The following is a 56,443-nucleotide window of genomic DNA, read 5'->3' as shown; positions in this document are numbered from 1 at the left end:
TCCTCATGCAGCCGCAAGCCCTGCGCGGTGGGGACCAGCCGGCCCTTGTAGCGGTCGAAAAGCTTGAGACCGTTGTCCTTCTCCAATTGCATCAGGAGCTTACTCGCGGCCGGCTGCGAGATGTAGAGCGCCTCGGCCGCGCGGCTGACCGTGCCGTGCTCGATCAGGGCCTTGAAGATCTCGATCTGCCTCAGGTTGAGCGCGCGGGGCATACCATAACTCTGGGAATAGAGTGCGGTCAGATTTCTATTGGACATAATAGTATGCCGCTCCCTACCGTCGTCAACACGGAGGGAACATCATGCGTGGCTCAAGGCTGACGAGGCATTTCGAGGCGGCAAGGCGCGCCTCGGCCGGTTCCCGGGCCGGATCGCGGCCCCTGGCGACCGGCCGTTAAGAGCCGCGGCTCCGCGTCGAGATACCCGGAAGGCATTTTCATGTTCAGGAAGCTGGATCAGGACACGGGCGGTTCGCTGACGGTCTATGTCGATGGACATCCCGTCCTCGCCATCGCCGGTGAAAGCGTTGCAGCCGTGCTCCTGCGGCAGGCGCCGTTCTGGGCGCGGACGACGCCGGTTTCGGGCGCGCGGCGTGCCCCCTACTGCATGATGGGCGTGTGCTTCGACTGCCTCGCGGTGGTCGACGGCGTGTCGTCGGTCCAGACCTGCCTCGCTCCGGTTCGCGAGGGCATGCGTATCGAGCGCCAGCAGGGCCGGCCGGACGTGACATCATGAGCCGGCATGTCGATCTCCTCGTCGTCGGGGCCGGGCCGGCCGGAATGTCGGCGGCCATCATGGCGAAGCGGCATGGTCTGGATGTGCTCGTCGTCGATGAACAGCCCTCGCCCGGCGGGCAGATCTGGCGAAATATCGAGACCGTGGCCGCAACCGCGCGGGCTGACCTTCTCGGCAAGGCCTATGCCGAAGGCGCCGCCGTGGTCCGTCAGTTTCGCGCCAGCGGTGTCGATTATGAGCCGGGCACGCAGGTCTGGCATGTCGAGGCGGGAGCCCGCGCCTTCCTGCGCCGCGGCGGCTCCGCCAGCTCCGTCACAGCCGATCGCGTGCTGCTGGCGACGGGCGCGCAGGAACGCCCGATGCCCTTCCCCGGCTGGACGCTGCCAGGCGTGATGACGGTCGGCGCGGCCCAGATCGTCCTGAAATCCTCGGGCCAGGTTCCCGACAAGCCGGTCTGGATCGCCGGCTCTGGTCCGCTTCCGCTGCTCTACGCGGTCCAGCTTCTGCAGGCCGGCGGAGAGATCGCCGGCTTCCTCGATACCACGCCGCCCGGGCGGGCCGTGGCAGCCATGACGACATTGCCCGCGGCCCTGTTCGGCGCGCCGGGCGATCTCGTGAAGGGGCTGGGCTGGATCATCCGGCTCAGGCGGCAGGTTCCCTATGTCCGGCATGTCGCCGCGATCGAGGCGATCGGCGAGCACGGGCTCGAAAGCATCCGCTACGTCACCGCCGACGGCCGCGCCGCGACTGTTCCGGCTGACCTTCTGCTCGTCCATGAAGGCCTCGTCCCGACGATCCACCCGACCCTCGCACTCGGCTGCCGGCACGTCTGGAACAGCGAGCAGGACAGCTTCGCCCCCGAACTGGACGGCTGGGGGGAGACATCGGAGCGGCATGTCTTCGTCGCGGGAGACGGGGCAGGCATCGGCGGCGCCAGGGCCGCCTGTCTGCGGGGCGAACTCGCAGCCCTTGGGATCGCGGCCAGCACGGGCCGGCTGTCCGACGCGGCAGCGGAAAACCTCGCGAAGCCGATCCGCTCCCGCCTGGCGCAGGCGCTGTCGCCGCGCGCGTTCCTCGATCGCTACTATCGCCCGCGAGCGGCTGTGTTCATTCCTCCGGACCATACAATCGCCTGCCGCTGCGAGGAGGTTCGCGTCGCGGCGATCCGCGAGCAGGTCAGCGCCAACCGGCCCGGGCCGAACCAGGTCAAGGCCTTCACCCGCGCCGGCATGGGCCCATGCCAGGGTCGCCAGTGCGGCTACACGGTCGCCCATGTGCTTGCGGCCGCCGAAGGCCGGGCCGTGCCCGATCTCGGGCTCTACAGGGTCCGCCCGCCGCTCAAGCCGGTCACGCTGGGCGAGCTCGCCGCGCTCGACATGATGGATTCCGTGCGATGAGCGGGAAAGCCATCGACACGCTCGTCATCGGCGGGGGGCTTCACGGCCTGTCGGCCGCTTTGCATCTGGCGCGCGCAGGTCGCCGCGTCACGATCCTCGAAAAATCCTGGGTCGGGCGTCACGCATCGGGAGCGAGCGCTGCCGGTGTCCGCACGCTCAATCGCGATCCCGCCGAGATCCCGATCTCCCTCGAAGCCATGGAGATGTGGCACGGCATCGCAGGGATCGTCGGAGACAGCTGCGGCTTCCACGCCCATGGCCAGCTCAATATCGCCGAACACGCGCACCACCTGCCCAGGCTCGAGAGCCGCCTCGCCCGCATGCGGGAGGCCGGATACGCGCATGAGGAGTTGATCGACCGAGCCGAGCTGCTGAAGCTCGTGCCGGCGATCTCGCCGCACTGCGTGGGTGCCCTGATCGCCCGGCGCGACGGGGCCGCCGACCCGCACCGGACCCTGCTGGCGTTCCGAAAGAGCGCCGAGGCGGCGGGCGTGACGATCCACGAGGGCGTCGGGGTCGATGCGATCGAACAGGCCGGGGATGATTGGCGCCTGCGCACGCCTGCCGGGGATTTCGTCGCGCCGACGGTGGTCAATGCCGCCGGTGCCTGGGCGGGCAAGATCGCCGCGATGCTGGGCGACGACATCCAGCTCGGGCTCAAGGCCTCGATGATGATCGTCACCGAGCGCATCGCGCCGCTGCTCAAGCCCGTGATCAGCATCGTCGGGCGGCCGCTCTCGTTCAAGCAATCCGAACAGGGAACGCTGGTCATCGGCGGCGGCCTGCAGGGCCGGGCCGATATCGAGGCCCAGAAGAGCTTCGTCGACTTCCAGGAGCTCGCCAAGGGGGCGCGCGCCGCGACGGATCTGTTTCCCTCGATCAGCGCGCTGCGCATCGTCAGGACCTGGGCCGGCATGGAGGCCACGACGAAGGATCACCTGCCGGTGATCTGCGCTTCGCCGAACGCGAAGGGGGCTTTTCACGCCTTCGGCTTCTCGGGACACGGTTTTCAGCTCGTGCCGGTGGTCGGCGCGATCATGGCCGATCTCGTCATCCACGGCAGTACAGGACGATCGATCGAGGGCTTCGGCGCCAGGCGGCTGATGGCGCAGCGCGCGGCGGCGTGATGCCCGACAAACACAGGGAGTGAAGGCGACATGTATCGGATCGGTGTGGACGTGGGCGGGACATTCACCGACTTCGTCATGGTCAATACGGAGGGTGGCCCGACCGCTTTCCACAAGGTGCCGTCGACGCCGGACGACCCCTCGCGGGCGATCGCGTCCGGCATCGTCGAGATGCTCGAACTCAACGCGGTCTCGCCGGAGGATGTCGGCTATGTCGGCCATGGCACCACCGTCGCCACCAACATGGTGATCGAGCGGCGCGGCGTTCCGACCGGCCTCCTGACCACCAAGGGCTTTCGCGACGTGCTGGCGATCGGCCGCCAGACCCGGCCCTCGCTGTTCGACTGGTCGGTGCGCAAGCCCACGGAACTGGTCGAGCGGCATCGCCGGGTCGAGGTCGAGGAGCGTCTCGACAAGACCGGGACCGCGCTGACAACACCGGATCTCGCGGCCGTGGAGAAGCTCGTCGTCCAGCTACGGGACAGCGGCGTCAAGGCGGTCGCGATCGGCTTCCTGCACTCCTACCGCAATCCCGAGCACGAGCGGGCGGTGCGCGACCTGATCAAGCGTGTCGCGCCCGAACTCTATGTCAGCGTCTCCTCCGAGGTCGTCGCCGAATTCCGCGAGTATGAACGGTTCTCGACGACCGTGCTGAACGCTTATGTCGGCCCGCATACCCAGAAATACCTGCACCGGCTGCGCGAGAAGATCGCGGCCTGCGGCATCAAGGTCGAGCCGCTGACCTTCCATTCCAATGGCGGGCTCCTGCCGGTGCAGACCGTCGAGGAACTGCCGGTGCTGACCTGCCTGTCAGGGCCGGCAGCCGGGGTGATCGGCTCGGCCCGGATCGGCGCCGAGATCGGCGAGAGCGAGATCATCACCTTCGACGTCGGCGGCACCAGCACCGACGTGTCGCTGATCACCGGCGGACGGGCGCAGTTCACCTCCAGCCGGCTGGTCGCGGGGCATCCGGTCAGGATGCCGATGGTCGACATCCATGTCATCGGCGCCGGCGGCGGCAGCATCGCGCGGCTCGACGATGCCGGCGCGCTGAAGGTGGGACCGACCAGCGCCGGCGCGATGCCGGGGCCGATCTCCTATCTGCGCGGCGGCACCGAGGTCACGCTGACCGACGCCAATATCGTGCTCGGACGGCTGAACCCCGTGGCGCTGCTCGAAGGACGGATGAAGGTCGATCGCGGCCTGGCCTATGCGGCGATCCGCAGCCAGATCGCCGATCCGCTCGGCATCTCCGTCGAGGACGCTGCGCATGGCGTCGTCAGCATCGCCACCGCCAATATGAGCCGGGCGATCCGCTCGGTCTCGATCGAGCACGGGCACGATCTCGCCGGTTTCACGCTCTTCGCCTTCGGCGGCGCCGGCCCCCTGCACGCCGCCGACGTCGCGGAGGAATGCGGCCTCAACAAGATTGTCGTCCCGCAGGAACCCGGCACGCTCTGCGCACGCGGCGTCCTGCTGTCGGATCTCAGCCGCGACTATGTCCGCACGGCCCTCATCCGCGTGAACGAAGAGAGCTGGGCCGAGCTCGTCGCGCTCGGCGCCGAACTCTCCGCGGCCGGACGCGCCTGGCTCGCCACGGAAGCCATTCCCGATGCGGCCAAGGAACTGCACTTCACCCTCGATGCACGCTACCGCGGCCAGAGCCACTACATCCCGGTGCCTCTCGACACGCTGAGCGAGGACGCGCTCGACGCATTCGCGAGCAGCTTCCATCGCGCCCATGCCGACCAGTTCGGCTACAGCCTGGAGGGGCGCGACATCGAGGTCGTCAATGTCCGGCTCAAGGCGGTCTGCCATGTCAGGAAGGGCGAGAGCGTCGCTCCCGTGCAGGGTTCGTCGCTCGATGCCGCCCGGATCGAGACGCGCCAGGTCTATCTCGGTCCGGAGCGCGGCTGGGTCCACACCCCGATCTATCGGCGCGCGCTCCTGCCCGCCGGCGTGCCGTTCGAGGGGCCTGCGATCGTCGAGGAGATGAGCGGCACGACCGTCGTCCTCCCTGATCAGAGCGCCGAGGTCGACGGCTCCGGCAACATCCATATCACGCTGCAGCGTTGAGGACCCGATCATGACGATGTCCAACAGAGCTGCCGGGTCGATCGCCGGTTTCGATGCGATCGCGATGGAGGTCTTCGCCAACCGCCTGCTCTCGATCACCGAGACCATGGCGATCAACATGATGCGCTCGTCCTTCTCGGCACAGATCAAGGAGCGCCGCGACTTCTCGGTCGGGCTGTTCGACGGCAAGGGCCGGCTGGTGGCGCAGGGGACGCATATCCCGGTCCATCTCGGCTCGCTGATGGGCGTGGTCGAAGGGCTGCTCAAGCGCTATCCGCGTGACGAAATCCGGCCCGGCGACGCCTTCATCTCCAACGATCCCTATGCCGCCGGCGGCACCCATCTGCCCGATATCGCGGTCGGCACCCCGGTGTTTCAGGGCGATGAGCTGATCGCCTTCGTCGTCAATATCGGCCATCACACCGATGTCGGCGGCGCCGTGCCGGGCTCGACCTCGCCGACGGCCCGCTCGATCTTCGAGGAGGGGCTGCGCATCCCGGTGATGCGCGTCTGCCGCGAGGGCGAGGTCGACGAGGACCTGCTCAACCTGATCGCGCTGAATTCGCGCCTCCCGGAAGAGCGCCTGCTCGACCTGCGGGTCCAGATCGCGACCAATGCGCGGGGCTCCGATGCGGCGCTGGAACTGGTTCGCAGGATGGGCGTGGACGGCTTCAAGGCGCGCATCCACGACCTTCTCGCCTATACGAAACGCCGGCTCGACCTGCGCATCGCCGGGCTCGCGGCGGGGGCGCCCAGCCGCTTCACGGCCTGGCTCGACGATGACGGCCTGCCCGACGGCGAGATGGTGCCGCTTTGCGCCGCCGTCAGCGTCGAGGACGGCAAGCTCGTGATCGATCTCTCCGGCAGCGGGCCGGAGGCGCGGGGCGCGATCAACATTGCCGAGAACGCGCTCAGGGCCACGGCCTATTACTGCGTCAAGGCGCTGCTCGATCCCGAGCTCATGGCTAATTCCGGCATGATGGATTCGATCGTGCTCAGGGCGCCGGAAGGCACCATCGTCAATCCGCGCTCGCCCGCGCCGGTCGGCTCGCGCACCATCGCCTGCCAGCGGCTCGCCGGAGCGATTTTCGGCGCCTTCCAGCCACTGGTCGACCCGGGCACGCGGATCGCCTCGGCCTATGACGTGCTGCCCTCCTTCGGCTTCTCCGGCCACCGCCCCGAGAACGGCAGCTTCTATATCTGCGGCGAAACGGTCGGCGGCGGCGGTGGCGGGCGCTGCGACGGCGACGGCATGGACGGGGTTCATGTCCATGTCACCAACTCGCTCAACCTGCCGACGGAGGCGATGGAGAACGAATTCCCGCTGCATGTGGAGGAATACACACTGGTCCGGGATTCCGCCGGCTGCGGCCGCTGGCGCGGCGGCATGGGCATCGCCCGCACGGTGCGGGCGCTGCACGACAGGACCAATCTCGAAGCGCGCTCGGACCGGCACAAGGCCGGTGCGCCCGGTGCGGAAGGCGGCGGGCATGGCGGCGTGGGCCGCGTCACCCGCAACCCCGGAACGGGACGCGAGCAGGCGCTTCCCTCGAAGATCGCCCAGCTCCTGATCGACGCCGGCGAAACGGTGCGCATCGCCACGCCGGGCGGCGGCGGCTTCGGGAATCCGACCGAGCGGCCGGTCGCGCTGATCGCAACCGATCTGCTCAACGACATCATGACCGAAGAGCACGCACGGGCCGGATATGGCCACGCGCTGGTCGACCAGGCTCTGACGCTTCTCCGGGAGGGGCGCAGGAAGTCGGCCGCATAGTCGGTCGCGATCGCAGATCCCGCTGCGGCCTCAGGGTTCAGCGGGACACACCGACGTCTCCAGCGAGTCTCATTTCAAGCCCCGAGCGTCCTAGCGCTCGGGCCACGGACTCGGCTTCGCTGCAATATCTATAACTTGAGGAATACCAATCCAGAATTTTCGACTTGGACTTATGGGTTGAAGATGAGGACTTTGGTTCGGGGCGCAATCGAAGGCCCTGCGCGCAGGCCCCGCTGATCCAGCCGCCTGCGGCTTCCAAAGGGGAGCTTCGTAGCGGTGGGCCGAATGGCACCCGTCGATATCTGCCGAAGCCGAACACGGCTCACTTGCAATGGAATGTTGGTCCCGCCGCGCGGCGATCCCGCAATTCCAGCGAAAAACAAAAAAGGAGAGGGTTATGGCGAACAATCGAAACAAGTTGGACGGCCGGCATTTCGCGACGGACCGTCGTCAGTTCCTGCAGGGTGGCGCAGCGCTCGGTGCCGGCCTGCTCGTTCCCGCAGCCTTGTCGAAGGCCGCAAACGCAGCCGCCCCCGGTACGATCACCTACGCTTTGTCGGCCTATCCGCCGAACCTGCGTCCCTTCGACTGGTCCGGCCAGGCCGCGGTGACGGTCAAGGCCCTGTTGTTCCGTGGGCTCCTCTGCTTCGACGAGAAGGGGGCGGTGCAGCCCGAACTCGCCGCGTCCTGGGAGCAGCCCGATCCCCGGACCTATCGCTTCAAGCTCCGCCCGAACGCGACCTTCCAGAACGGCGAACCGGTGACGGCGGAGGACGTCAAGGCCTCGTTCGACGCCATCCGGGGCGCCAAATCCACAGCCTATGTCCGGCAGGCCTTCCAGGCGGTCGAGACGATCACGGTCGAGGACCCGAAGTCGGTCCGCATCGTGCTCAAGCAGCCGACGCCGTCCTTCATCCTGGCGCTGGCCGGGCAGATGGCGCCGATCGTCTTCGCCGGGAAGATGGACGATGCCGATGCGATGATCGGTGCTGGCCCCTACAGGCTGGCAAGTTCGGAAAAGGGCGTATCGCTGACCTTCAAGGCGAGGACCGATTTCTACCGGCCCGGCCAGCCCGCGACCGAGACCGTCCGCTTCGTCGCCTATCCCGATGACAGCCTGCGCATCGCGGCCCTGAACGCCGGCGACGTCGACATCATCGAATATGTCCCGTGGCAGAGCATGAAGGGTCTCTCGCAGACCAAGGGGTTGACGCTCCAGAACTCGCTCGGCTCGTTCATGTACGTGGTCTTCAACCTGAAGGAGGGGCCGTTCACCGATCCGAAGGTGCGCCGCGCCGTGGCTCACGCCGTCAAGCGCGAGGACATCGTCAAGGCGGCCTTCTTCGGCGCCGGCAAGGTGCTGGACGGGGTGCCACTGCCGGCCGGCTCGCCTTATGCCGTCCCGGAGCTCGAGCATCTCTGGCCCTATGATCCCGACCGCGCCCGGAGCCTGCTGAAGGAGGCCGGCGCCCAGAACGTGCAGGCGACGCTGCTGGCGACCAGCACCTACGGCTTCCACAAGGACATCGCCGAAATCATGCAGCAGCATCTGGCGGCTGTCGGCATGCAGGTGAAGCTCAGCCTGCCGGAATGGGGCGTCCGGGTCAGCCAGGGCAATGAAGGGCGCTATCATTTCGCCGTCAACGGCGGCGGGCCGGACCTCGGCGATCCCGACGATCTGACCGCCTTCTTCGGCTCCGGCTCCGATTCCTACCGCCGCTCCTTCGGACTGTCCGACCCGAAGCTCGACGCGTTGCTGAACAAGGGCCGCCACGAGAGCGACACCGCAACCCGCGTGAAGATCTATGCCGATCTGCAGCGTGCGGTCGCCGACAGCGTTCCCGTCACCTTCCTCAATTTCAGGGCGCAGGGCTGGGGCGTGAGCGACCGGGTCAAGGGCTTCAAGGTGCTGTCCGACCAGATGAACAACCAGGTCGGCATGGCCTTCGACACCGCCTCGGTCGGCTGAGCGGGCAGAGGCACAGAGCCGCATCATGCTCGCTTACATTGTGAAAAGATGCGCGGTGGCCGCCGTGATGATCTTCATGGTCGCCACCGCCGTGTTCATGATCCTGCATGTCGTGCCGGGCGATCCGGTCGAGGTCATGCTTTCAGCCGATGGCGGCAAGCCCGACCCCGCCGTCGCGGCCGAACTGCGCACGCGCCTCGGCCTCGACCGCCCGCTCGCGGAGCAATATGCGAGCTATCTGTCGCGCCTGGCACGTGGCGATCTCGGCAGGAGCTTCCTCGACAACGAGCCGGTCCTGAAGAACATCGCGCAACGCCTGCCGCGCACGCTCGAACTGATCGGCGCGGCGACGATCCTGTCCCTGCTCGTGGGAATCCCGCTCGGCGTGCTGGCCGCGCGCAACCGGGGTCGCGGGATCGACCGGGTGCTGGGTACCGCGACGAGCCTCGCCTTGTCGGTGCCGACCTTCGTGCTCGGCACCCTGTTCATCCTGGTGTTCGCGCTGTTGCTGCGCATCGCGCCGGCCGGCGGATTCGTGCCGTTCAGCCAGTCCCCGGCGACGCATCTCACGCTGCTGCTGATGCCGGCGACGGCGGTCGCCGTCGGATTGTCGGCGATCATCATCCGGATGACGCGCTCCACCGTGCTCGACGTGCTCCAGCAGGACTGGGTGCGCACGGCGCGGGCGAAGGGCCTGCGCGAACCGCGCGTCCTGCGCCGCCATGTCGTGCGCAATGCGCTGGGGCCCGTCCTGACGGTGACCGGCCTGCAGATGGGCTCGATGCTCGGCGGCACCGTCCTCGTCGAGTTCATCTTCAACTGGCCGGGCATGAGCGGCTTCCTCGTCAGGGCCGTCGAGCACCGGGACTATCCCGAGGTTCAGGGGGTGGTGCTGGTCACCGCGACGCTGTTCATCCTGCTCAACCTCGTCGTCGACGTGCTTTATTCGGTTCTCGATCCGCAGGTGCGCGCGTCATGAACGGCTTGCTCACCCTGTGGCGGAATCCCAAGGCGCGCCATCTCGCGCCGTCGCTGATCGCCCTGTCCATCCTGATCCTGATCGCCGTCCTGGCACCGGTGATCGCTCCCTACGACCCCCTGACCCTGGATATCGGCGGGCGGCTGGCACCGCCCTCGGCCGAACATTGGCTGGGGCAGGACGAGTTCGGCCGCGACGTCCTGAGCCGGCTGCTCTACGGCGCGCAGGTCTCGCTCAGCGTCGCTCTCGCGACCGGCGCGGTGGCGGCCCTCGTCGGCATCAGCGCCGGCATGATCGGCGGCTATTTCGGCGGCATCGCCGAGGTGCTCACCGTCCGCACGGCGGAATTCATGCTGTCCTTCCCGCCGATCCTGCTCGCTCTGCTGGTCATCGCCTTGACCGGCCCCGGCACGGCGACGCTGATCGTCACGCTCTCGGTCTTCTATGCGCCGGAATTCGCCCGGATCGCCTATGGGGAGGTCCGCGCCGTCAAGCAGAAGGAATATGTCGAGGCGATGCGCGCCATCGGCGCGGGCCCGTCGCGCATCCTGCGGCGGACGATCCTCCCCAACATCGCCGCGCCGCTCTTCGTGCAGTTCTCGCTGGTTGTCGCCTCGGCGATCGTCGTCGAATCCGGACTGAGCTTCCTCGGGCTCGGCATCGTGCCGCCGACACCATCCTGGGGCCTGATGATCCGCGGCGCGCGCGCCTATCTGGAGATCAATCCGCTCGGCCTGGTCTGGCCCTGCGCCGCGCTGGTGACGACGATCTTCATCGTCAACGCGCTCTGCGACGCGGTGCGCGACGTGTTCGACCCCCGCACGACCAAGCTGAAAGGCCTGCCCGAGGGCAAGGAAAGCGCGGGTGACCTGCAGGGCCGGAGCGACGTACACCTTCCCGAAGGCGTCCAGCTCTCCGTGGCGGGGTTGCGGACCGAGTTCGCCACGCCGAACGGCGCCGTGGCCGCGGTGAAGGATATCTCCTTCGATCTCAGGCGGGGCGAGACGCTGGCGGTGGTCGGCGAATCCGGCTCCGGCAAATCGGTCACCAGCCTGTCGATCATGGGGCTGCTGCCGAAGGGCGTCGCGCGGGTCACCGGCGGGCGGATCGCCTTCGCGGCGAAATCGGGCCAGACCTACAATCTGGCCGATCTCCCGGACGAGACGGCCTGCTCTCTGCGCGGCAGCGACATCGCGATGATATTCCAGGAGCCGATGACCAGCCTCAACCCGGTCTACCGGATCGGCGACCAGATCGCCGAGGCGATCCTGGCGCACCGGGATTGCTCGCAGGCTGAAGCGCACAAGCTCGCCCTGGAGATGCTGCGCAAGGTCCGCATCTCGGACCCGGAGCGCCGCCTCGACCAGTTCCCGTTCGAATTGTCGGGCGGCATGCGCCAGCGCGTGATGATCGCGCTCGCTTTGGCCTGCAAGCCGAAGCTTCTGATCGCCGACGAGCCGACCACGGCGCTGGACGTCACGATCCAGGCGCAGATCCTCGAACTGATCAAGGATCTGCAGAAGGAAGAGGGCATGGCGATCCTCTTCGTCACCCACGACATGGGCGTGGTTGCCGAGATCGCCGACCGGACCGTCGTCATGTACAATGGCGAGGCGGTCGAAGCCGGCACCACCGCCGAGATCTTCCGGCGCCCGCAGCATCCCTACACCAAGGCGCTGCTCGCTGCGGTGCCCAAGCTCGGCGCTATGAACGGCCGCGAACGGCCGATGCGCTTCCCGATCGTGGATCGCAGCACCGGCACGTCGGATGTTTCGACGGAGGTTCCGGACACCGTCAGGGACCAGGAGCGCCCTCTCCTTCAGGTCAGCAATCTGACGACGCGCTTCCCGATCCGCTCCGCCATCCGCGGCCGGATCACGGGGCGGGTCCATGCGGTCGAGAACGTCTCCTTCGACCTCCGCGCGGGCGAGACCCTGGCGCTGGTCGGAGAATCCGGCTGCGGAAAGTCGACCACGGGCCGCTCCCTGCTGCGGCTGGTCGAGCCGGAAGCCGGCTCGATCCTGCTCGACGGCGTGGACGTGCTGAAACTGGGCGCCGACGAACTCCGCGAGCAGCGCCGGCGCATCCAGATGATCTTCCAGGACCCGTTCGGCAGCCTCAATCCACGCGAGACTGTCGGCAGGGCGATCGCCGAGCCGCTCGTCATCCACGGGCTCGCCACGCCGGCCAAGGCCCGGGACAAGGTCGCGGACCTGCTGGAGCGGGTCGGGCTGCAAGCCGACATGGCCCGCCGCTACCCGCACGAATTCTCGGGAGGTCAACGCCAGCGCATCTGCATCGCCCGCGCCTTGGCGCTCGAACCGCGCCTGATCGTCGCCGACGAATCCGTCTCGGCGCTGGACGTGTCGGTCAAGGCCCAGGTGGTCAACCTGATGCTCGACCTGCAGGCCCAGATGGGCCTGAGCTATGTGTTCATCTCGCATGACATGGCGGTGGTGGAACGTGTCAGCCACCGTGTCGCGGTGATGTATCTCGGCGAGATCGTCGAGATCGGACCCCGTGCCGCGATCTTCGGCAATCCGCAGCATCCCTATACCAAACGGCTGCTCGCTGCGGTGCCGATCGCGGACCCGGAGCGCCGCCACCAACCGCGCACCGTCTCCAACGCCGAGATCAGAAGCCCGATCAGGCCGGCCGATTTCGAGCCTCCGATCCGCCAGTACCGGACAGTCTCGCCCGGGCACACGGTGATGATCTGGGGAGACGAGTGGGCGCGCGACGCAACCTAGTCGCTTCGCTCCCGCTCGCCGCGGGAGGCACCTTATCCGGCTTCAACGCGCTGGAGCGTGCGCCAGCGCAATTTGGATACGCCTGGAGCGGCCTGAATCACTCCCACTCGATCGTGCCGGGCGGCTTCGACGTCACGTCGTAGACGACGCGGTTGATGCCCTTGACCTCGTTGATGATGCGGGTCGCGGCGCGGCCGAGGAAGTTCATGTCGAAGGGATAGAAATCCGCGGTCATGCCGTCGACCGAGGTCACGGCGCGCAGCGCGCAGACATGGTCATAGGTGCGGTAATCGCCCATCACGCCGACGGTGCGCACCGGCAATAGTACCGCGAAAGCCTGCCAGATCACGTCGTAGAGTCCGGCCTTGCGGATCTCGTCGAGATAGATCGCGTCCGCCTTGCGCAGGATGTCGAGCTTCTCCCTGGTGATCTCGCCGGGGCAGCGGATGGCGAGGCCCGGCCCCGGGAAGGGATGGCGGCCGACGAAGGCCTCGGGCAGGCCGAGCTCGCGGCCGAGCACGCGAACCTCGTCCTTGAACAGCTCGCGCAGCGGCTCGACGAGCTTCATCTTCATGCGCTCGGGCAGGCCGCCGACATTGTGGTGGCTCTTGATCGTGACCGAGGGACCGCCGGAGAACGACACGCTCTCGATCACGTCGGGATAGAGCGTGCCCTGCGCCAGGAAATCGGCGCCGCCGAGCTTGGCGGCTTCGGCATCGAAGACATCGATGAAGAGCCGGCCGATGGTCTTGCGCTTCGCCTCCGGATCGGCGCCGCATTTGGCGAGCTCGGTGAGGAAAAGCTCTTCGGCCTCAACATGCACCAGCGGGATGTTGTAGTGATCCCTGAACAGCCGGACGACCTCCTCGGCCTCGTTCATCCGCATCAGGCCGTGATCGACGAAGACGCAGGTGAGCTGGTCGCCGATCGCCTCGTGGATCAGCACGGCCGCCACCGCCGAGTCGACGCCGCCGGAGAGGCCGCAGATGACGCGGCCGGTGCCGACCTGGTCCTTGATCTTCTTCTGCATCTCGGAGCGATAGGCCGACATGCTCCAGTCCGGCTTGCAGCCGCAGATCTCGACGACGAAATTGCGCAGCAGCTTGCCGCCATCGGGGGTATGGACCACCTCGGGGTGGAACATCGTGGTGTAGAAGCGGCGCTCCTCGTCGCTCGCCACGGCATAGGGGGCGTTCTCGGAGGTCGCCTTGACGGTGAAACCGGCCGGGAGCTGCGTGACGCGGTCGCCATGGCTCATCCAGACCGGATAGCGGCCGCCCTGCTCCCAGACACCTTCGAACAGCGCCGAGGGCGTGACGATCTCGACATCGGCGCGGCCGAATTCGGCAGCATGCCCGCCCTCGACCTTGCCGCCGAGCTGATGCGCCATGGTCTGCTGGCCGTAGCAGATGCCCATCAGCGGGATATTGGCCGAGAAGACCGCCTCAGGAGCGCGCGGGCTGCCCTCGTCCGGCACCGAAGCGGGGCCGCCCGAGAAGATCACGCCCTTCGGCTTCATGCGGGCAAAGGCCTTGGAAGCGGACTGGAACGGGGCGATCTCGCAATAGACGCCGATCTCGCGGATGCGCCGCGCGATGAGCTGCGTCACCTGCGAGCCGAAATCGATGATGAGGATGGAGTCGTGATGGGGCTGAGCGCTCGTCATCGCGTTCCGTTAATGGATCGCGCGGGCGCGTGCAACGGCTGTCCCCGCTTCAGTCCCCGCGCTGGAGGCAGGCCAGATAGAACCCGTCCGTACCGGTGCGCCGCGGCGAGAGCTGCAGGCCGTACGTCGTGGCGAAGCGGGCAAGCAGGGAGAAGTCGCTTTCGGCGCCCCTGAGCACGTCGATCGGTGCGATGGTCGAGAAGCCCGGATGCCTGGTGAGAAAGGCGCGGATCGCCTCGTCGTTCTCCTCCGGCAGCACCGAGCAGGTGATATAGGCGATGCGGCCGCCGGGCTTCACCAGCCTGGCAGCGCGCGCCAGCACCTCGGCCTGGTCCTTGATGCGCTCGGCCAATGCGCCGGGGCGCACCCGCCATTTGGCATCCGGATTGCGCCGCCAGGTGCCTGAGCCGGTGCAGGGAGCGTCGACCAGGACGAGATCGACCTGTCCGGCGATATCGGCGAAGGGCTCGTGGCCGCGCGAGCGGGGAATGCGGACCTCGACGATGCCGGCGCCCGAGCGGGCGAGCCGGTCATGCAGGGGCGCGAGGCGGCGGCTGTCGAGATCGGTGGCGTAGAGGCTGCCGCGATTGGCCATCAACGCCGCGAGCGCCAGCGTCTTGCCCCCTGCCCCGGCACAGAGATCGATCACGGTCTGGCCTGGCCGGGCACCGGCGAGCAGCGTCACCAGTTGCGAACCCTCGTCCTGGATCTCGAAAGCGCCAGCGAAGAAGCCGGGCTCGGTCTGCAGCGAAGGGCCGCGCCCGTCATGGCCGGGCTGGAAACGCAGCGCATCCGGAGACCAGGGCCCCTGCTCCGGCTGGAGATGGGCCAGATCGTTCAACACGGCGTCCCTGCCCGCCTTCAGGCGGTTGACGCGCAGATCGATCGGCGCGCGAGCCGCCAGCGCCTCGCCCTCGGCGATGGCGACCTCGCCCAATCCCGCCCGGAAAGAAGGCCAGAGCCATTCCGGCACGTCAGCCTGCACCCAATCGGGGGCGCCCTCGACCGAGAAGGCGGTGAGAAGCGCGGTCTCGTCGTCGTTCAGCGGCTCCGGCGCGTGATTCTCACCCGAGCAGAGTTCCGCGATTTCCGCGACGCCGAGGCCGCGCAAACCGGCGAGCATGCCGAGGACGAGTGCACGCGGCGTCTCGGACGCCATCGCATAGCCGGAGGAGGCCTTGCGCCGGAGCGCGTCATAGACCAGCGAGGCGATGGCGGCGCGGTCCTTCGAGCCGGCGAAACGACGCGACAAGCCCCAGTCCTTCAGGGAATCGGAGGCCGGCCGGCGGCGCTCGACGATATCCTGGAGCACCTCGATGGCAGCACTGATCCGGGCGGCTGGGGTCATGACGCTTCAATCCTGGCGCCGGACGGCTTCCGGGCGCCGCAAACACGGTGTCGAACAGGTTTCGACCGATTCAAGCATGACGCCGGGGCATAAGCCTGCCGGCGCCACACTCTTGACGCGGTCGTTCCACAAGCGGAAAGACGATGCAACCGCATGTCGCGGCCATTGGGATACACACACATGAAAAGCGCCAGCCGCATCGTCATCCTGAGCCTCGTCGCGCTCGGCCTCGCCGCCTGCGCCACCCAGCAGCCGGACTACACCCCGCCGGCCTCCAAGCCCCTCGACGCCAAGACGACCCTCGAGAACCGCCGCTGAGATTTCGCGCGACGGCAGAGGCTGCGTGCATCACCGCCGGCCGATCCCGCTCGCATCGGCGATCGAACCAAAACCCGCGTCGGCTTTCGCCGGGGCGGGTTTTTATATGGGCGGCGCGCTCGGTACGAGACCCGAGGCTCGCGGCCGCTCGACTTTCAGCCAACTGTCATGCGGATAGCGCCGCTGCTAGCCTTCAACCAGGGTGGAGGAACGGTCGATGACACGCTTCGGGGCTCTCTCGCTGGTTCTTCTATCGCTCGCGCTGGCAGATGCGGCGGAAGCCCAGCAGATCTATCGCCACGAGCCGGCCAAAGGGCTGATCCGCGCCGGTCAAAAGATACTGGTTGATGACGGCAGATGCCCGCGAGGACAGATCCTCGAGGTGACCGGCGGCACAAATCCGGGCCTCAGGGCCCGGCAAGGCCAATCGACGGAGCGTGAACGTCGTTGCATTCCGCGCAGTTGAGCGGTGACAGTTTCGACCAGACGCTTCCGCGTGGCGTCCCAGACCCGCCCCACATTCATCCCAGCGCCAGCCTTCATGGCGGCGTCACATCCGCCGACCTAAGTTCGCCGGCATTTCCGCGAGACCGGGCCAGGCCATGACAAAGAACGTCCTTCTCTCAACCACGCTCCTTGCCGCGCTGTCCTTCCAGGCACCGGTCGCGCTTGCGCAGGCGGCCCCGACGCGGTCGGGCCAGAAGCCGCTCGTCATCGCCCATCGCGGCGCCAGCGGTTACCTGCCCGAGCACACGATCGAGGGTTACAAGCTCGCGATCGAGCAGGGCGCGGATTTCATCGAGCCGGACCTCGTCTCGACCAGGGACGGCGTGCTCGTCGTCCGCCACGAGCCGATGCTATCAGGCACGACCGATGTCGCGGATCGGCCGGAATTCGCCAATCGCAAGACCACCCGCAAGGTCGACGGCGTCGACACGACGGACTGGTTCGCCAATGATTTCACCGCCGCCGAGATCAAGACGCTGAAGGCGAAGCAGGCCTTTGCCGACCGCGACCCCTCGCATAACGGCCAATACCAGATCCCGACCTTCCAGGAGGTGATCGACCTCGCCAAGGCTGAAAGCACCCGCACCGGCCGCACCATCGGCATCTATCCCGAAACCAAGCACCCGACCTATCACGCCGCGCTCGGCCTCGCCTTCGAGGACAAGCTTCTGGACATGCTCAAGGCCGCCGGCTGGACCGACAAGAGCGCGCCGGTCTTCATCCAGAGCTTCGAGACCGCGAACCTGAAATACCTGCGCAAGAAGACGCAGTTGCGCCTGGTCCAGCTCGTCGATGGCGACGGTGTCGACAAGGAAGGCAAGGTCACGCTCGCCGCGCCCTTCGACCGGCCCTATGATTTCGCCGTGCTCGGCGACAAGCGGACCTTCCAGGACATGCTCTCGGCCGAGGGCCTCAAGGAGATCGCGACCTATGCCGATGGCGTCGGGCCGTGGAAGCCCTATCTGATCGGCGCCAGGCAGACGATCGGCGCTGATGGCAAGCCGCAGGACCTCAACGGCGACGGCACGATCGACGAGCGCGACCGCACGCTGGTTGCGCCGACCAACGTCGTGAAGGACGCTCATGCCGCCGGCCTGCTGGTCCATAGCTGGACCTTCCGCAGCGAGCCGAAGCGGCTGACCTCCGATTTCAAGGGCGATGCGGGCGCCGAGTACAAGGCCTTCATCGCGCTCGGACTCGACGGCCTGTTCTCGGACTTCCCCGACCAGGCCGTGAAGGCGCGCGACGGCAAATAGGCCTCGTTCCGGCAGAAGGCCCGCGACGCTCGGCATCGCGGGCCTTCTTTATGGTTGGCGGCTGCACCTGTCGGCGCGACTGAACTCAGTCGCAGACGCGGGTGGTCCGGCGCACCATGCCGCGCGGGGTTTCGCGCTCGGTCGTCACGGTGCGGCAGTCGCCGCGGCGATAGTTGGCCCGGCGCCATTCGCGCTCGCGATGGCGGTCATAGCGGTCGCGCCGCTCCTCGCGGATTTCACGGTCCATGGCCCGCTCGCGCGGCGAGCGCGTATCGACGCTGACGCCGCCGGGGCCGACATTGATCGACTGGGCATAGGCCCCACCGCTCGCCAAGAGGGCGGCGACCAGGACAGGAACAAGACGTTTCATGACGTATCCTCCGTTCCCATCACCAACGGGTTACGTAAGGATTCGTTCCAAAACAGGACGGCTCGCCGGTTTCCAGGGCATGCGCTCGGCCTGACGTTTAGCGCTCTCGCGCCCGCAATCCCTCGCCCACCGGATACCCTTGAAATGCAAAACGCGCCGGCAGAGCCGGCGCGTTGGCAATCCTTGGCGGAAGCGCCTGCCCTCAGTGCAGGATCTGCGAGAGGAAGAGCTTGGTGCGCTCGTGCTGCGGGTTCTTGAAGAACTCGTTGGGCGTGTTCGTCTCGACGATCTGACCGGCATCCATGAAGATGACGCGATCGGCGACCTGGCGGGCAAAGCCCATCTCGTGGGTGACGCAGAGCATGGTCATGCCCTCGTCGGCCAGCGAGACCATGGTGTCGAGCACCTCCTTGACCATTTCCGGATCGAGCGCCGAGGTCGGCTCGTCGAACAGCATGATCTTCGGGCTCATGCAGAGCGAGCGGGCGATGGCGACGCGCTGCTGCTGGCCGCCGGAGAGCTGGCCTGGATACTTCGCCGCCTGCTCGGGGATCTTGACGCGCTTGAGATAGTGCATCGCGATCTCCTCGGCGTCCTTCTTGGGCATCTTCTTCACCCAGATCGGAGCGAGCGTCAGGTTCTCCAGGATCGTCAGATGCGGGAACAGGTTGAAGTGCTGGAAGACCATGCCGACATCGCGGCGGATCTCGTCGATCTTCTTGAGATCGTTGGTGAGCTCCGTGCCGTCGACGATGATCTGGCCCTTCTGGTGCTCTTCCAGCCGGTTGATGCAGCGGATCATCGTCGATTTGCCCGAGCCGGACGGGCCGCAGATGACCAGCTTCTCGCCGCGCGAGACCTTCAGGTTGATGTCGCGCAGGACGTGGAACTCGCCGTACCACTTGTTGACGCCGATCATCTCGACCGCGGTCTCGGTGTTCAGCGAGGTCGGCTTCAGCGCCGCCGGGCGTGTGTCCATCGTCTTGGTTTCTGCCATTGCCATGGTTGTCGTCCCTCTCAACGTTTTTGGCCGGCGGCGAGGCGCTTCTCGACCGCGATCGAGTAGCGCGACATTCCCCAGCAGCACAGGAAATAGAAGATGGCGGCGAAGGCGTAGCCTGTCGACCGTGTCGTCGGCGTCGCCCAGGTCGGATCGATCAGCGTCGCCTCGATCGTGCGCAGGAAGTCGAAGATGCCGACGATGGTGACCAGCGTCGTATCCTTGAACAGCCCGATGAAGGTGTTGACGATGCCGGGGATCACGATCCGCAGCGCCTGCGGCAGGATGATCAGGCGCATCATCTGCCAGTAGCCGAGGCCGAGCGACATCGCGCCCTCGTACTGGCCCTTCGGCATGGCCTGCAGGCCGCCGCGCACCACCTCCGCCATATAGGCGGCGGCGAAGAGCGCGACGCCGATCAGCGGCCTCAGCAAACGGTCCGGCGAATATTCCTGCGGCACGAAGAGCGGCAGCATGGTGTTGGCCATGAACAGCACGGTGATCAGCGGCACGCCGCGCACGAACTCGATGAAGATCACCGAGAGCAGCTGGATCGCCGGCAGCTTCGAGCGGCGGCCGAGCGCGAGCAGCACGCCGAGCGGCAGCGAGAAGACGATGCCGACCGCCGAGATCAGGAAGGTCACGGTCATGCCGCCCCAGAGGCCGGTATCGACGCGCGGCAGCCCAATCTTGTCCGCCAGCACCGCCAGCAGCCCGAAGACGACGAGCGAGATCAGGATCAGGCGCTTGGGCCGGTAGAAGCGCTGCCAGGCCGGCATGGTCTCCTCGACCGCAAGCTGGCCCTCGCCGATCCAGAACTTCATCAGCCCCGGCGCGAAGGAGAGCACCAGATAGAGCACCGCCAGCGCGAAAGTGACGAGGATCAGGAAGCGCAGGAAGCTCTCCGCGCGCTCGCCGCCGAGCAGCAGGATGAAGGCGCTCGCCGGCATGATGACGAAGAAGAAGAAGAAGCCGACCTTCTTCAGCGGCATCTTGTTCCAGAGCAGCCAGACCACGCCGAGAGCGAACATCGCGAAGACGATGTTGACGCGCCAGCGTTCCGCCACCGGATAGGAGCCGTAGATGAAGTACTGGGTGCGGTCAGCGATATAGGCCCAGCAGGCGCCGACCGGGCGCCCGACCTTGTCGGCGAGGCAGGCATCGCGGTTCGTGCCGGTCCAGACCGCGTCGATGAAGTAGAAGCGGACCATTCCCGGAACCGTGTCGACCACCAGCCAGACGCAGAGCAGCGTCAGAATGGCGTTGAGCGGGCTGGAGAACAGGTTCGCCCTGATCCAGGCCAGCGGGCCGGCGACGGAAAGCGGCGCCGGCTCCTGCGGAAGCGTCTCCTTGCGGACGAAGGCGTAGGGCGCGTTCTCGGTTGTTGCGTCGGTCATCGCGCGGCCCTCACCGTTCCACCAGCGCCATGCGCTTGTTGTAGATGTTCATGAACAGCGATGTCACCAGCGAGATCGTCAGATAGACCGCCATCGTGATCGCCACGACCTCGACCGCCTGGCCTGTCTGGTTCAGCACCGTGCCGGTGAAGACCTGGACGAGATCGGGATAGCCGATCGCCACCGCCAGCGACGAATTCTTCGTCAGGTTGAGGTAGTTGGAGGTCAGCGGCGGGATGATGACGCGCATCGCCTGCGGGATGACGACAAGCTTCAGCGTCGGCCCGTTGCGCAGGCCCAGCGCATGGGCGGCCTCGGTCTGCCCTTTCGACACCGCGAGGATGCCGGCGCGCACGACCTCGGCGATGAAGCCGGCCGTATAGGTGGTCAGGCCGATCAGCAGCGCGACGAATTCAGGGAAGATCTGGATGCCGCCGCGCAGGTTGAAGCCGGCGAGCTCGGGGTAGACGAAGGTGACCGGCCGGCCCAGAGCGAAATAGATCAGCGCCGGCACGACCACGATCAGGGCGAGCGCGACCCAGCCGATCGGGTATTGCCTGCCGGTCGCTTCCTGCTGCTTGTGCGCCCAGGAGCGGAAGACGAAGGTGGCAACAAGGCCGATCAGGAAAGCCCAGACGATCAGGCTGCCGCCGGGGCCCAGGTGCGGATCGGGAAGGTAGAGGCCGCGGTTGTTGAGCAGCGCTCCGGCCGGCAGCGCGATCGACTGACGCGGGTTCGGCAGCGGCTTCAGCACCGCGTTGTACCAGAAGAACAGCTGGAGCAGCAGCGGGATGTTGCGGATGATCTCGACATAGATCATCGCCAGCTTGGCGATGACCCAGTTGTTCGACAGCCGGGCGACACCGACGAAGAAGCCGAGGAAGGTCGCAAAGATGATGCCGAGCCCGGCGACCAGCAGCGTGTTCAACAGGCCGACGATGAACGCGTCGCCATAGGTCGAGCCGCCCGCGGCCGAGAACGGGATCAGCTTCTGGTTGATGTCGAAGCCGGCGGCGTTGTGCCAGAAGCCGAAGCCGGAGGCGATCTTCTGCGCGCGCAGGTTCTCGATCGCGTTCGAAGCCGCCGACCAGACCAGGAAGACGACGATCGCCACCAGAGCGGCCTGATAGACATAGCCCCGGACCTTCGGGTCGTAGAATAGCGACGCCTTGCCGGGTGATACCTGTTCGCTCGGAATGCTCGACACCTGTCACGCCCTTTTTGTTTCGCTTGTCGTGGCCGGCGATCCTGCAGCGGTGCGGTTGCGCTGCGGTCGTGTTGTTATCCGTGCCACTCTTCTGGTTTTGCGAACGGCGCCCGGCCGGCAGGCCGCGCGCCCTTCCCCTACGTCCCGGCCCGGCCCAGCGCGTTGCGCTGCGACAGGTACCCGGCACCGGCGGTCGCCGGCGCGATGATGTTCCTCATGCGGTTCCCCTTTCGGAGCGGGTTCGTCCCGCCCTCGGCCAGCTAGCAAGCCGCGCGCCAGGCGCGCGACCCCTGCCTTGATTCCCTCGTCTCGCACAGGGCTGCCTCGCCCTGTCCCGTCATCTTTCGAACCGGCCGCCCGCTGGTCGTCTTCAGCGGATCGGCGGAGCGTATTGCAGGCCCCCCCTGGTCCACAGCGCATTCTGGCCACGTTCGATCTTCAGAGGCGAGTCCCGACCGAGATTTCGTTCAAAAGATTCACCATAATTGCCGACATGGCGAACGATGCGATAGGCCCAGTCGCGATGCAGGCCGAGCGCCTCGCCGAAATTGCCCTCCAGGCCGAGCAGCCGGCGGATATCAGGCCGCTCCGAGGCCCGCATGGAATCGACATTGCCCTGGCCCACGCCCAGCTCTTCGGCATCGACCATGGCGAAGAGCGTCCACTTCACCAGGTCGAACCATTGGTCGTCGCCATGGCGGACGGCGGGGCCGAGCGGCTCCTTCGAGATCGTCTCCGGCAGGATGACGTGTTCCTGCGGCGCTGCCAGCTTCATCCGCTGGATCGCGAGCCCGGCCCGGTCATAGGCATAGGCGTCGCAGCGGCCGCTGGCATAGGCGTCGACGGTCTCCTCGCTGCCCTTGAAGGTGACGATCTCATATTTCAGGCCGTGGCTGCGAAAGAAGTCGGCAACATTGAGCTCGGTCGTGGTGCCCTGCTCCGTGCAGACGGACGAACCGGCAAGCTGCAATGCAGAGGTCAGGCCGAGTCTGGCACGAACCATGAAGCCTTCGCCGCCATAGAAATTGATGCCGGTGAAGTTGAGACCGAGCGCGGTATCGCGCGCCATCGACCAGGTCGAGGTGCGTGACAAGAGATCGACCTCGCCCGTCTGGAGCGCGGTGAAGCGGTCCTTCGACAGGAGGGGAATGAATTTCACCTTCTCGGAATCGTCGAAGATCGCGGCCGCGACGGCCCGGCAGAGATCGACGTCGAAACCGGTCCAGCGCCCCTGCCTGTCGGGAATGGAAAACCCCGCCAGCGAGGGAGCCACGCCGCAGATGACGGCGCCGCGATGCCTGACCTGCTCCAGCAGGCCGCCGGCGGGCGCCGCTCGTCCGCTATCGGGCGCGAGGGCGGCCATGGCGGCCAATGCCAGCGCAAGGATGGTCGGCATCCAGGCCTTTCCCATGGCGGAATCAGAACCGGCGGAATCAGACCCGGGTGACAGCGGTGGCGACACCACGCGGCGGTCGACGTTCAGATGATCGCGGCCGATCGACGAGGACCGCTTCGGTATGCGCATGCGAGAACGGGGCGCCGGTCAGACCAGCGCCCCGCATGCCTCTCAGCGAACCGGCGGGGCGTATTGCAGGCCGCCCTTGGTCCAGAGACCGTTCTGGCCGCGGGCGATCTTGAGCAGCGAGCCCTGGCCCACGTTGCGCTCGAAGGATTCGCCGTAGTTGCCGACATGCTTGACGATGCGGACGACCCAGTCCGGCGTCAGGCCGATCTGCTCGCCGAACTTGCCCTCGGTGCCGAGCAGACGCTTGATCTCGGGGTTCTCGGACTTCAGCTGCTGGTCGACATTCGCCTGGGTGACGCCGAGTTCCTCGGCGTTCAGCATGGCGAAATGGGTCCACTTCACCAGGTTGAACCACTGCGGATCGTTGTTGCGGACGGACGGGCCGAGCGGCTCCTTCGAGATGATCTCCGGCAGGACGAGATGCTCGTCGGGGTTCGTCAGCTTCAGGCGCTCGGCATAGAGGCCCGAGGCGTCGGTGGTGAAGGCGTCGCAGCGACCGGCATCGTAAGCCTTGACCGTCTCGTCCGAGGTCGCGAAGGCGACGACTTCGTACTTGAGGTTGTTGGCGCGGAAATAGTCGGCGAGGTTGAGCTCGGTCGTGGTGCCCTGCTGGGTGCAGACCGACGCGCCCGAAAGCTGCAGCGCCGAATTCACGCCGAGCTTCTTGCGGACCAGGAAGCCCTGGCCGTCATAATAGTTCACACCGGTGAAGAGCAGGCCGAGCGAGGCGTCGCGCGTCATCGTCCAGGTCGAGTTGCGGACGAGCACGTCGACTTCGCCCGACTGGAGCGCGGTGAAGCGGTCCTTGGCCGAGAGCGGGATGAACTTCACCTTGCTGGGATCGTTGAAGATCGTCGCGGCGATGGCACGGCAGAGATCGACGTCGAGCCCCTTCCAGTTGCCCTGCGCATCCGGCACGCCGAAGCCGGCGAGGCCGGTATTCGAGCCGCAGTTGAGGATGCCGCGCTGCTTGACCTGCGCCAGCGTGGCCTGGGCCGAGGCCCCCGTCGCGGACATCGCCAGGCCGATGCCTGCTGCAAGGGCGGCTGCTACAAACTTTTTCATCGGTACTCTCCCGTTGGAACCCCTGTCCGGCTGATGCCGGAAGATTTGTCTGGTCCCGCCGCCGGCGGCTTTTTCGCCGCTCGGTTCATCCCGCTTTCGCGCGGCGTCCCCATATCCTCGCGTCGATTGCCAGAGCGACTCATGAGCGTCAAGCAACCGCCATACGCATGAGCCGCCCCTTGTTCGCTGCATATATCACATGCGAGTTTGGGGGGAGTGGTCAAGCCCGGCCACAATTTTTCCGTTTTTGGCCGTGCCTTTCCATGAAAAAGCTGACTTCGCCTGAATTTGCGCGCCTCGGCGAGCGCACGCGCCTCGTACTGGCAGGCCGCGACCCCGCCGACAGCTACGGGTTTGTCAATCCGCCTATCGTACGAGGCTCCACGGTGGTCTATCCGAACACCGAGGACTTCCTGGTGCGCAAGGCGCGCTACACCTACGGCACGGACGGCAACCCGACGATCGACGCGCTGATCGCCGCCGCCAACACGATCGAGGGCGGCGCCGGCGTCGTCGTCACGCCATCGGGCCTGATGGCCTGCACGCTGGCCTTCCTCACCCTGCTCTCGGCCGGCGATCACGTTCTGGTGACGGACAGCGTCTACCGGCCGACGCGGATCTTCTGCGACACCTTCCTGAAGCGGATGGGAGTCGAGACGACCTATTACGACCCGCTGGTCGGCGGCGATATCGCCAAGCTGTTCAAGCCGAATACCAGGGCGATCTGGACCGAGGCTCCGGGCTCGCAGACCTTCGAGATGCAGGATATTCCGGCGATCGTCGCTGCTGCGCATGAGCGCGACATTCTCGTCGCGATGGACAACACCTGGGCGACGCCGCTGTTCTTCGATGCCCATGGCTTCGGCGTCGACCTCTCCGTGCAGGCCGGCACCAAATATTACGCCGCCCATTCCGACGTGCTGATCGGCACCGTCTCGGCCCGCACGCCGGAGCTGTTCAAGGCGTTGCGCGCGACCTGGGGCCAGCTCGGCCTGATCATCGCCCCGGAAGACGCCTTCCTGACGCTGCGCGGCATGCGCACGATGGCGGTCCGCCTCAAGGAGCAGATGCCCGCCGGCATCGCGATGGCGGAATGGCTGCGCGAGCGGCCCGAGGTCGCTCAGGTCCTGCACCCCGCCCTGCCGGGCGCGCCCGGGCACGAGATCTGGAAGCGCGATTTCACCGGCGCCTCCTCGCTCTTCACCTTCGAATTGAAACCGGTCTCGATGAAAGCCGTCGGCGCGATGCTGGACGGGCTGACGCTGTTCGGGATCGGCGCTTCGTGGGGCGGCTACGAGAGCCTCGTCCTGCCCTTCGACTGCAAGATCTATCGCACGGCGACCGAGCCCGGCTTCAAGGGGCCGACGATCCGCATCCATATCGGGCTGGAGGACATCGAGGATCTCAAGGCCGATCTCGATGCCGGCTTTGCGCGGTTGCGGGCGGCGGGCTAAGCCAGCTCCCTTGTCATTCCGGGGCTTCGCCCCGGAAACCACGATCAGGCACTCCGCTTTTAACCGAACACCTGATGTCTCACCCAGTCGTGGGTTCCGGGTTCGCGCCTGTGGCGCGCCGCGGAATGACAAGAGGTGTGCGATCGAATACTGACAGGCGTCAGAGCCTGCCGATCTCGAAATCGCGGCCAAGCAGCTTCGCAAGCTGCTTAAGCCGGCCCTCGACGCGCTCGCTCGCCAGCGCCGAGAGATCGTCGGGAAAACGCAGCAGCAGGCGATTGTCGACGCAAGCCGCCGGGATGCGCGGCAGGATGCCTGCCATGCCGGCCGAAAGCAGATAGGCGACGCGGAAGATCGCCGCGATCAGCAGCGCCCGCGCGAGAGCGGCCGGCGGCAGCAGCGTCTTCAACCCCGCCGCTCCCGGCGAGCTTGCCTTCATCCCGGCATAGCGGTGGAAGATCGCCAGCGCCAGGAAAGCCCGCCCGACATGGTCGATGCCGGTGAAATAGGCATGGGCGATGACGTTCATGCTCTGCTCGCCGCGATAATCCGGATGGGCGCGCCAGCCGATATCGGAGAGCAGGCAGACGGTCTCGATCATCCGGCCGGATGGCTCGTCCTGCGGCAGGCCGGCGGTTTCGAGGATGCCGCGGGTCCAGGCGATCAGCTCGGTCGCGTGGCGGGGATCGCGGGCGCGCAGCAGGTTGTAGTCGCGCGCGGCCTGCAGGAGCGGGTCGGCATTCTGCTCCTCCGGCGAGAGCTGCTCGTGCAGCAGGCCTTCGCGCACGCCCTGCGCCGAGATGATGATGCCCCGCGGCTTGCCGCGCTTGATCAGCTCATCGAGCACCAGCGCACCATAGGCGAGCAGCGGACGGCGGGCCGACGAAACCGAATCGATCGCATCGAGCACCGAGGCATCGGCGCGCTCGACCAGCTTGACGAAATCGGCGACGTCGCGCGTCGGCACGGCATAGCCGTGCATCACGTTCAGCGGATAGGCCATGCGGTGCTGATGAAGGGTGGCAAGCGCACGCCAGGTCCCACCGACGGCATAGAAATCCCGCCCCTTCATCGCAGCGAGCTGCGGCAGCTTGTCGAGTTCGTCCTTGACGATCTTCTCGGCAGCCCTCAGCGAACCCTTCGAGCGGTCGAGCAGGGCAAGACCGCCCAGCGGCACGCTGGCGCCCTGCCCCACCGCACCGTCCTTCACCGAGATCAGCTCCAGGCTGCCGCCGCCGAGATCGCCGACGACGCCGTCCGGCACATCGAAGCCCGAGATCACGCCGAGGCCGGAGAGCACGGCTTCGCGCCCGCCCGAGATCAGTTCGATCGGCTGGCCGATCGCCTCCTCGGCGCGCTCGATGAACTCGGGCCCGTTGCTGGCATAGCGCGCCGCCGCCGTCGCGATGACGCGGAGTTCCCCGACATGCATGGCTTCGCAGAGGATGCGGAAGCGGACCAGCGCGTTGATCGCCTTGGCGATGGCATCGTCGGCGAGGCGTCCGGTCGTGGCGACCTGGCGACCGAGACCTGCCATCTCCTTCTCGTTGAAGACCTGGGCGGGCGCGCGCGCCAGCATCTCGTAGACGACGAGACGGACCGAATTCGAGCCGATATCGACGATGGCGATGGTATGGGAGAGCGCGAGCCGTCCCGGCGCGTGCCTGGGCTCAGGCCTTGCGTCCCCCTCGGCGTGCGAGGGAGCGGGGACTTGAATTGGAGAGCGATTTTCCACGTCCGGACAGACTCGGGTTCGTCATGAAGTACTTATGCGCATTGAACGGCTCTTCGTTCGGCGCGGGGACAATGCGGCGCGAGCCGCCATCGGGCAATATCGTCCAGCTCTGCTCGTTGTCGAGCAGGTTGGCCAACATGATCTGGTCCAGCAACTGCTGATGCACCGTCGGGTTCAGGATCGGCGTCAGCGCCTCGACGCGGCGATCGAGATTGCGCGGCATCAGATCGGCCGAGGAAATGTAGATCTTGGCCTTGGGCCCGGGCATGCCGTGGCCGGCACCGAAAGCGTAGATGCGGGTATGCTCGAGGAAGCGCCCGATGATCGATTTGACGCGAATGTTGTCGGAGAGGCCGGGCACGCCCGGCCGCAGGCAGCAGATGCCGCGCACGACGAAGTCGATCTCGACGCCGGCCTGGCTCGCGTCATAGAGCGCGTCGATGATCTCCGGGTCGACCAGCGAATTGCACTTGCCCCAGATCGCGCCCTTGCGGCCGGCTTTCACATGCGCGATCTCCTCGGCGATGTCGGCGAGCAGGCGCTGCTTCAGGCCGGTCGGCGAGACGGCCATGCGCTCCAGCCCGGCGGGCTCGGCATAGCCGGTGATGAAGTTGAAGACGCGCGCGACGTCCTGCGCGATCACCGGATCGGCGGTGAAGAAGGAGACGTCGGTATAGATGCGCGCCGTGATCGGGTGGTAGTTGCCGGTCGCGATATGGCAGTAGCTGACGAGCTGCCCGGCCTCGCGGCGCACCACCAGCGAGAGCTTGGCGTGGGTCTTGAGCTCGATGAAGCCATAGACGACCTGGACGCCGGCGCGCTCCATCTCCTTGGCCCAGCGGATATTGGCTTCCTCGTCGAAGCGAGCCTTGAGCTCGACCAGTGCCGTCACCGACTTGCCGGCCTCGGCCGCTTCCGTCAGCGCCTTGACGATCGGCGAGTTCGACGAGGTGCGGTAGAGCGTCTGCTTGATCGCGACGACATTGGGATCGCGCGCCGCCTGCTGCAGGAACTGCACGACGACGTCGAAGCTCTCATAGGGATGGTGGACGAGAAGGTCCTTCTGGCGGATCGCAGCGAAGCAATCGCCGCCATGTTCGCGGATGCGCTCGGGGAAACGGGCATTGTAGGGCTTGAACTTCAGGTCCGGCCGGTCGACGCCGACGAGCTGCGAGAGCTCGGTCAGGCCGATCAGGCCGTTGACCTCGACGACCTCGTCGCTGTCGACCTTGAGCTCGCGCACGATCAAACGGCGCAGATGGTCGGGCATGCCGGTCGAGAGCTCGAGCCGGATGACGACGCCGAGGCGGCGCTGCTTCAGCATGGTTTCGAAGACGCGGACGAGGTCCTCTGCCTCCTCCTCGATGTCGAGATCGGAATCGCGGATGATGCGGAAGGAACCCGCCCCCTTCACCTCATAGCCGGGGAAGAGCTTGCTGATGAACAGCGAGACCGCGTCGTCGAGCGCGATGAAACGATGCAGCCCCTCGCGCGCCAGGTCCGGCAATTCGATGAAGCGGTCGATCTTGGTCGGCACGCGGATCAGCGCGTCGAGCTGACGGCCATCATTCTTGCGCTCCAGCGCCAAGGCGATGGTGAAGCCGAGATTGGGGATGAAGGGGAAGGGATGCGCCGGGTCGATCGCCAGCGGCGTCAAGACCGGGAAGATGTAGTTGAGGAAATAGTCCTCCAGCCAGATCCGGTCCTGCGAGCCGATATCGCCGGGCTGGAGCAGGTGGATGCGGTTCTCGTGCAGGTCGTGGCGCAGTTCCGCCCAACGCGCCTGCTGGTCGGCGGTCAGTGCCGCGACGGCCTCGCCGATGGCGACGAGCTGGCCGGCCGGCGTCAGGCCGTCCTGGCTGCGCGTGGTCACGCCGGCCTTGAGCTGCTCGCGCAGGCCGGAGACGCGGACCATGAAGAACTCGTCGAGATTGTTCGCGGAGATCGAGAGGAAGCGCAGCTGCTCCAGCAGCGGGTGGCTGCGATTCGAGGCCTCCTCCATGACGCGCCGGTTGAACTGGAGCCAGGAGAGCTCGCGGTTCATGAAACGCTCCGGCTGATGGCGCAGGGGCGCCGGATCAGCCTCGCTGGAAAGCTTCTCCGACTCGTCGATCACCGTGTCGAGGGTCATGCGCTTCACTCGCGTCCTGGTCATCTTGCCGCTCATGCCGCCGTTGAAGCCATTCTAGTGCGACGGTTCGATGACAAGCGACATGATTTGAAGCATGCGGCCTGCGCAGATATGGCCGGGGTCAACCCGGCTCCTCCGGGAACAGTTCCGCCAGCGCCTCCTGCACCAGCGGACGCGTCACGCGCCGACCGCGCTCGAGCGCGAGCCGGTCGAGCCGATCGACGACCTGCCGGGCGGCGGCGAAGGAGCGCTCCATCCGCATGGCAAGCGTGTCGATCACGGCGATATCGACCACGAGCTGGCGGTCGATGAAGAGCTTGACCAGTAGCGCCCGGAGCAGGCCGTCATCCGGCGGCTCGATCGTCGCGGCAGGCGCCAGCCGGAGCCGCGACAGCAGGTCCGGCACGCTCACGCCCCAGAGATCGGGCGCGCTTCGCGCCGTCAGCAGCAGGAAGCCGCCGCGCGCCTTGATGGCGTTCATCAGGTGAAACAGGGCTCGCTCGTCGAGAGCGCCCGCATCGCAGTCCTCGATCACCAGCGCACCGCCGGAGACGAGATGCGGCACCTGCGCCTCGCTCAATTCCCTGGCGGGGATCGTCCAGGCATGGGCGGCGCGGGCCCAGATCGCGGCAAGATGGCTCTTGCCGGCGCCCTCAGGCCCAGTCAGGCGCAGCCAGGCTTCCGGCCAGGCCGGCCAGCGCTCGATCAGGCTGTAAGCCGCCTCGTTGGAAGAGCCGACGAGAAAATCCTCGACGCCATGGCGGCTGTCGACCGGCAGGTCGAAGGCGAGCTGGCGCGGGCGTGGCGGAATGTCGGACATGGCGTCTCAGGCGTCGGTCTCAATGCGCGCCTTCGCCGCCGCAGCGCGGGTGGCATCGCCGCCGTGATAGAGATTGCTGGCGAGATATTGCCTCAGCGCAAAGCGGCAAAGCACGCCGATGACGGCCGCGAGCGGCACGGCGAGCAGCAAGCCCACGAAGCCGAACAGCGAGCCGAAGGCAAGCAGCGCGAACATCAGCCAGACCGGATGCACGCCGATGGAATCGCCGACGAATTTCGGCTGGAAGATATTTCCTTCGAGGAACTGCCCGGCGAAGAAGACACCGAGCGTCGCCAGCGGCCAGGTCCAGTCCGGCCAGAACTGCACCGTCGCGACGCCGACCGAGAGGACGAGTCCGGTCAGAGAGCCGACATAGGGGATGAAGGAGAGGAAGCCCGCGATGATGCCGATCAGCGCGCCGAAATTGACGCCGATGACGCTCAGTCCGATTGCGTAGAATCCGCCGAGCAGCACGCAGACCAGCGCCTGCCCGCGCAGGAAGCCGGCGATCGCCAGGTCCATCTCGTGCAGCAGGCTGCGGATGGTGCTGCGATGCTCGAGCGGCAGCCAGCCATCGACGGTCGCGACCATGCGGTCCCAGTCGACCAGCAGGTAGAAAGCGATGACCGGCGTCAGCACCAACAGCGAAAACACACCGACAATGGCGGTCCCGCCGCTCCAGAGCGATTGGAGCAGACCTCCGACCCATTTGGTCGCCTCGCCGACGAGGTTGCCGAGCGAGTTCTGCGCCTCCTTGGTGAGCTCGGCGCCACCGAAGCGCTCGAGCCAGGGCGCGCCCCTCTCCATCGCCAGCGCCTGGAGCTTGGCGGCATCGCCCGGCAGCCGCGCGACGAGCCCGGCGAGCTGCTGGCCGAGCAGCGGCGCGAGCAGCACCAACCCGAGCACGAAGGCGAGCAGGAAGACGACGAGGATCAGTATCGTCGCCGCCAGCCGGCTGAGCCCCATCCGCTCCAGCCGGTCGGCGAGCGGATCAAGCAGATAGGCCAGCGCCAGCGCCGCGATGAAGGGCAGCAGCACGTCGCGCAGCACCACCAGCAGCAGCACGAAGACGAGAAGAGATCCGACCCAGAAGCCGATCTGGCGTTGCAACGTCATCGATCAGCCTCTCTCGCGTCTCACGGCCGGCGGGACAAGACAAATGTGCATCGAGGCCCGGGGTTCCAAGCCGCAATGGCGGATAAAGCCCCGTCAACCTGCCATGTGGCGCAGCCAGAAGGCGAGATAGGCCGTCATCGAGGCGACCGTCAACAGAGCGACGAGGAGTTCACAGACCAGAGCGGCAGCGCCGAGCTCGATCCCAAAGGCGCGCGAACCGAGCGCCAGCGCGGCGAAGCCGATCTGCGCGGCGGTGTTGAGCTTGCTGACCACGATCGGCGCGATCGTCAACGGCTTGTCGAGCAGCCAGGACAGGATCACCGCCGACACGATCATCAGGTCGCGCGCGACCACGAGGACGACGAGCCAGACCGGGATCGCGCCGACGATCGCCAGAGTGATGTAGATCGAGACGATCAGCGCCTTGTCGGCGACGGGGTCGAGCCAGGCGCCGAGCTCGCTCGCCATGCCGCAGCGCTTGGCGAGGAAGCCGTCGACCGCATCCGAGATGCCGGCGACAACGAAGAGGATGAAAGCTGCCTGCCAGTTCGCACCGACGATCATGACGATGACCAGCGGCACCAGGAACAGGCGACCGATGGTGATCAGGTTGGGGATCGTCATGGCGGCAGTTTCGCGCGAACCGCGGAAAAGACCAATGCTCTCCGGACAGAGATCCTGCGTCCAGTCGGAATGACGTCGCCTCGCCTGTGAGAAATCGACAAAGCCGGCGCAGACGCCTTGCCAGCGCGGGCGCGCTTGCCTATCGCTCGCGCGAGCAGAAGGAAGGCGAAACGCAATGAGCAAGCCCGGCGCAAACGGACTGACCTATGCGCAGGCAGGCGTCGATATCGACGCCGGCAACGCCATGGTCGACGAGATCAAGCCGCTGGTGCGCGCGACGCGCCGGCCGGGCGCCGATGCGGAGATCGGCGGCTTCGGCGGGTTGTTCGACCTCAAGGCCGCCGGCTTCAGCGATCCGATCCTGGTCGCGGCCAATGACGGCGTCGGCACCAAGGTCAAGATCGCCATCGAGAGCGGGCTGCATGCGACGATCGGCATCGACCTCGTCGCGATGTGCGTCAACGACCTGATCGTCCAGGGCGCCGAGCCCCTGCTCTTCCTCGACTATTACGCGACCGGCAAGCTCGACCCCAAGGTCGGCGTCGAGATCGTGCGCGGCATCGCCGATGGCTGCCGCCAGGCCGGCTGCGCGCTGATCGGCGGCGAGACCGCCGAGATGCCGGGGATGTATGCCGAGAAGGATTACGACCTCGCCGGCTTCGCCGTCGGCGCGGCCGAACGCGGCACGCTCTTGCCGCGCGAAGACCTGAAGCCCGGCGACGTCGTGTTCGGCCTGCCCTCCTCCGGCGTGCACTCGAATGGCTATTCGCTGGTCCGCCGCATCGTCGCGCTCAGCGGCCTCGGCTGGGATGCGCCCGCTCCGTTTGATCCGGAAAAGAGCCTCGCCGAAGCGCTGCTGGAGCCGACCCGGATCTACGTGAAGCCTCTGCTGCAGGCGCTGAAGGCGACCGACGGCATCAAGGCGCTGGCGCATATCACCGGCGGCGGCTTCCCCGACAATATCCCGCGCGTGCTGCCGGAGGGGCTCGGCGTCGCGCTCGATTTGCCCGCGATCCCGGTTCCGCCGGTGTTCGGCTGGCTCGCCAAGGTCGGCGGCGTCGCCGAGCGCGAGATGCTGCGCACCTTCAACTGCGGCATCGGCATGATCGTTGCCGCACAGGCCGACAAGGCGGACGAGGTCCTTGCGGCGCTGAAGGCCGCCGGCGAGGCGCCGGTGAAGCTCGGCGAGATCGTACCAGTCGCGGCCGGCGAGGAGCAGGTCAGCTATCGCGGCAAGCTCTCGCTGTGAGCACCGCCCCTCCCCGCAAGCGCGTCGGGGTGCTGATTTCCGGGCGCGGCTCCAACATGCTGTCGCTGGCGGAAGCGGCGCAGGCGCCGGGCTATCCGGCGCAGATCGCGCTCGTCATCTCCAACATTCCCGATGTCGCCGGGCTCGACCGGGCGCGCGATTTCGGTATCGCCACGGCGACGGTCGATCATCGCCCCTTCGGCAAAGACCGCGAGGCCTTCGAGCGCGCTGTGGATGAAGCGCTGCGGGTGAACCAGATCGACCTGCTCGTGCTGGCCGGCTTCATGCGCATCCTGACGCCCTGGTTCGTGGCGCGCTGGGAAGGGCGGATGATCAACATCCATCCGTCGCTGCTGCCGCTGTTCAAGGGCACCCATACGCACCGGCAGGCGTTGGAAGCCGGAGTCACCGAGCATGGCTGCTCAGTGCATTTCGTCGTGCCGGAGCTCGATGCCGGGCCGGTGATCCTGCAGGCGAAGGTGCCGGTCCTGGCCGGCGACGACGAGGAGACGCTGTCGCAGCGCGTCCTCGTCGAGGAGCACAAGCTCTATCCGGCGGCGCTGGCGGAGGTCGCGTCCGGCCGGGCAAGGCTCGAAGGCGGCGTCGTGATCCGCGGCTGAGCCGCAGCATCGCCCTCGCGCTTGCAGCGCTCCCATTCCTCCTTCGCCCTCTCCTCCTCCTTCTGCCAGCGGCGGAAGAGATCGGCACGGCGGGCGGGATAGCGCTCCTCCAGCGCGGCGAGACCCGTCATGCGGTCGGTGCGGAAATGGCGGAAGGCCTGCCGGAGCTCACACCAGGCGATGACGACGCGCACGCGCTCGTAGAACGTCATACCGATCGGCCAGATCATCCGCTGCGTCGCCTGGCCGCTCTCGTCGCTGTAGTGGATCGAGAGCTTGCGGCCGTTGCGGATGGCGGCACGCACAGCCGCGACATCGACCTGATCGGCCGGGACGTCGCCGGGATGGGAGGCCGCGAACAGCGCACCATCGAGCAGGATCGGCCGCAGATGCGGCGGCAGCACCGCCGCGACCTTGCTGACGACATCCTCGGCAGCCCGCGCCAGCACCGGGTCGGCCCGTTCGCTGAGCCAGCGCATGCCGACCAGCACGGCCTCGATCTCGTCGGGCGAGAGCATCAGGGGCGGCAGGTCAAAGCCTGCATCGAGCACGTAGCCGATGCCGGCCTCGCCGCGCACGGGTACGCCCTGGCGCACCAGCGCGCCGATGTCGCGGTAGACCGTGCGCACGGAGACGTCGAGCTCGGAAGCCAGCGTCTCGGCCGTCACCGGGCGCCTGCGGCGACGCAGGCTCTGGATCATGTCGAGCAATCGTTCAGCGCGCTGCACGGCGGCGTCTCCCCACTCGTCTCCCGGTCCAGCACCCATCCCGTTCGACCGGGGGCGATCGAACGGGGCATGATTTGGACCTGCGGCAGAATGGCTCAACCGCGCTGACAGCTTCTGTCAGGAGCGTGTCAGCAGCAAGGCGGCCGTCGCGAGAGGGATGCCGCCGGCGAGCCGGCGCAGCCGTCAGTTCAGAACGGGCGCTTCAGCTTGCACCGGTCGATGAACTGCAGGCCCTTCTGGCGGGCCGTATCGTTGAAATAGCCGGTATCGCGGAAGGCCTGGATCTCGTCCTTGGTCATCGCATTGACCGTGCCTTTGGCGTAGCAGCTGCAGGGGCTGTGGACGGCTTCGCGCGTGGTGCCCATCAATTGCGACTGCGTGATCAGGCAGGCGTCGAAGGCGCGCAGCTGGATCATGTAGGGGGTGAGGTTCTTCGCCGTCGGGTCGGGCGGCGGCAAGGTCGTCGAGCTGCTTGCGGCATAAGCCGAAACGCTCGCCAGAATCGACAGTCCACCGGCCAGAACGACCGCACCCATCCGCCGCATCTTCATGATTTCGCCTGCCCTTCGAGAACGGAGCGCATCGAAGACCACGATGCGGAGCTCCTGCCCCGGCATGGCCATAGAGCGAGCCCGAGGTCAAGAGGCGGATCATCGCCGGACGACTGATTTATCGGCGGCGCGCCCCTCGCACCGGAGGAGGCATTCGGAGCACCGGCGGCACAATCCGCTCCCAGCCCGCAGGCTCCGGCCATTTGGAGAACGGCCTGACCGATGCCGGCACGGTCAATGCGGCCGTTTCCGGTCTTGCATCGCTTTTCCGAGAACCGCATGCCCTTTTCGAGCCGAAGCTTCAGTCGGCCTCGGGCGCACGGTCCGCCAGTTCGAGGAACACGGCCGCACAGAGCAGCCAGAGGATCGCCAGTTCCATGATCGCCGCTGCTCCTGGAGCGCCTTTCGGCCGCTATTCCCAGCCTTGCGATCATTCTCCCCGTCATCGATTAACGGGCGGTATCCGGACCTGCCCCGACCCGCACTGCGCGCCCTGCCCGTCGCCTCTAGGCGGCCACAGGCACCAGTCCGAGCTCGACCAGAATGGAGCGCGGGCACAAGCAGCCGAGCTGGCCGGGCGCCGGTCCCCAAGCACCTTGCCACTCGAGGCCGCCCTGCTTCCACGCTTCGACGATCGCGCGCCACTGCCTCCGCTGTTCGGAGGACTTACGCCGGCGGACCGAGCCGGAGTTCCTTTTTGCCATGTCAGCCTCACCGTCTAGCTGCGACGCAGCATAAATTGTGCGTCGCAGCAGAAATAGGAAGCCACCGAGCGAGGCGCCACCCTCGTTTCGGCAGGCCCAGTATGCACGCGGAGGCCTGGTAGCCGGAGGCGGAGTACTAGCTGGCGCCTTCGAACGGCTCGACATCGCGTGTCGGCCAGCCGGCAGCTTGATCCCGCCTCGCCGCCGGGACAGAGCGAAACCGCGCAGAAGCTGATGACGCGTGAAAGACCCTAAGATCAACCACTTGAAAATGTTGAAGATAACGAAATGGGAACCTTAACCGCGCATTAAACCTCCTCCGCCAGATTGCGGCATCACCTATCGGAGACGCTGTCGCGTCGGAGTTCTGGATCATGCGTTGCGTTGCGTATCTGGCGGGTCTTTCGACCTGCCTCGCCCTGTCGCTGCCCGGCTATGCTCAGGCCCAGTCGAGAGACTACTCGACCCTGACTTCACCCCAGTCGGCGCAGAACTGGTACATCACGCTCGGCGCCGGCGTGCGCTACCAGCCTGATTACACCGGATCGGACGATTACGTTTTCCGAGCCCGCCCGATCATCTCGCTGGGCAAGGGCCTGAAGAGCACCTGGTGGAGCGCCGAGGACGATACGATGCTCAGCATCGGTGTCTTCTCCGGCCAGGGCTGGCGCATCGGCTTCTCGGGCGACCTGCTCTGGAAGCGCTCAGCCAAGGTCAATCCGGCCCTCGTCGCGGTGCCCGCCACCAAGTTCGGCGCGGAGCTCGGCGGCTTCGCCGAGTTCTACCCGACCTCGTGGCTGCGCGGCCGCGTCGACCTGCGCCGCGGCATCGCCGCCCATGACGGCGTCGTCGCCGACTTCAAGCTCGACGCCTTCTCCACGGTCGGCACCTGGACGCTGGGCATCGGCCCGCGCATGCGGATCGCTTCGGCCGATTATGTCCGCACCTATTTCGGCACAAGCGGCGCCATGCCGGGCACCGGCGGCCTGCTGCAGCGCTACAATGCCGGCGTCCACACGGTCGGCGCGCTGGCGCAGGTCACCTATCACTGGTCCGACCAGCTCAAGACCACGGCCTATGTCGAGTACAAGCGCCTCGTCGGCGACGCCACGCGCTCCCCGATCGTCAGGCCGTTCGGCTCGCGCGATTCGCTCACCTTCGGCCTGTCGGCGAGCTATTCGTTCGACACGGGGACGAACTACTCCTTCGGGCTCTGAGGAGCCGCCGCGCCGGAGCTGGGGGCTTAGAAGCACACCTTTGTCATTCCGGGGCGCGCCGCAGGCGCGAACCCGGAACCCCCGACCAGGTGAGGCATCAGGTGTTCGGTTGCCAGCGGCTCGCCCCGTCGTGGGGTCCGGGTTCTTCGCTGCGCGAAGCCCCGGAATGACAAAGGTCGATCCAAAAGAAAAGGCGGGCCGGATACCGGCCCGCCTTTCTGCTTTTCAAGCTGCGGCTGAAATCAGCCGACGATCTCGTTGCCCGAGAAGAACTGCGCGATCTCGATCGCAGCCGTCTCCGGCGCGTCCGAGCCGTGCACGGTGTTCTCGCCGACCGAGAGGGCGAAGAGCTTGCGGACGGTGCCCTCGGCCGCGTTGGCCGGGTTGGTGGCGCCCATCACTTCGCGATACTTGGCGATGCCGTCTTCGCCTTCCAGAACCTGCACGACCACCGGGCCGGAGGTCATGAACTCGACCAGCTCGCCGAAGAACGGACGGGCCGCGTGAACGGCATAGAAGGTCTCGGCCTGAGCCTTGGTCATCTGGATGCGCTTCTGCGCGACGATGCGCAGACCGGCCTTCTCGATGACCGCGTTGACCGCGCCGGTGAGATTGCGCTTCGTCGCATCGGGCTTGAGAATGGAGAAGGTACGCTGGACAGCCATCGATCGATCCTTGGAAGGGGTACGGAGAAGGAAATGTGGCGCGCTTATAGCGACCACCTTCGCACCCCACAAGGCTTGTGCGCCGGGCCGCCATGCCCGGAATCCATGAGCCGGCGGATCAATTCCATGTTAGGATCGGGCGTTGACGACAAGGAGCCGATCCATGGTGCTCATTGCTCTCGCCTTCGCCAGCTGCCTGGCAATGCTTTGTCAAATCCTGCTCGTGACACCTGACTCCATCACCCGCGACCGCAGGGGCAACCAACCCCCGCCCTCCGGTGGCATCGCGGCGTTCTGAACGGCGCAACAGGGTGCCATCCTCCGGATACCGAACGTGGCCTCAGTGCCGCGTCAGGAAAGCGCGGGCTTCGCGCAAAGCCGAGGCGATCTCGTCGCGATTCATCTCGAGCGCCAGTTCCTGACGGTGCGCAGCCGCCCGGGCACAGCCGCGGGCGAAGGCGATGTTGAACCACATCTGCGCCTTGACCAGGTCGACGGCGCCGGCGCGCCCGGAGGCATGCATCAGGCCGAGTTCGTAATAGGCTTCCGCCGACACCTCCGCCGGGATCACCAGCGAAGCAGGAACCGCGTTCATCTCCATGCGCGCCATGACAAACCACCCTCTTGTCGTTGTGCCGGCCACCCGTCCAAAGGCCCCGGCTGATGACTGCGAGAGTGGGTCCGATCTTTAAAATGCGTCCTAAATTTCGCGATGAATCGAGTGTCAACGAGACGTAATCAGCCGGTTAAATCAACGAAGGATTCATCTCGGAAGCGCGGAAACATCAACGATCTCAATACGCTGATCTTACGTCATGCCGTCGTGTGTTGAGAATGGATTCACCTTGCGCGACGGAAGCAGCGGAAACCTCTTCCGCTGCGGCAGCTTGGAGGCGGGCGAGATCGCGGATATAGTTCATATCTGAACCATGCAGCTATAGCTGGTCGAACACGGGAGGATCGGATGCATCACGGAACCGGATCGAAGCTTGCCGCCTTCGCGGCATTCGGCCTGCTGGCAAGCGTCACGACGGCTGCGGCGCAGGAGGTGGTCGGCACCTGGGAGCGCGATACCGGCGCCTCGCGCGTGCGCTTCAGCAAATGCGGCGAAGCCCTCTGCGGCTCGCTCTCCTGGCTCAAGGAGACGAACGGACCGGCCAAGGTCGGCCAGCGCATCTTCTACGACATGAAGCCGAACGGCGCGAACAAGTGGAGCGGCAGCGCCTTCAATCCCGAGGACGGCAAGACCTATTCGGGCACGATGACGCTTTCGGGCAGCACGCTGACCACCGCCGGCTGCGTCATGGGCGGGCTGATCTGCCGCTCGGTGAAGTGGAACCGGATGAATTGAGGTTGTTTTCCCTTCTCCCTCCGGGGAGAAGGGCAAGAGTTCAGCGCGCCTTCTGGCCGAACAGGATCGCCTTTTCCTCCGGCGTGCTGATGCCCGCGGGGTTGCGCAGCTCTTCGCCGACCTTCAGCCCGCGCTGCACGGCGGGGCGCGCCTGCATGGTCTCCAGCCAGCGCGCGACATTCGGGAACTGCTTGAGGTCCTGGCCCTGCTTTTCCCAGCCACGAGCCCAGCCGATGCAGGCCATGTCGGCGATCGAATAATCGCCGCAGATATAGTCGCGGCCTTCGAGGCGCCTGTTCAGCACGCCATAGAGGCGGTTGGCCTCATTGGTATAGCGATCGATCGCGTAAGGCACCTTCTCCGGCGCGTAGATACGGAAGTGATGGGTCTGGCCGAGCATCGGCCCGAAGCCGCCCATCTGCCAGAACAGCCATTCGTCGACTTCGACGCGGGCGCGCTCGTCCTTCGGATAGAATTTTCCGGTCTTGCGGCCGAGATATTGCAGGATCGCGCCGGATTCGAAGACCGAGATCGGCTTGCCGCCCGGCCCGTCGGGGTCGACGATCGCCGGCATGCGGTTGTTCGGGGAGATCGCGAGGAAGTCCGGCTTGAACTGGTCGCCCTTGCCGATATTCACCGGGACGATGGTGTAGGGCAGCCCGGTCTCCTCGAGCATGATCGTGATCTTGGTGCCGTTCGGCGTCGGCCAGTAATACAGGTCGATGGGCTTGGCGGGGGCTGCGGACATCGGTCGCTTCCTTTCAGGCGGGAGGCCTCGTCTCCGAACCTAGGAAGCCTGCGAAAGCCCCGTAAGGGTCTGCGGTGCGCTTTCGGCGCGACCGCGCCATGCCCTGACGGCGTAGTCGCTCAGGGCGAGAGCGCCATCTTGAAGCCCTCATGACTCTGCTCGAAGCCGAGGCCAGAATAGAAGCGATGCGCGTCGGGCCTGGTCTTGTGCGAGGTCAGTTCGACGAGGCCGACGCCCTTCTCCGCCGCGAAGCCGATCGCATGGCGCATCATGACCGCTCCGATGCCCCGGCTACGGCATTCCGGCGCGACATGGACGCTCTCGATCTTGGCGCGGATGCGCCCGCGCTCGGCCATGCCCGGCAGGATGGTGATCTGGTAGGTGCCGATCACCCTGCCCTCCCATTCGGCGACGAAGAGCGTGTTGTAGGGATTGGCCGCGATCACATCGAAGGCCTTGAGATAGACCGGGTCCTGCGCCTCGGCCGCGATCTGCTCGGGCGTGCGCTTCTGCACGGAAGCGCCGTGCATGATCAGCTCTGCGACGCGCGGTACGTCGCCCCTGACCGCCTCGCGCATGCGGATTTCGGAAGCGTCGGTTTTCGTCATAGGCCTGTCTCGTTTGTTGGGCGCCTGCGTCAGGCGACGAAGAGGCGCTTCGCCATCAGCAGGGTATTGGGCGTGTCGTCGCGCCCGTCGAAGCGCGCCTGCCTCTGCAGGAAGAAGCCCATGCGTTCGTAGAAGGTGATGGCCGGCTCGTTCTGGCTCTCGACCTCAAGCCGCGCCACCGGCGCCTCCGGAAAGCAGGCAAGCGCCACCTGCAGCAAAGTGCGCCCGATGCCGACGCCCTGCCGGGTCGGCAGGACATAGAGCCGCGTCAGCAGGGCCGCGCCGTCGCGCTCCTGCCGGGCAGAGGCCGTGGCGACGATCTCCTCTCCGATCAGCGCGACGAGAAAGATGCCCTCGTCGCGGCCGAGCTGGGCCTTCAGGTTCTCCAGGGAGTGCCAGGCGTTGGTGATCTCGGCGACGCGCCGCCAGCCATAGATGCCGTCATAGGTGGCATGCCAGGTCTCGACCAAAAGCGCCCTGACCGCCGGGAGATCGGCGGCTTCGGCGTCGCGGATGACGAGATCGGCGGGCGTCACATGATCACTCGATGCCGAGCTTTGCTTTAAGGATCTCGTTGAGCGCCTGCGGGTTGGCCTTGCCGCCCGAGGCCTTCATCGCCTGGCCGACGAACCAGCCCAGCATGGTCGGCTTGGCCTTGACCTGCTCGACCTTGTCGGGGTTGGCCGCGATGATCTCGTCGACCGCCTTCTCGATGGCACCGGTATCGGTGACCTGCTTCATGCCGCGGGCTTCGACGATCTGGCGGGGATCGCCACCCTCGGTCCAGACGATCTCGAACAGGTCCTTGGCGATCTTGCCGGAAATGACGCCCTCGCCGATCAGGTCGACGAGGCCGCCGAGCTGCGCGGCCGAGACCGGCGAGGTCGTGACGTCCTGGCCTTCCTTGTTGAGGCGGCCGAAGAGCTCGTTGATCACCCAGTTGGCGGCGGCCTTGCCGTCGCGACCCTTGGCGACCTCCTCGAAGTAATCGGCCTGCTCGCGCTCGGCGACCAGCACCGAGGCGTCATAGGGCGAGAGCCCGTAGGTCGCGATGAAGCGGGCCTTCTTGGCGTCCGGCAATTCCGGCAGCGCGCCCTTCAGGCTCTCGACGAAGGCATCGTCGAATTCGAGCGGCAGCAGGTCGGGATCCGGGAAATAGCGGTAATCGTGCGCTTCTTCCTTGGAGCGCATCGAGCGCGTCTCGCCCTTGCCGGGATCGTAGAGGCGGGTTTCCTGATCGATCGTGCCGCCATCCTCGATGATGCCGATCTGGCGGCGCGCCTCGGTCTCGACCGCCTGGCCGATGAACCGGATCGAGTTGACATTCTTGATCTCGCAGCGCGTGCCGAGCGGGTCGCCGGGCTTGCGGACGGAGACGTTCACGTCGGCGCGCAGATTGCCCTTCTCCATGTCGCCGTCGCAGGTGCCGAGATAGCGCAGGATGGTGCGCAGCTTGGTGACATAGGCCTTGGCCTCATCGGCCGAGCGCAGATCGGGCCTGGAGACGATCTCCATCAGCGCGACGCCGGAACGGTTGAGGTCGACGAAGCTCATTGTCGGGTGCTGGTCGTGGATCGACTTGCCGGCATCCTGCTCCAGATGCAGCCGCTCGATACCCACGGTGATCTGCTCGGTCGGCGACAGGTCGACCACGATCTCGCCCTCGCCCACGATCGGGCTCTTGTACTGGCTGATCTGGTAGCCCTGCGGCAGGTCCGGATAGAAGTAGTTCTTGCGGTCGAAGACCGAGCGGTTGTTGATCTGCGCGTTGAGGCCCAGGCCCGTACGCACCGCCTGCCTGACGCATTCGGCATTGATCACCGGCAGCATGCCGGGCATGGCGGCATCGACGAGGCTGACATGCTCGTTCGGCTCGGCGCCGAAGCCGGTCGAGGCGCCGGAGAACAGCTTGGCATTGGAGGTGACCTGGGCATGGATTTCCATGCCGATCACGATCTCCCAGTCGCCGGTCGCGCCCTTGATCAGCTTCTTCGGGTCGGCGGGGCGGGCATGCGCGTTCATCTGGACTCTTCCGGCTAATGGAGTCGGACCCGATCCCGTCGAAACCTGATCGGTGAATCCGTCTCCAAGTTATATGAGAGGACGCGTGACCCGATCATATTGCAACGCAATCTGACCGGCGCGTGCTCCAGCGCCTACGCGTTACGATGTCGGCGGGCGGGCGGCAAGCATCCGTTGCACCGGCACGGCACTCACGAGAGGCGAAAATGGCCCGCCGCGTTGCGCTCCTGCAACCAGATGGCGGGAATGTGGCTTATGTGGCGCTATATCGCGCCGATTGACGGGTGATGGTTCTTGACATTCGTCACTCGCCACCCCTTCTTGCGCAAAATGCCGGAAACCCTCATTGGTTGGGCCGGCTCGTTACCCGGAGTTCCGTCATGTCACGCAGCCGTTTCATCGGTCTGGTGCTCACCGCCATCTTCACGTCGACCGCCCTGACGGCTTTCGACGCCGCCGCACAGGGGGCTCCTCCGGCCCCTCCGGTCCAGGTCGCCAACCCGCTCGCCAAGCGCATCACCAACTGGGACGAGTACACCGGCCGCTTCGAGGCCAGTGAACAGGTCGACGTGCGCGCCCGCGTCTCCGGCTTCATCGACAGCGTGCACTTCCGCGATGGCTCGCTCGTCCAGAAGGGCGACCTGCTCTTTACCATCGATCAGCGGCCTTACAAACTGGCCGTCGATGTGGCTCGCGCCGAGGTCGCCCGCGCCAAGGCGCAGGTCGAGCTCGCCCAGAACGAGGTCGAACGCGCCGAGGGCCTGACTCAGAACCGCACGATCACGGCCCGCGACGTCGACCAGCGCCGCGCCAACCTGAACAGCGCGGTCGGATCGCTGCAGGGCGCCGAGGCAACCCTGAAGAACGCCGAGCTCAACTTCGAATGGACCGAGGTGCGCGCGCCGCTCGCAGGGCGCATCTCGAACCGCCGCGTCGACCCGGGCAACCTGATCGCCGGCGGCCAGTCCGGCGCCTCGCTGCTGACGACCATCGTTGCGGTCGCCCCGATCTATTTCACCTTCGACGTCTCAGAGGCCGACTTCCTGCGCTATGCCCGGATGAGCAATCCGGGCGGGGAAGCCGCCAAGGACAGCGGGGCCCTGGTCGAGGTGCGCCTCGCCGACGAGCCGAAATGGGGCCGCCGCGGCAAGGTCAACTTCTTCGACAACGCACTGAACGCCCGTTCGGCGACGATCCGCGGCCGGGCCGTGTTCGAGAACAAGGACCAGTTCCTGACGCCGGGCGTCTTCGGCCGCCTGCGCTTCTTCGCCGGCGAATCCGACGCGCTGCTGGTGCCGGACACGGTCATCGCCTCGGACCAGGCCCACAAGATCGTGTTGACGATCGGCCCCGAAAACAAGGTCGTGCCGAAGCCGGTCGTGCTCGGGCCGCTCAGCGAGGGCCTCAGGGTGATCCGGTCCGGGCTGACGCCCGAGGACAAGGTGATCGTCGGCGGCACCGCCAACCCGATGGTCCGCCCGGGCGTCACCGTCGCCCCGCAGCCCGGCGAGATCAAGGTCGCGACGACCAACTGAGCGCCTGCCGCACCGGCTTTCCGCAAAAGCCGGTGCCCGCCTCTCGGGCCCTGCCTGGCCCGGCATCGAATCACGGACGCCAACGGGCGCCCGCCCGCCTTATTCCGGCCAGGACATTCCCATGTTCCGCTTCGCCCATTTCTTCATCGACCGGCCGATCTTCGCCACCGTGCTCTCGGTGCTGCTGACGATCGCCGGCGCCATTGCGCAGCGCTCGCTGCCGATCGCCGAATATCCCGAAATCGCGCCGCCGACGGTCTCGATCACCGCAACCTATCCCGGCGCCTCGGCCGAGACGGTCGCCGCCACGGTGGCGACGCCGATCGAGCAGGAGGTGAACGGCGTCGACGACATGCTCTACATCAGCTCGCAGTCGACCGGCGACGGGCGGGTGACGATCAACGTCGTCTTCAAGGGCGGAACCGACATCGACCAGGCGCAGGTGCTGGTGCAGAACCGCGTCTCGCAGGCGGAAGCGCGTCTGCCGCAGGATGTACGCGCGCTCGGCATCCAGGTCCGCAAGGCCTCGCCGGACTTCCTGATGGTCATCAACATGATCTCGCCGGACGGGTCGCGCGACGCGCAGTACATCTCCAACTACGCCTCGCTCTACGTGAAGGACGTGCTGACCCGCGTCGACGGCGTCGGCGACGTGCAGGTCTTCGGCGCGCGCGACTTCTCGATGCGCATCTGGCTGGACCCGGCCAAGGTCGCGGCGCGCAACCTGACCGGCGGCGATGTCGTCGCGGCCCTGCGCGCCGCGAACGTCCAGGTCGCGGCGGGCGCGCTCAACCAGCCGCCGGCGAAGTCTGACGAGGCCTTCCAGCTCTCCGTCAACACGCTCGGCCGCCTGACCGATGTCTCGGAATTCGAGAACATCGTCGTCCGCTCGGACGCCGATGGCGGCACGATCCGCGTGCGCGATATCGCCCGCGTCGAGCTGGGCTCGCAGGACTACACCACCAACGCCTATCTCGATAACAAGAACACCGTCGCCATCGGCGTCTTCCAGCGGCCGGGCTCCAACGCGCTCGCGACCTCGGACAAGCTGATCGCGACGATGGCCGAGATGGCCAAGCAGTTCCCCGTCGGCCTCGAGCACCGCATCATCTACAACCCGACCGAGTTCATCGGCGAATCCGTCGACGCGGTCGTGCACACACTGCTCGAAGCGATCGTGCTCGTCGTGATCGTGGTCATCCTGTTCCTGCAGACCTGGCGCGCCGCGATCATCCCGATCGTCGCGATCCCGGTCTCGCTGGTCGGCACCTTCCTGGTGATGAGCGCGGTCGGCATCTCGTTCAACACGATCTCGCTGCTGGCGCTGGTTCTCGCCATCGGCATCGTCGTCGACGACGCGATCGTCGTGGTGGAGAATGTCGAGCGCTATCTGGCCGAGGGCATGACGCCCAAGGAAGCCGCGCACAAGACCATGGACGAGGTCGGCGGCGCGCTGCTCGCGATTGCGCTCGTGCTTTGCGCCGTGTTCATCCCGACCGCCTTCATCAGCGGCCTGCAGGGCACGTTCTACCAGCAGTTCGCGGTGACGATCGCAGCCTCGACGGCGATCTCCTGCTTCGTCTCGCTGACGCTCTCTCCGGCGATGTCGGCGGTGCTGCTCAAGGCGCACAAGAAGCATGACGAGCACGAGCAGCACGGCTTCCTCTACAAGCTGGGCGCGCCGGTCCGCTGGTTCTTCCACTATTTCAACGCCGGCTTCGACTGGCTGTCGCGGACTTATGGCCGCGTCACCTCGCGCCTCATCCGGATCGCGGTGATCCTGCTGATCGTCTATTCCGGCCTGATCGCGGCCACCGTCTGGGACATCAAGAGGACGCCGACCGGCCTCGTGCCGCAGCTCGACCGCGGCTATTTCATCGCCGTGATCCAGTTGCCGCCGGGCTCCTCGCTGCAGCGGACGGACGCCGTGCTGCGCAAGGCCAACGAGATCCTGCTGTCCCGCCCCGGCGTGGCTCATACCGTCGCCTTCGCCGGTCTCGACGGCGCGACCTTCACCATCGCGCCCAACACGGGCGTCGCCTTCGTCACGCTCGCACCATTCAAGGACCGCGAGAAACAGGGGCTGACGACGCAGGGCATCTTCGCCGATCTCCGGCAACAGATGTTCGGCATCTCGGAGGCCTTCACCCTGCTGATCGAGCCGCCGGCCATTCCGGGCATCGGCACCGGCGGCGGCCTGAAGGGTTACGTGCAGGATCGCGGCGGGCGCGGGCTGACGGCGCTCGAAGGGGCGGCCTGGACCGTCGCCGGCTCGGCCGGGCAGGTCCCGGGCATCCAGCAGCCCTTCACGCTGTTCTCGACCAAGACGCCGCAGATCTATGCCGATATCGACCGCACCAAGGCGGAGATGCTCGGCGTGCCGGTGACGCGCATCTTCGAGACCCTGTCGGTCTATATGGGCTCGGCCTATATCAACGACTTCAACCTGCTGGGCCGCACCTTCCGCGTCACCGCGCAGGCCGACAATCCGTTCCGCCTGACGACGCGCGACGTCGCCACTCTCAAGACCCGCAATGCGGATGGCGAGATGGTGCCGATCGGCTCGGTCGCGTCCTTCCACGACACGACCGGCGCCTATCGCGTGCCGCGCTACAACCTCTACCCGGCGGCGGAAGTGCAGCTCTCGATGGCGCATGGCTATTCGACCGGACAGGGCATCGCGGCAGTCGAGAAGATCGCGGCGGAGCGGTTGCCGGCCGGCTTCGGCTTCGAATGGACCGAGATCGCGCTGCAGGAGAAGCTCGCGGGCAACACGGCGGTGATCGCCTTCGGGCTGGCGGTGGTGTTCGTCTTCCTGCTGCTGGCCGCACTCTATGAAAGCTGGCTGCTGCCGCTCTCGGTCATCCTGATCGTGCCGATGTGTATCCTGGCCGCGATGTTCGGGGTGAACTACGCGGGGCTCGACCGCAACATCCTGGTCGATATCGGCCTGGTGGTGCTGGTCGGCCTCGCCGCCAAGAACGCGATCCTGATCGTCGAGTTCGCCAAGCAGGCCGAGGACGAGGGCATGCACCGCCGCGACGCGGCCATCGCCGCCGCCAAGACCCGCCTGCGGCCGATCCTGATGACCTCGATGGCCTTCATCCTCGGCGTGCTGCCGCTGACGATCTCGGTCGGCGCCGGCGCGGAGATGCGCCAGGCGATGGGCATCGCGGTGTTCTCCGGCATGCTGGGCGTGACCTTCTTCGGCCTGATCTTCACGCCGGTGTTCTACGTGATGGTGCGCTGGCTGGCGGATCTGCGCGGGACGAAGCGCAAGGCCGTGACGGGGCAGCCGACCGGGGCACATTGAGGCCGCGGAAGGCCTGGGACAGCCAAACAAGAAAGGGGCCGCAGCGATGCGGCCCCTTTTTCGTTCGCCGCCCCTGCCCGGCGGGCCTAGACCAGACGTCGCGCCAATGCCCGGCAGAGCGGCGCAAGACCGGCGGCGATCACCGTGCCGATCGCTCTAGCGCCCAGATCCGGGATCGTCTCGCCGCGTGCCAATTGGACGATCGTCAGCAGGATCATCAGCCCGGCGATGAGCACGAGGATGCCAGCGAACACCATCAGGCAGGCATAGGCCATCGCGCGGCTGACGATCATCGCCGTCTCCTTTGAAGAGGCAACCAGCCTAACGGCCGGGAACGGCCGATGCCATCCCGGGACGGGACCGCTTCGCCACCCGTCCGGTATGGCGAAGCGTTCTTCTCAGCAGCCTGGGCAGTCGAATCCGGCTCAGCCCCACCAACGCTCGGAAACGGCGAAACGGCCCGCCGCCTGCTCGATCACCTCGCCGAGGGAGAACAGCGCCTCCTCGTCGAAGGGGCGGCCGATGAGCTGCAAGCCGAGCGGCAGGCCCTGGCTGTCCAGCCCCGCCGGAACGGCGATGCCGGGCAGGCCGGCCATGTTCACCGTCACCGTGAAGATGTCATTGAGATACATCTCGACCGGATCGGCCGAGCCCTTTTCGCCGATGCCGAAAGCCGCGGATGGCGTGGCAGGCGTCAAAACAGCATCGATGCCCTGGGCATAGACCGTCTCGAAATCGCGCTTGATCAGCGTGCGGATCTTCTGGGCCTTGACGTAATAGGCGTCGTAATAGCCGGCCGAGAGCACATAGGTGCCGATCATGATGCGGCGCTTGACCTCGGCGCCGAAGCCGGCGGCACGGGTCTTCTCGTACATCTCGACGATGTCCTTGCCCTGCTCGCGCAGGCCGTAGCGGACGCCGTCATAACGGGCGAGGTTCGAGGAGGCTTCGGCCGGGGCGACGATGTAATAGGCCGGCAGGGCGTATTTGGTATGCGGCAGCGAAATCTCGACGATCTCGGCGCCTGCCGCCCTCAGCCATTCGATGCCCTGCTGCCAGAGCGCATCAATCTCGGCGTTGAGGCCATCGAGCCGGTATTCGCGGGGAATGCCGATCTTCATGCCCTTCACCGAGCGGCCGACCGCGGCCTCGTAATCCGGCACAGCCATGTTCACCGAGGTGGTGTCCTTGGGATCGTGGCCCGACATGGAGCGCAGCATCACCGCCGCGTCGCGCACGGTCTTGGCGATCGGGCCGGCCTGGTCGAGCGAGGAGGCGAAGGCGACCGTGCCCCAGCGCGAGCAGCGGCCATAGGTCGGCTTGATGCCGACCGTGCCGGTGAAGGCGGCCGGCTGGCGGATCGAGCCGCCGGTATCGGTCGCGGTCGCAGCAAGGCAGAGATCGGCAGCGACGGCCGAAGCCGAGCCCCCCGACGAGCCGCCCGGCACGAGATGGTTGCCCTCGACGGAGCCGCCCTGCCCGGCACCCACATTCGAACCCTTGCGGCGCCAGGGGTTCACGACGTTACCGAAAGCGCTGGTCTCGTTCGACGAGCCCATGGCGAATTCGTCATTGTTGAGCTTGCCGAGCATCACAGCGCCGTCGCGCCAGAGCTGGCGGGTCACGGTCGATTCATAGGCCGGCACGAAATTGCCGAGGATCTTCGAGCAGGCGGTGGTGCGCACGCCCTGCGTCGCGAAGAGATCCTTGATGCCGAGCGGCAGACCCTCGAGCGGGCCGGCCTCGCCCTTGGCGAGCTTCGCATCGGAGGCGGCGGCCTGCTTCAGGGCGTGCTCGGGCGTTTCCAGCACATAGGCGTTGAGGGCGCGGGCCTTCTCGACGGCAGCGATATGCGCCTTCGTCAATTCGGTCGCGGAGAAGGTCTTGGCCTTCAGGCCGTCGCGGGCCTCGGTCAGCGTCAGGCGGGTGAGATCGGTCACGGTTTCAGTTCCGTTCTGTATGCAGATGGTGATCCCGGATGACGCTTCGCGCCTCCGGGATGGTCGAAGGAGCGCGCCTCGCGCTTATTCGATCACCTTCGGCACCATGAAATAGTTGTCCTCGGAGGCCGGGGCGTTGGCGACGATCTCGGCAGCGATCTCGCCGTCATTGACCACGTCCTCGCGCTGCAAGATCGCCATCGGCGTCACCGAGGTCATCGGCTCGACGCCGTCGACATTGACCTCGTTGAGCTGTTCGACGAAGCCGAGGATGGCATTGAGCTCGCCTTGCAGCTTGGGCAGATCGGCCTCCGGCACGGCGATGCGCGCAAGATGCGCGACGCGTTTGACGGTGGCGAGATCGACCGACATGGCGGACTCCTGAAGAGGGCGCGGATCGTGCGCCGGAAAACGGTTCGCCGCGCTATAGCAGAGGGTTCGCGACGAAGTAAGTAAGTGCTGACTTATCCCGCGGGTCATCCCGGACAAGCGGCGAAGCCGCGCCGATCCGGGATCCATGCCTGAACCTTCATCGGAATCGCTCCGGAATGGATCCCGGGTCTCCCTGCGGTCGCCCGGGATGACGGCGGAGGGGTCGATTCGCGACGAGCCTTTCAGATCGCGAAAGCCTCGCCCTTCTTCGGCAGGACCACCTCGACGCCGCTGCCCTGCATGCCGGCGACGAAGGCGTCGGCGTTCTGGTCGATGATCGGGAAGGTGCCGTAATGGCTGGGGATCGCCAGCTTCGGCTTGACGAAGCGGGTCATGGCGAGCGCGGCGATCTTGCCGCCCATGGTGAAGCGGTCACCGATCGGGCAGATGCAGGCTTCGACGCCGTGGATTTCGCTGAGCAGCGCCATATCGGAGAAGATGTCGGTATCGCCCATGTGCCAGAGCGTCTTCTCGCCCTTCGCCTTGATGATCGCGCCGTTCGAATTGCCGACGGGGACGTTGACACCGCCCTCGCCCATGCCGGCGGAGTGATCGGCGCGGACGAGCGTGACGCTGAACGGGCCGAGATCGACCGTGCCGCCGGTGTTCATCGGCTGAAAGCTCTTCAGCCCCTGCGAGGCCAGATGCATGGCAAGATCGTAATTAGTGATGACCGTCGCACCGGTCTTGTTGGCGATGTCGAGCGTGTCGCCGACATGGTCGCCATGGCCATGCGTGACGACGATATGGCTGACGCCCTCCGAGATCGTCGCGACATCGCCCTCGAAAGCCGGATTCCCGGTGAAGAACGGATCGATCAGGATGGCAGCGCCGTCGAGATCGACGCGGAAGGCGGAATGGCCGTACCAGGTGAGTTTCATGCGAAGGCTCCGGGCTTTCGAAATGCCGGCCCCTATCTAGGCCGATCCGCGCCGCCGACCAAGTCGACAATGCAGCCGGAGAGAGGCAGGCTGGCGCCATGACGAACCCACGGAATCGCCCCATGACCGACGCTGCCACGGTCTCCAGCCAAGAATTGGCTCGCCGGATCGCCCAGGGGCATGGCGACGAGCCGGCCGATCTCGTCATCAAGGGCGCGAAGCTGCTCGACCTCGTCACCGGTGCGCTGGTCGAGAGCGATATCGCGATCTGCCGCGACACCATTGTCGGCACCTACGGGACTTATGAAGGCAAGCACGTCATCGACGCCAGGGGCCTGATCGCGGTGCCCGGCTTCATCGACACGCATCTGCACATCGAATCCTCGCTGGTGACGCCGCTCGAGTTCGAGCGCTGCGTGCTGCCGCATGGCGTGACCACGGCGATCTGCGATCCGCACGAGATCTCGAACGTGCTCGGCGCCGAGGGCATCCGCTACTTCCTCGCCTGCGCCGAGGCGATGCGGATGGATCTGCGCGTCAATCTGTCGAGTTGCGTGCCGGCGACGCATCTGGAGACGGCCGGCGCCCGGCTCGAAGCCTCCGACCTGACGCCGATGATGGATCATCCCAAGGTGATCGGCCTGGCCGAGTTCATGAATTTCCCGGGCGTGATCCATCGCGATCCCGGCTGCCTCGCCAAGCTTGAGGCCTTCTCGCATCGCCATATCGACGGCCATGCGCCGCTGGTGCGCGGGATGGATCTCAACGCCTATCTCGCCGCCGGCATCCGCACCGACCACGAGACCACCACCGCCGACGAGGCCCGCGAAAAGCTCGCCAAGGGCATGGCGATCCTGATCCGCGAAGGCTCGGTCTCGAAGGACCTGCATCAGTTGATCCCGCTGATCTCGCGTGACGCCTCGCCCTTCCTCGCCTTCTGCACCGATGACCGCAACCCGCTCGATATCGGCGAGGAAGGCCATCTCGACTACATGATCCGCACCGCCATCGCGGAGGGTGCGGATATGCTCGCGACCTACCGCATCGCCTCGCTCTCGGCGGCGCGGAATTTCGGTTTGTTCGATCGCGGCTTCATCGGGCCGGGCAAGCGCGCCGATATCGCGCTGGTCGAGGATCTCGCCGCCTGCTCGGTGAAGCAGGTCCTGGCTGGCGGCCGGCTGGTCGAGGAGGCGCTGTTCGCGGATCGGGCGACGATCGCGCCAGTCGGGCTCGGCAGCGTGAAGAGCCGCAAGCTCGCCCCCGCCGACTTCACTGTTAAGGCCCGCGACGGCGAGACGCCGGTGATCGGCGTCGTGCCGGGGCGGATCATTACCGAGCGCCTGGCGATGGCCCTGCCCTTGCGCGACGGCGAGGCCCTGCCTGATCTGGCGCAGGATGCGATCAAGGTCACGGTGATCGAGCGCCACGGCAAGAACGGCGGCATCGCTGGCGGATTCGTCCACGGCTTCGGCATGAAGCATGGTGCCATCGCCTCCTCCGTTGGGCATGACAGCCACAACCTCTGCGTCGTCGGCGTCGACGAGGCCTCGATGGCGGCGGCGGCGAACCGCCTGATCGAGATCGGCGGCGGATTTGCGGTTGCCGATGGCGGCAAGGTCACCGCAGAGCTGGCGCTACCCGTCGCCGGGCTGATGAGCGAAGAGCCCTTCGAGGCCGTACGGCACGATCTGGAGGGCCTGCGCGCCGCGGCAAAGGCGCTTGGCGTCGTGCTGGCCGAGCCCTTCCTGCAGGTCGCTTTCCTGACCCTACCGGTGATCCCGCATCTCAAGATCACCGACAAGGGTCTGGTCGATGTGGATCGGTTCGATTTCGTTTAAGCGTGTGAGGACGCAATCGGATTCACGATCCAGAGTCTCCAATGGGTCGCTAACGGACCTTCGGGCGTTGCCCTTTCTGACCGCTGTTGTGAAAGACAAGGCGGGCAGGTGGTTCAGTGGAGAGAGCCTGCAAGGTCGCCCCGCTCTCCGCGAGTTTCCTTCGAAACCGCGACCCGTTCCGAGTTCCCCACACGGCTAGAAATGCCTCGTCGGTGGCATCGTTGCGATAGTAGGCGGAGCCACCAAAGGACGCTTCGAGCCCTTGCTCGCCCTTTAGCCCGCCGCCGCCATATACCGACACAACGAGTTCAATTGGCGCGGCGGTTACGGTCGTTTCGCTCTTGGCAAACTGAGCCGAGGGGAACACGTAAATCGGAATGGGCTGGCTCACAGGTTGTAACCTGCCACGGCACTCGCAACTTCTGCAATGGGTCGAAAGCAGTCGCTCTCGATCAACCCTTTTGCGCCCTAGATCCGCTCGTCCAGCGCCGCCATGACTTTCTCCGCCACCAGCCCCGACACCCGGCCGTTCGACTCCACCGTATTGCCGGCGATATGCGGCGTCAGGATCAGGTTCGGCGCGCCAGTGAAGACCTTCGCCGCGCCCTTGCCAAGCGGCTCCTGCTCGTAGGCATCGATCGCCGCGCCGCCGAGCTTGCCGGCCTTGAGCGCCTTGACCAGAGCCGCCTCGTCGAGAATGCCGCCGCGCGCCGTGTTGATCACGATCGCGTCCGGCTTCATCCGGGCAAAGGCCTTCGCGTCGATCATGCCACGGGTTTCCGTGGTCAGCGGGACATGCAGGCTGATGACATCGGCCTGCGCCAGCAATTCGTCGAGCTCCAGCCGCCGCACGCCGCTCCAGGCCGGATCGTCCGCCGGCAGGCGGGGATGGTAGGCCGCCACCTCCATGCCGATGGCGCGGGCATGATGGGCGACGTCGCGGGCGATGGAGCCGAAGCCGACGAGGCCCATCAGCTTGCCGGCGATCTCGCGGCCGATCAGCTGCGTCTTGGGGAACTCACCGGCCAGCATCGCGGCATTGGCGTAATAGGCGCCGCGCAGCAATGTCATCGTCGTGCCGATGACGTATTCGACGACGGAGAGGCTGTTGGCGCCGGTCGCCGGGAAGACGCGGATGCCACGGGCGGCGCAGGTCTCCATGTCGAGATTGTCGAGGCCGACGCCGAGGCGGCCGATGACCTTGAGTGCCCTCGCCGCTTCCAGCACCTTGCCGCGCACCTGCGTCTGGTTGCGCACGATCACGGCCGGGACATCGGCGAAGAGCCGCGCCATCTCGTCGATATCGGCATAGAGCTCGGGGTCGTAATGGACCGCAAACCGCGCTTTCAGATTGGCGAGAGCGGTGTCGTCGATGAACTCGGTGATGACGATATCGGTCATGGTGCGGTGCTGACGCTGAAACGGAGGCGTTGATCGGGGCCGTAGAGCGGCGCAACGAAGGTCTCGACCAGCCGCCCGCCGTTCTTCTCGATGATGCGGCGCGAGGCCTGGTTGGTCGCGTCGCAGGTGATGCTGATCTCGGACAGCCCGGCTTCGCGCGCCACGCCGAGCATCGCGGCAAGCGCCGCGGTCGCGTAACCCTGCCCGGCGAAGGCCGGCAGGATGGTGTAGCCGATATGACCGAGGACATGCTCCGGCAGGGCGAGGATCGGACGACCAGCCGCATCCTCCTGCCAGCGCAGGTTGATCGAACCGATGAAGGGGCGTTCCGGCCGATCCTCGGCGAAGATCCAGCGCGTCGGGCCGGGAATGCGGTCGACCTCGCGGCCATCCGGCAGGCGGATCCGGCCGGGGCCGCCACGGATCTCGGCGAGGAAGGCATCGGGATCGGCGGCGATGGCAGCGAGATGCTCGGGCGCGACGTTGCGCGTCGTATTCGGCGACCACCCGCCGCGCAATGCCGCCTGATAGGCGCCGAGCAGGTGCTTGTCGGGAACGTGGAGCGAGATGCGCGCCGGCACGGGACTATCCTTCGATGCGGCCGCGCCGCTTTTCAAGCGCGCGGATATAGCCTGATCCCCGGCGATGCGCGATGGCTTCCGCGCTACAGCCGCCGGGAACCTGTCATTCGCCGGGCGCATCGGAAAAGGTATCGCTCGCGAGGCCGGCCGGCGCGTGATACCGCCATGCCATGACCAGCGCCGTCGTCCCGCTCGAAGCCTTCCTCGACCTGCCGGCCCATGCGCGGCTGCTCGGGCTCGATCTCGGCAGCAAGACGATCGGGCTGGCACTCTCGGATGTGGAGCGGCAGATCGCGACGCCGCTGGAGACGATCCAGCGGGTCAAGTTCGGGCTCGATGCAGCGGCGCTGCTGAAGATCGCCGGCAAACATCAGGTCGCCGGGCTGGTCATCGGCCTGCCGCTCAACATGGATGGCACCGAAGGCCCGCGCGTGCAGTCGACCCGCGCCTTCGTGCGCAATCTCATTCCCCTCACCGAGCTGCCGATCGTGTTCTGGGACGAGCGCATGTCGACGCTGGCGGTGACGCGGACCCTGCTCGATGCCGATGCCTCGCGCGCCAAGCGCGCCGCCGTCGTCGACAAGATGGCGGCCGCCTATATCCTGCAAGGCGCGCTCGACCGCCTGGGCCGGCTCGGGCCGCAGGAAGATGGGGAAGACGAAGGCCAATACGACTGAATGCCGCCCCGCCGGATGGCGAAGCGGCCTTCGTGAAAGCTGTCCTTGCCGGCGTTGCGCCAGCCTGGACCTATTGGAAGATCAGGCCGCGCTTGAACGCCTTCTTCTGCGCCTCGCGCTCGTTCTTGACCGCGCGCTTCTGCTCCTCGAGGCTCATCCCGGCCATCGGATTCTGCGCGCGGCGGCCATAGCCACCGCGTCCGTCGTCCCGGCCGAAACGGGAGCCACGATCATCGTCGCGCCAGGAGTCGCGGCGTTGATAGCCGTTGCGCTCATAGCCGTTGCGTTCCTGGCCACGGCGCTCGTAGCCGTTGCCCGGGCCGCCGTAATACTGGGCGACAGCCGGCTGGGCGGAAGCCCAGGCCAGCGCGACCAGGCCGAGGCCCGTAACCATTGCCTGTCGAAGCGATTTCATCGTGACGATCTCCTGTCAGCAAATTCGAGCCGTCATCCATGACGCCGAATTCCGAAGAATGTCCTCACAAACAAAGGCCCGCGCAGATTGCGCGGGCCTTGTAGATTTGGCTGCGATCGGCCTCAGCGATAGTCGCGGAAATCGTAAGGCTGGTAGCCATAAGGGGCGTAGTAGCGCCTCGGCGCCACGTAGACCGGCGCCGGCGGCGCATAATAGCCATCGTCGTAGTAGTCCGGCCCCGCATAAGCGTTCCTGTTGGCCGCGATGGCGGCTGCGCCGAGGATGCCGAGGCCGATAGCGCCTGCGACCGCCGCGCCGCGCGACGAGCCGCGCCAATGGCCGCGATAGCCGTGACGGTAGCGATACTGCGTATATTCGGCCTGGGCCTTGTCGAGGCGCGCCGCGTCGAAACCGCGCGTTTCGGCCGCCATGGCGGGAACGGCAAAGCTGCCTGCGGCAACGCTCGCGACGGTCAGCGCAACAGCGACTTTCTTCTTCAGAGACATCATGACGGCATCTCCTTTCACAAGATCACCCAATGTTGAAGTCAGCATGGGGCAATCCGGTTGAATGGGACCTGAACCAATCGCGGCAGCATTGCGGCAGGGACAGGACGGTGTTT

The 56,443-nt window shown here is 66.4% G+C and carries 50 protein-coding genes and 1 pseudogene (1 of these 51 cut by a window edge); 21 read left to right on the top strand and 30 right to left on the bottom strand.

The genetic code is table 11. From position 1 onward, the window contains the following. Positions 1-257, bottom strand: the 5' end (the start) of a protein-coding gene (locus tag ACWIEX_RS08440; RefSeq protein WP_454032623.1) for a LysR substrate-binding domain-containing protein. Its footprint begins 709 nt before the window's first position; only the first 257 of its 966 coding nucleotides appear in the window; its start codon is at positions 255-257; its stop codon lies off the left edge, out of view. Between the two features lie 180 nt (positions 258-437). On the opposite strand from ACWIEX_RS08440, the gene ACWIEX_RS08435 reads away from it, so the two are divergent. The 9 genes and pseudogenes from ACWIEX_RS08435 to ACWIEX_RS08395 all read left to right on the top strand — a co-directional run bounded on the left by ACWIEX_RS08435 (position 438) and on the right by ACWIEX_RS08395 (position 12,806). Continuing rightward, positions 438-734, top strand: coding sequence for a (2Fe-2S)-binding protein (locus ACWIEX_RS08435; RefSeq protein ID WP_454032622.1), 297 nt, complete (start codon positions 438-440; stop codon positions 732-734). Then, positions 731-2,131 (top strand): FAD-dependent oxidoreductase, encoded by a 1,401-nt coding sequence (locus ACWIEX_RS08430; RefSeq protein WP_454032621.1) that lies wholly within the window; start codon positions 731-733, stop codon positions 2,129-2,131. The genes ACWIEX_RS08435 and ACWIEX_RS08430 overlap by 4 nt, the downstream gene beginning before the upstream one ends. After that, the gene (locus tag ACWIEX_RS08425; protein ID WP_454032620.1) at positions 2,128-3,258 is read left to right on the top strand and encodes an NAD(P)/FAD-dependent oxidoreductase; all 1,131 of its coding nucleotides are present in this window, start codon (positions 2,128-2,130) and stop codon (positions 3,256-3,258) included. The genes ACWIEX_RS08430 and ACWIEX_RS08425 overlap by 4 nt, the downstream gene beginning before the upstream one ends. Positions 3,259-3,288: 30 nt before the next feature. Beyond that, positions 3,289-5,334, top strand: coding sequence for a hydantoinase/oxoprolinase family protein (locus ACWIEX_RS08420; protein ID WP_454032619.1), 2,046 nt, complete (start codon positions 3,289-3,291; stop codon positions 5,332-5,334). Positions 5,335-5,344: 10 nt separating this feature from the next. Next, positions 5,345-7,108 carry a hydantoinase B/oxoprolinase family protein gene (locus ACWIEX_RS08415; protein ID WP_454032618.1) on the top strand — a complete coding sequence of 588 codons (1,764 nt, stop codon included), beginning with the start codon at positions 5,345-5,347 and terminating at the stop codon, positions 7,106-7,108. 397 nt (positions 7,109-7,505) lie between these two features. Then, positions 7,506-9,077 carry an ABC transporter substrate-binding protein gene (locus tag ACWIEX_RS08410; RefSeq protein ID WP_454032617.1) on the top strand — a complete coding sequence of 524 codons (1,572 nt, stop codon included), beginning with the start codon at positions 7,506-7,508 and terminating at the stop codon, positions 9,075-9,077. Positions 9,078-9,102: 25 nt separating this feature from the next. Beyond that, complete coding sequence (locus ACWIEX_RS08405) at positions 9,103-10,056, top strand: ABC transporter permease (RefSeq protein WP_113587409.1); 954 nt, start codon at positions 9,103-9,105, stop codon at positions 10,054-10,056. After that, a pseudogene (locus tag ACWIEX_RS08400) lies at positions 10,053-10,871 on the top strand (ABC transporter permease); the annotation flags it as partial. The gene ACWIEX_RS08405 and the pseudogene ACWIEX_RS08400, both read left to right, overlap by 4 nt. A 54-nt stretch (positions 10,872-10,925) precedes the next feature. Beyond that, the gene (locus tag ACWIEX_RS08395) at positions 10,926-12,806 is read left to right on the top strand and encodes an ABC transporter ATP-binding protein (RefSeq protein ID WP_454033483.1); all 1,881 of its coding nucleotides are present in this window, start codon (positions 10,926-10,928) and stop codon (positions 12,804-12,806) included. Between the two features lie 97 nt (positions 12,807-12,903). On the opposite strand, the gene guaA is transcribed toward ACWIEX_RS08395, so the two are convergent. Further along, a complete protein-coding gene (gene guaA, locus ACWIEX_RS08390; protein ID WP_454032616.1) occupies positions 12,904-14,472 on the bottom strand; it encodes a glutamine-hydrolyzing GMP synthase in 1,569 nt (522 codons plus the stop codon). A 49-nt stretch (positions 14,473-14,521) separates the two neighbouring features. Next, entirely contained in the window at positions 14,522-15,820 is a 1,299-nt protein-coding gene (locus ACWIEX_RS08385) for an RsmB/NOP family class I SAM-dependent RNA methyltransferase (RefSeq protein WP_454032615.1), read from the bottom strand. 180 nt (positions 15,821-16,000) lie between these two features. Here ACWIEX_RS08385 and ACWIEX_RS08380 point away from each other — a divergent pair, with 180 nt between their 5' ends. From ACWIEX_RS08380 to ACWIEX_RS08370, 3 genes are all read left to right on the top strand, one after another. Continuing rightward, positions 16,001-16,138: a lipoprotein gene (locus ACWIEX_RS08380; RefSeq protein ID WP_454032614.1), complete on the top strand. Its 138-nt coding sequence runs from the start codon at positions 16,001-16,003 to the stop codon at positions 16,136-16,138. A gap of 217 nt (positions 16,139-16,355) precedes the next feature. Next, on the top strand, positions 16,356-16,604 hold the full coding sequence (locus ACWIEX_RS08375; protein WP_454032613.1) for a DUF6719 family protein: 249 nt from the start codon (positions 16,356-16,358) through the stop codon (positions 16,602-16,604). Positions 16,605-16,740: 136 nt separating this feature from the next. Next, entirely contained in the window at positions 16,741-17,901 is a 1,161-nt protein-coding gene (locus tag ACWIEX_RS08370) for a glycerophosphodiester phosphodiesterase (RefSeq protein WP_454032612.1), read from the top strand. Between the two features lie 85 nt (positions 17,902-17,986). Here ACWIEX_RS08370 and ACWIEX_RS08365 read toward each other — a convergent pair whose 3' ends face one another. The 6 genes from ACWIEX_RS08365 to ACWIEX_RS08340 all read right to left on the bottom strand — a co-directional run bounded on the left by ACWIEX_RS08365 (position 17,987) and on the right by ACWIEX_RS08340 (position 24,465). Continuing rightward, a complete protein-coding gene (locus ACWIEX_RS08365) occupies positions 17,987-18,271 on the bottom strand; it encodes a hypothetical protein (RefSeq protein ID WP_454032611.1) in 285 nt (94 codons plus the stop codon). Positions 18,272-18,473: 202 nt separating this feature from the next. Then, a complete protein-coding gene (locus tag ACWIEX_RS08360; RefSeq protein ID WP_454033482.1) occupies positions 18,474-19,250 on the bottom strand; it encodes an amino acid ABC transporter ATP-binding protein in 777 nt (258 codons plus the stop codon). A 38-nt stretch (positions 19,251-19,288) separates the two neighbouring features. Next, positions 19,289-20,668, bottom strand: coding sequence for an amino acid ABC transporter permease (locus tag ACWIEX_RS08355; protein ID WP_454032610.1), 1,380 nt, complete (start codon positions 20,666-20,668; stop codon positions 19,289-19,291). 10 nt (positions 20,669-20,678) lie between these two features. After that, positions 20,679-21,866: an amino acid ABC transporter permease gene (locus ACWIEX_RS08350; protein ID WP_454033481.1), complete on the bottom strand. Its 1,188-nt coding sequence runs from the start codon at positions 21,864-21,866 to the stop codon at positions 20,679-20,681. Between the two features lie 379 nt (positions 21,867-22,245). Then, positions 22,246-23,271, bottom strand: a complete 1,026-nt coding sequence (locus ACWIEX_RS08345; protein WP_454032609.1) for an amino acid ABC transporter substrate-binding protein — start codon at positions 23,269-23,271, stop codon at positions 22,246-22,248. Between the two features lie 171 nt (positions 23,272-23,442). Then, entirely contained in the window at positions 23,443-24,465 is a 1,023-nt protein-coding gene (locus tag ACWIEX_RS08340) for an amino acid ABC transporter substrate-binding protein (RefSeq protein ID WP_061963792.1), read from the bottom strand. 263 nt (positions 24,466-24,728) lie between these two features. On the opposite strand from ACWIEX_RS08340, the gene metC reads away from it, so the two are divergent. Then, the gene (gene metC, locus ACWIEX_RS08335; RefSeq protein WP_454032608.1) at positions 24,729-25,919 is read left to right on the top strand and encodes a cystathionine beta-lyase; all 1,191 of its coding nucleotides are present in this window, start codon (positions 24,729-24,731) and stop codon (positions 25,917-25,919) included. 160 nt (positions 25,920-26,079) lie between these two features. Here metC and ppx read toward each other — a convergent pair whose 3' ends face one another. The 5 genes from ppx to ACWIEX_RS08310 form a co-directional block, all read right to left on the bottom strand. Further along, complete coding sequence (gene ppx / locus ACWIEX_RS08330) at positions 26,080-27,654, bottom strand: exopolyphosphatase (protein ID WP_454032607.1); 1,575 nt, start codon at positions 27,652-27,654, stop codon at positions 26,080-26,082. Beyond that, positions 27,590-29,809, bottom strand: coding sequence for an RNA degradosome polyphosphate kinase (locus ACWIEX_RS08325; RefSeq protein WP_454032606.1), 2,220 nt, complete (start codon positions 29,807-29,809; stop codon positions 27,590-27,592). Before ACWIEX_RS08325 ends, ppx begins: the two co-directional genes overlap by 65 nt. 97 nt (positions 29,810-29,906) lie before the next feature. Further along, the gene (locus tag ACWIEX_RS08320) at positions 29,907-30,605 is read right to left on the bottom strand and encodes a P-loop NTPase family protein (protein ID WP_454032605.1); all 699 of its coding nucleotides are present in this window, start codon (positions 30,603-30,605) and stop codon (positions 29,907-29,909) included. Positions 30,606-30,611: 6 nt separating this feature from the next. Next, positions 30,612-31,721: an AI-2E family transporter gene (locus ACWIEX_RS08315; protein WP_454032604.1), complete on the bottom strand. Its 1,110-nt coding sequence runs from the start codon at positions 31,719-31,721 to the stop codon at positions 30,612-30,614. 93 nt (positions 31,722-31,814) lie between these two features. Further along, positions 31,815-32,345 carry a CDP-alcohol phosphatidyltransferase family protein gene (locus ACWIEX_RS08310; protein ID WP_091855440.1) on the bottom strand — a complete coding sequence of 177 codons (531 nt, stop codon included), beginning with the start codon at positions 32,343-32,345 and terminating at the stop codon, positions 31,815-31,817. Between the two features lie 175 nt (positions 32,346-32,520). Here ACWIEX_RS08310 and purM point away from each other — a divergent pair, with 175 nt between their 5' ends. After that, on the top strand, positions 32,521-33,594 hold the full coding sequence (gene purM, locus ACWIEX_RS08305) for a phosphoribosylformylglycinamidine cyclo-ligase (protein WP_454032603.1): 1,074 nt from the start codon (positions 32,521-32,523) through the stop codon (positions 33,592-33,594). A 56-nt stretch (positions 33,595-33,650) separates the two neighbouring features. After that, entirely contained in the window at positions 33,651-34,214 is a 564-nt protein-coding gene (gene purN, locus ACWIEX_RS08300) for a phosphoribosylglycinamide formyltransferase (RefSeq protein WP_454033480.1), read from the top strand. Here the strand turns inward: purN and ACWIEX_RS08295 are convergent. Together ACWIEX_RS08295 and ACWIEX_RS08290 are read right to left on the bottom strand one after the other, a co-directional pair. Further along, positions 34,142-34,942 (bottom strand): helix-turn-helix transcriptional regulator, encoded by an 801-nt coding sequence (locus ACWIEX_RS08295; protein ID WP_113587397.1) that lies wholly within the window; start codon positions 34,940-34,942, stop codon positions 34,142-34,144. The genes purN and ACWIEX_RS08295 overlap by 73 nt on opposite strands. A gap of 188 nt (positions 34,943-35,130) precedes the next feature. Beyond that, entirely contained in the window at positions 35,131-35,493 is a 363-nt protein-coding gene (locus ACWIEX_RS08290; RefSeq protein ID WP_454032602.1) for a hypothetical protein, read from the bottom strand. A gap of 1,078 nt (positions 35,494-36,571) precedes the next feature. Between ACWIEX_RS08290 and ACWIEX_RS08285 the strand changes: the two genes are divergently transcribed. Then, positions 36,572-37,414, top strand: coding sequence for a MipA/OmpV family protein (locus ACWIEX_RS08285; RefSeq protein ID WP_454032601.1), 843 nt, complete (start codon positions 36,572-36,574; stop codon positions 37,412-37,414). A gap of 242 nt (positions 37,415-37,656) precedes the next feature. Here the strand turns inward: ACWIEX_RS08285 and ndk are convergent, their stop codons facing one another. Continuing rightward, on the bottom strand, positions 37,657-38,079 hold the full coding sequence (ndk, locus tag ACWIEX_RS08280; protein ID WP_454032600.1) for a nucleoside-diphosphate kinase: 423 nt from the start codon (positions 38,077-38,079) through the stop codon (positions 37,657-37,659). Between the two features lie 340 nt (positions 38,080-38,419). After that, positions 38,420-38,674 carry a hypothetical protein gene (locus tag ACWIEX_RS08275; protein WP_454032599.1) on the bottom strand — a complete coding sequence of 85 codons (255 nt, stop codon included), beginning with the start codon at positions 38,672-38,674 and terminating at the stop codon, positions 38,420-38,422. Positions 38,675-39,043: 369 nt separating this feature from the next. Here ACWIEX_RS08275 and ACWIEX_RS08270 point away from each other — a divergent pair, with 369 nt between their 5' ends. Further along, positions 39,044-39,430, top strand: coding sequence for a DUF2147 domain-containing protein (locus ACWIEX_RS08270; protein ID WP_454032598.1), 387 nt, complete (start codon positions 39,044-39,046; stop codon positions 39,428-39,430). A gap of 40 nt (positions 39,431-39,470) precedes the next feature. On the opposite strand, the gene ACWIEX_RS08265 is transcribed toward ACWIEX_RS08270, so the two are convergent. From ACWIEX_RS08265 to gatB, 4 genes are all read right to left on the bottom strand, one after another. Beyond that, positions 39,471-40,178 (bottom strand): glutathione S-transferase N-terminal domain-containing protein, encoded by a 708-nt coding sequence (locus tag ACWIEX_RS08265; RefSeq protein ID WP_454032597.1) that lies wholly within the window; start codon positions 40,176-40,178, stop codon positions 39,471-39,473. 119 nt (positions 40,179-40,297) lie between these two features. Then, positions 40,298-40,786, bottom strand: a complete 489-nt coding sequence (locus tag ACWIEX_RS08260; RefSeq protein WP_454032596.1) for a GNAT family N-acetyltransferase — start codon at positions 40,784-40,786, stop codon at positions 40,298-40,300. 29 nt (positions 40,787-40,815) lie between these two features. Then, complete coding sequence (locus ACWIEX_RS08255; protein ID WP_454032595.1) at positions 40,816-41,322, bottom strand: GNAT family N-acetyltransferase; 507 nt, start codon at positions 41,320-41,322, stop codon at positions 40,816-40,818. A 4-nt stretch (positions 41,323-41,326) separates the two neighbouring features. Beyond that, on the bottom strand, positions 41,327-42,808 hold the full coding sequence (gene gatB / locus ACWIEX_RS08250) for an Asp-tRNA(Asn)/Glu-tRNA(Gln) amidotransferase subunit GatB (RefSeq protein WP_454032594.1): 1,482 nt from the start codon (positions 42,806-42,808) through the stop codon (positions 41,327-41,329). A 380-nt stretch (positions 42,809-43,188) separates the two neighbouring features. On the opposite strand from gatB, the gene ACWIEX_RS08245 reads away from it, so the two are divergent. Both ACWIEX_RS08245 and ACWIEX_RS08240 read left to right on the top strand, forming a co-directional pair. After that, complete coding sequence (locus ACWIEX_RS08245) at positions 43,189-44,343, top strand: efflux RND transporter periplasmic adaptor subunit (protein ID WP_454032593.1); 1,155 nt, start codon at positions 43,189-43,191, stop codon at positions 44,341-44,343. A gap of 121 nt (positions 44,344-44,464) precedes the next feature. Next, positions 44,465-47,656: an efflux RND transporter permease subunit gene (locus ACWIEX_RS08240; protein WP_454032592.1), complete on the top strand. Its 3,192-nt coding sequence runs from the start codon at positions 44,465-44,467 to the stop codon at positions 47,654-47,656. An 86-nt stretch (positions 47,657-47,742) separates the two neighbouring features. On the opposite strand, the gene ACWIEX_RS08235 is transcribed toward ACWIEX_RS08240, so the two are convergent. The 4 genes from ACWIEX_RS08235 to ACWIEX_RS08220 all read right to left on the bottom strand — a co-directional run bounded on the left by ACWIEX_RS08235 (position 47,743) and on the right by ACWIEX_RS08220 (position 50,909). After that, positions 47,743-47,949, bottom strand: a complete 207-nt coding sequence (locus ACWIEX_RS08235) for a hypothetical protein (protein WP_454032591.1) — start codon at positions 47,947-47,949, stop codon at positions 47,743-47,745. A gap of 132 nt (positions 47,950-48,081) precedes the next feature. Continuing rightward, the gene (gatA, locus tag ACWIEX_RS08230) at positions 48,082-49,596 is read right to left on the bottom strand and encodes an Asp-tRNA(Asn)/Glu-tRNA(Gln) amidotransferase subunit GatA (RefSeq protein WP_454032590.1); all 1,515 of its coding nucleotides are present in this window, start codon (positions 49,594-49,596) and stop codon (positions 48,082-48,084) included. Between the two features lie 84 nt (positions 49,597-49,680). Beyond that, on the bottom strand, positions 49,681-49,968 hold the full coding sequence (gatC, locus tag ACWIEX_RS08225; protein ID WP_454032589.1) for an Asp-tRNA(Asn)/Glu-tRNA(Gln) amidotransferase subunit GatC: 288 nt from the start codon (positions 49,966-49,968) through the stop codon (positions 49,681-49,683). 242 nt (positions 49,969-50,210) lie between these two features. Continuing rightward, positions 50,211-50,909 carry a metal-dependent hydrolase gene (locus ACWIEX_RS08220; protein ID WP_454032588.1) on the bottom strand — a complete coding sequence of 233 codons (699 nt, stop codon included), beginning with the start codon at positions 50,907-50,909 and terminating at the stop codon, positions 50,211-50,213. Positions 50,910-51,031: 122 nt separating this feature from the next. Here ACWIEX_RS08220 and ade point away from each other — a divergent pair, with 122 nt between their 5' ends. Further along, positions 51,032-52,747, top strand: a complete 1,716-nt coding sequence (gene ade / locus ACWIEX_RS08215; RefSeq protein WP_454032587.1) for an adenine deaminase — start codon at positions 51,032-51,034, stop codon at positions 52,745-52,747. Positions 52,748-53,215: 468 nt separating this feature from the next. On the opposite strand, the gene ACWIEX_RS08210 is transcribed toward ade, so the two are convergent. Both ACWIEX_RS08210 and ACWIEX_RS08205 read right to left on the bottom strand, forming a co-directional pair. Continuing rightward, the gene (locus ACWIEX_RS08210) at positions 53,216-54,148 is read right to left on the bottom strand and encodes a hydroxyacid dehydrogenase (protein WP_454032586.1); all 933 of its coding nucleotides are present in this window, start codon (positions 54,146-54,148) and stop codon (positions 53,216-53,218) included. After that, positions 54,145-54,729, bottom strand: a complete 585-nt coding sequence (locus ACWIEX_RS08205) for a GNAT family N-acetyltransferase (protein ID WP_454032585.1) — start codon at positions 54,727-54,729, stop codon at positions 54,145-54,147. Before ACWIEX_RS08205 ends, ACWIEX_RS08210 begins: the two co-directional genes overlap by 4 nt. Before the next feature lie 170 nt (positions 54,730-54,899). Between ACWIEX_RS08205 and ruvX the strand changes: the two genes are divergently transcribed. Continuing rightward, a complete protein-coding gene (ruvX, locus tag ACWIEX_RS08200; protein WP_454032584.1) occupies positions 54,900-55,406 on the top strand; it encodes a Holliday junction resolvase RuvX in 507 nt (168 codons plus the stop codon). 70 nt (positions 55,407-55,476) lie between these two features. Here the strand turns inward: ruvX and ACWIEX_RS08195 are convergent, their stop codons facing one another. Both ACWIEX_RS08195 and ACWIEX_RS08190 read right to left on the bottom strand, forming a co-directional pair. Continuing rightward, a complete protein-coding gene (locus ACWIEX_RS08195) occupies positions 55,477-55,821 on the bottom strand; it encodes a hypothetical protein (protein WP_454032583.1) in 345 nt (114 codons plus the stop codon). A 122-nt stretch (positions 55,822-55,943) separates the two neighbouring features. Then, positions 55,944-56,330 carry a hypothetical protein gene (locus ACWIEX_RS08190; RefSeq protein ID WP_454032582.1) on the bottom strand — a complete coding sequence of 129 codons (387 nt, stop codon included), beginning with the start codon at positions 56,328-56,330 and terminating at the stop codon, positions 55,944-55,946. Between the last annotated feature and the right edge of the window lie 113 nt (positions 56,331-56,443).

The sequence above is a fragment of the Allobosea sp. NPDC055353 genome (assembly GCF_053644975.1).
This window is presented reverse-complemented; position numbering and strand designations above follow the sequence as displayed.

What these genes read in the sequence shown, in the direction of transcription:
- ACWIEX_RS08435 (WP_454032622.1), top strand. Translation starts at nt 438, where the DNA reads ATGTTCAGGAAGCTGGATCAGGACACGGGCGGTTCGCTGACGGTCTAT.
- ACWIEX_RS08430 (WP_454032621.1), top strand. Translation starts at nt 731, where the DNA reads ATGAGCCGGCATGTCGATCTCCTCGTCGTCGGGGCCGGGCCGGCCGGA.
- ACWIEX_RS08425 (WP_454032620.1), top strand. Translation starts at nt 2,128, where the DNA reads ATGAGCGGGAAAGCCATCGACACGCTCGTCATCGGCGGGGGGCTTCAC.
- ACWIEX_RS08420 (WP_454032619.1), top strand. Translation starts at nt 3,289, where the DNA reads ATGTATCGGATCGGTGTGGACGTGGGCGGGACATTCACCGACTTCGTC.
- ACWIEX_RS08415 (WP_454032618.1), top strand. Translation starts at nt 5,345, where the DNA reads ATGACGATGTCCAACAGAGCTGCCGGGTCGATCGCCGGTTTCGATGCG.
- ACWIEX_RS08410 (WP_454032617.1), top strand. Translation starts at nt 7,506, where the DNA reads ATGGCGAACAATCGAAACAAGTTGGACGGCCGGCATTTCGCGACGGAC.
- ACWIEX_RS08405 (WP_113587409.1), top strand. Translation starts at nt 9,103, where the DNA reads ATGCTCGCTTACATTGTGAAAAGATGCGCGGTGGCCGCCGTGATGATC.
- guaA (WP_454032616.1), bottom strand. Translation starts at nt 14,472, where the DNA reads ATGACGAGCGCTCAGCCCCATCACGACTCCATCCTCATCATCGATTTC.
- ACWIEX_RS08385 (WP_454032615.1), bottom strand. Translation starts at nt 15,820, where the DNA reads ATGACCCCAGCCGCCCGGATCAGTGCTGCCATCGAGGTGCTCCAGGAT.
- ACWIEX_RS08380 (WP_454032614.1), top strand. Translation starts at nt 16,001, where the DNA reads ATGAAAAGCGCCAGCCGCATCGTCATCCTGAGCCTCGTCGCGCTCGGC.
- ACWIEX_RS08375 (WP_454032613.1), top strand. Translation starts at nt 16,356, where the DNA reads ATGACACGCTTCGGGGCTCTCTCGCTGGTTCTTCTATCGCTCGCGCTG.
- ACWIEX_RS08370 (WP_454032612.1), top strand. Translation starts at nt 16,741, where the DNA reads ATGACAAAGAACGTCCTTCTCTCAACCACGCTCCTTGCCGCGCTGTCC.
- ACWIEX_RS08365 (WP_454032611.1), bottom strand. Translation starts at nt 18,271, where the DNA reads ATGAAACGTCTTGTTCCTGTCCTGGTCGCCGCCCTCTTGGCGAGCGGT.
- ACWIEX_RS08360 (WP_454033482.1), bottom strand. Translation starts at nt 19,250, where the DNA reads ATGGACACACGCCCGGCGGCGCTGAAGCCGACCTCGCTGAACACCGAG.
- ACWIEX_RS08355 (WP_454032610.1), bottom strand. Translation starts at nt 20,668, where the DNA reads ATGACCGACGCAACAACCGAGAACGCGCCCTACGCCTTCGTCCGCAAG.
- ACWIEX_RS08345 (WP_454032609.1), bottom strand. Translation starts at nt 23,271, where the DNA reads ATGCCGACCATCCTTGCGCTGGCATTGGCCGCCATGGCCGCCCTCGCG.
- ACWIEX_RS08340 (WP_061963792.1), bottom strand. Translation starts at nt 24,465, where the DNA reads ATGAAAAAGTTTGTAGCAGCCGCCCTTGCAGCAGGCATCGGCCTGGCG.
- metC (WP_454032608.1), top strand. Translation starts at nt 24,729, where the DNA reads ATGAAAAAGCTGACTTCGCCTGAATTTGCGCGCCTCGGCGAGCGCACG.
- ACWIEX_RS08325 (WP_454032606.1), bottom strand. Translation starts at nt 29,809, where the DNA reads ATGACCAGGACGCGAGTGAAGCGCATGACCCTCGACACGGTGATCGAC.
- ACWIEX_RS08320 (WP_454032605.1), bottom strand. Translation starts at nt 30,605, where the DNA reads ATGTCCGACATTCCGCCACGCCCGCGCCAGCTCGCCTTCGACCTGCCG.
- ACWIEX_RS08315 (WP_454032604.1), bottom strand. Translation starts at nt 31,721, where the DNA reads ATGACGTTGCAACGCCAGATCGGCTTCTGGGTCGGATCTCTTCTCGTC.
- ACWIEX_RS08310 (WP_091855440.1), bottom strand. Translation starts at nt 32,345, where the DNA reads ATGACGATCCCCAACCTGATCACCATCGGTCGCCTGTTCCTGGTGCCG.
- purM (WP_454032603.1), top strand. Translation starts at nt 32,521, where the DNA reads ATGAGCAAGCCCGGCGCAAACGGACTGACCTATGCGCAGGCAGGCGTC.
- purN (WP_454033480.1), top strand. Translation starts at nt 33,651, where the DNA reads ATGCTGTCGCTGGCGGAAGCGGCGCAGGCGCCGGGCTATCCGGCGCAG.
- ACWIEX_RS08290 (WP_454032602.1), bottom strand. Translation starts at nt 35,493, where the DNA reads ATGAAGATGCGGCGGATGGGTGCGGTCGTTCTGGCCGGTGGACTGTCG.
- ACWIEX_RS08285 (WP_454032601.1), top strand. Translation starts at nt 36,572, where the DNA reads ATGCGTTGCGTTGCGTATCTGGCGGGTCTTTCGACCTGCCTCGCCCTG.
- ndk (WP_454032600.1), bottom strand. Translation starts at nt 38,079, where the DNA reads ATGGCTGTCCAGCGTACCTTCTCCATTCTCAAGCCCGATGCGACGAAG.
- ACWIEX_RS08275 (WP_454032599.1), bottom strand. Translation starts at nt 38,674, where the DNA reads ATGAACGCGGTTCCTGCTTCGCTGGTGATCCCGGCGGAGGTGTCGGCG.
- ACWIEX_RS08270 (WP_454032598.1), top strand. Translation starts at nt 39,044, where the DNA reads ATGCATCACGGAACCGGATCGAAGCTTGCCGCCTTCGCGGCATTCGGC.
- ACWIEX_RS08265 (WP_454032597.1), bottom strand. Translation starts at nt 40,178, where the DNA reads ATGTCCGCAGCCCCCGCCAAGCCCATCGACCTGTATTACTGGCCGACG.
- ACWIEX_RS08260 (WP_454032596.1), bottom strand. Translation starts at nt 40,786, where the DNA reads ATGACGAAAACCGACGCTTCCGAAATCCGCATGCGCGAGGCGGTCAGG.
- gatB (WP_454032594.1), bottom strand. Translation starts at nt 42,808, where the DNA reads ATGAACGCGCATGCCCGCCCCGCCGACCCGAAGAAGCTGATCAAGGGC.
- ACWIEX_RS08245 (WP_454032593.1), top strand. Translation starts at nt 43,189, where the DNA reads ATGTCACGCAGCCGTTTCATCGGTCTGGTGCTCACCGCCATCTTCACG.
- ACWIEX_RS08240 (WP_454032592.1), top strand. Translation starts at nt 44,465, where the DNA reads ATGTTCCGCTTCGCCCATTTCTTCATCGACCGGCCGATCTTCGCCACC.
- ACWIEX_RS08235 (WP_454032591.1), bottom strand. Translation starts at nt 47,949, where the DNA reads ATGATCGTCAGCCGCGCGATGGCCTATGCCTGCCTGATGGTGTTCGCT.
- gatC (WP_454032589.1), bottom strand. Translation starts at nt 49,968, where the DNA reads ATGTCGGTCGATCTCGCCACCGTCAAACGCGTCGCGCATCTTGCGCGC.
- ACWIEX_RS08220 (WP_454032588.1), bottom strand. Translation starts at nt 50,909, where the DNA reads ATGAAACTCACCTGGTACGGCCATTCCGCCTTCCGCGTCGATCTCGAC.
- ade (WP_454032587.1), top strand. Translation starts at nt 51,032, where the DNA reads ATGACCGACGCTGCCACGGTCTCCAGCCAAGAATTGGCTCGCCGGATC.
- ACWIEX_RS08210 (WP_454032586.1), bottom strand. Translation starts at nt 54,148, where the DNA reads ATGACCGATATCGTCATCACCGAGTTCATCGACGACACCGCTCTCGCC.
- ruvX (WP_454032584.1), top strand. Translation starts at nt 54,900, where the DNA reads ATGACCAGCGCCGTCGTCCCGCTCGAAGCCTTCCTCGACCTGCCGGCC.
- ACWIEX_RS08195 (WP_454032583.1), bottom strand. Translation starts at nt 55,821, where the DNA reads ATGAAATCGCTTCGACAGGCAATGGTTACGGGCCTCGGCCTGGTCGCG.
- ACWIEX_RS08190 (WP_454032582.1), bottom strand. Translation starts at nt 56,330, where the DNA reads ATGATGTCTCTGAAGAAGAAAGTCGCTGTTGCGCTGACCGTCGCGAGC.